This is a genomic window from Streptococcus cristatus (assembly GCF_001588905.1).
GTDB classification, from domain to species: domain Bacteria; phylum Bacillota; class Bacilli; order Lactobacillales; family Streptococcaceae; genus Streptococcus; species Streptococcus cristatus_N.
Window position 1 is genome coordinate 1 of record NZ_LAWH01000030.1, and the last position, 47,953, is coordinate 47,953.

Annotated in this window: 45 protein-coding genes and 1 pseudogene; 7 read left to right on the forward strand and 39 right to left on the reverse strand. The window is 43.7% G+C overall.

Going from position 1 to position 47,953, the window contains the following annotated elements; genetic code table 11:
• Positions 1-130 precede the first annotated feature (130 nt).
• The 13 genes and pseudogenes from bgaA to A0765_RS06540 form a co-directional block, all read right to left on the reverse strand.
• A complete protein-coding gene (gene bgaA / locus A0765_RS06480; RefSeq protein ID WP_062005433.1) occupies positions 131-6,934 on the reverse strand; it encodes an LPXTG-anchored adhesin/beta-galactosidase BgaA in 6,804 nt (2,267 codons plus the stop codon).
• A 251-nt stretch (positions 6,935-7,185) separates the two neighbouring features.
• Entirely contained in the window at positions 7,186-7,533 is a 348-nt protein-coding gene (locus tag A0765_RS06485; RefSeq protein ID WP_062005435.1) for a class Ib ribonucleoside-diphosphate reductase assembly flavoprotein NrdI, read from the reverse strand.
• A 9-nt stretch (positions 7,534-7,542) separates the two neighbouring features.
• Entirely contained in the window at positions 7,543-7,890 is a 348-nt protein-coding gene (locus A0765_RS06490; RefSeq protein ID WP_062005437.1) for a hypothetical protein, read from the reverse strand.
• A gap of 177 nt (positions 7,891-8,067) precedes the next feature.
• Positions 8,068-8,634 carry a TetR/AcrR family transcriptional regulator gene (locus A0765_RS06495; protein WP_062005439.1) on the reverse strand — a complete coding sequence of 189 codons (567 nt, stop codon included), beginning with the start codon at positions 8,632-8,634 and terminating at the stop codon, positions 8,068-8,070.
• A gap of 184 nt (positions 8,635-8,818) precedes the next feature.
• Entirely contained in the window at positions 8,819-9,220 is a 402-nt protein-coding gene (locus tag A0765_RS06500; protein ID WP_061910067.1) for a DUF3021 domain-containing protein, read from the reverse strand.
• Between the two features lie 10 nt (positions 9,221-9,230).
• A complete protein-coding gene (locus A0765_RS06505) occupies positions 9,231-9,686 on the reverse strand; it encodes a LytTR family DNA-binding domain-containing protein (protein WP_062005441.1) in 456 nt (151 codons plus the stop codon).
• A 20-nt stretch (positions 9,687-9,706) separates the two neighbouring features.
• Positions 9,707-10,570, reverse strand: a complete 864-nt coding sequence (locus tag A0765_RS06510) for an ABC transporter permease (protein ID WP_062005443.1) — start codon at positions 10,568-10,570, stop codon at positions 9,707-9,709.
• Between the two features lie 218 nt (positions 10,571-10,788).
• A pseudogene (locus tag A0765_RS06515) lies at positions 10,789-11,437 on the reverse strand (ABC transporter ATP-binding protein); the annotation flags it as partial.
• A gap of 149 nt (positions 11,438-11,586) precedes the next feature.
• Entirely contained in the window at positions 11,587-13,587 is a 2,001-nt protein-coding gene (locus A0765_RS06520; RefSeq protein WP_062005445.1) for an ABC transporter permease, read from the reverse strand.
• A complete protein-coding gene (locus tag A0765_RS06525) occupies positions 13,568-14,347 on the reverse strand; it encodes an ABC transporter ATP-binding protein (RefSeq protein WP_005592422.1) in 780 nt (259 codons plus the stop codon). The genes A0765_RS06520 and A0765_RS06525 overlap by 20 nt, the downstream gene beginning before the upstream one ends.
• Positions 14,348-14,430: 83 nt before the next feature.
• Positions 14,431-15,189 carry a TraX family protein gene (locus tag A0765_RS06530; protein ID WP_062005447.1) on the reverse strand — a complete coding sequence of 253 codons (759 nt, stop codon included), beginning with the start codon at positions 15,187-15,189 and terminating at the stop codon, positions 14,431-14,433.
• Positions 15,190-15,300: 111 nt separating this feature from the next.
• Positions 15,301-16,281: a sensor histidine kinase gene (locus tag A0765_RS06535; protein WP_062005449.1), complete on the reverse strand. Its 981-nt coding sequence runs from the start codon at positions 16,279-16,281 to the stop codon at positions 15,301-15,303.
• On the reverse strand, positions 16,265-16,951 hold the full coding sequence (locus A0765_RS06540; RefSeq protein ID WP_062005451.1) for a response regulator transcription factor: 687 nt from the start codon (positions 16,949-16,951) through the stop codon (positions 16,265-16,267). Before A0765_RS06540 ends, A0765_RS06535 begins: the two co-directional genes overlap by 17 nt.
• 205 nt (positions 16,952-17,156) lie before the next feature.
• On the opposite strand from A0765_RS06540, the gene A0765_RS06545 reads away from it, so the two are divergent.
• A complete protein-coding gene (locus tag A0765_RS06545; RefSeq protein ID WP_062005453.1) occupies positions 17,157-18,416 on the forward strand; it encodes an NRAMP family divalent metal transporter in 1,260 nt (419 codons plus the stop codon).
• A gap of 119 nt (positions 18,417-18,535) precedes the next feature.
• On the forward strand, positions 18,536-19,741 hold the full coding sequence (locus A0765_RS06550) for a DUF2974 domain-containing protein (RefSeq protein ID WP_062005455.1): 1,206 nt from the start codon (positions 18,536-18,538) through the stop codon (positions 19,739-19,741).
• 61 nt (positions 19,742-19,802) lie between these two features.
• On the opposite strand, the gene A0765_RS06555 is transcribed toward A0765_RS06550, so the two are convergent.
• The 3 genes from A0765_RS06555 to metG form a co-directional block, all read right to left on the reverse strand.
• Positions 19,803-21,125: an McrC family protein gene (locus A0765_RS06555; RefSeq protein ID WP_062005457.1), complete on the reverse strand. Its 1,323-nt coding sequence runs from the start codon at positions 21,123-21,125 to the stop codon at positions 19,803-19,805.
• Positions 21,100-22,698, reverse strand: coding sequence for an McrB family protein (locus A0765_RS06560; RefSeq protein ID WP_062005459.1), 1,599 nt, complete (start codon positions 22,696-22,698; stop codon positions 21,100-21,102). The genes A0765_RS06555 and A0765_RS06560 overlap by 26 nt, the downstream gene beginning before the upstream one ends.
• A gap of 197 nt (positions 22,699-22,895) precedes the next feature.
• Positions 22,896-24,893, reverse strand: a complete 1,998-nt coding sequence (gene metG, locus A0765_RS06565; RefSeq protein WP_062005461.1) for a methionine--tRNA ligase — start codon at positions 24,891-24,893, stop codon at positions 22,896-22,898.
• A gap of 189 nt (positions 24,894-25,082) precedes the next feature.
• Here metG and A0765_RS06570 point away from each other — a divergent pair, with 189 nt between their 5' ends.
• Together A0765_RS06570 and A0765_RS06575 are read left to right on the forward strand one after the other, a co-directional pair.
• The gene (locus A0765_RS06570; RefSeq protein WP_062005463.1) at positions 25,083-25,910 is read left to right on the forward strand and encodes an exodeoxyribonuclease III; all 828 of its coding nucleotides are present in this window, start codon (positions 25,083-25,085) and stop codon (positions 25,908-25,910) included.
• Positions 25,911-25,921: 11 nt separating this feature from the next.
• Positions 25,922-26,308 carry a bleomycin resistance protein gene (locus A0765_RS06575; RefSeq protein WP_062005465.1) on the forward strand — a complete coding sequence of 129 codons (387 nt, stop codon included), beginning with the start codon at positions 25,922-25,924 and terminating at the stop codon, positions 26,306-26,308.
• A gap of 65 nt (positions 26,309-26,373) precedes the next feature.
• On the opposite strand, the gene A0765_RS06580 is transcribed toward A0765_RS06575, so the two are convergent.
• The 9 genes from A0765_RS06580 to A0765_RS06620 all read right to left on the reverse strand — a co-directional run bounded on the left by A0765_RS06580 (position 26,374) and on the right by A0765_RS06620 (position 32,597).
• Positions 26,374-27,468, reverse strand: coding sequence for a nucleotidyltransferase (locus tag A0765_RS06580; RefSeq protein ID WP_062005467.1), 1,095 nt, complete (start codon positions 27,466-27,468; stop codon positions 26,374-26,376).
• 1 nt (position 27,469) lies between these two features.
• Positions 27,470-28,204, reverse strand: a complete 735-nt coding sequence (locus A0765_RS06585) for a class I SAM-dependent DNA methyltransferase (RefSeq protein ID WP_062005469.1) — start codon at positions 28,202-28,204, stop codon at positions 27,470-27,472.
• Between the two features lie 75 nt (positions 28,205-28,279).
• Entirely contained in the window at positions 28,280-28,642 is a 363-nt protein-coding gene (rsfS, locus tag A0765_RS06590) for a ribosome silencing factor (RefSeq protein ID WP_062005471.1), read from the reverse strand.
• A 9-nt stretch (positions 28,643-28,651) separates the two neighbouring features.
• On the reverse strand, positions 28,652-29,254 hold the full coding sequence (gene yqeK, locus A0765_RS06595; RefSeq protein WP_062005473.1) for a bis(5'-nucleosyl)-tetraphosphatase (symmetrical) YqeK: 603 nt from the start codon (positions 29,252-29,254) through the stop codon (positions 28,652-28,654).
• On the reverse strand, positions 29,251-29,883 hold the full coding sequence (locus A0765_RS06600) for a nicotinate-nucleotide adenylyltransferase (RefSeq protein WP_037616072.1): 633 nt from the start codon (positions 29,881-29,883) through the stop codon (positions 29,251-29,253). Before A0765_RS06600 ends, yqeK begins: the two co-directional genes overlap by 4 nt.
• A 28-nt stretch (positions 29,884-29,911) precedes the next feature.
• Positions 29,912-30,223 carry a ribosome assembly RNA-binding protein YhbY gene (gene yhbY / locus A0765_RS06605; protein ID WP_002896287.1) on the reverse strand — a complete coding sequence of 104 codons (312 nt, stop codon included), beginning with the start codon at positions 30,221-30,223 and terminating at the stop codon, positions 29,912-29,914.
• Positions 30,224-30,319: 96 nt separating this feature from the next.
• A complete protein-coding gene (gene yqeH / locus A0765_RS06610) occupies positions 30,320-31,426 on the reverse strand; it encodes a ribosome biogenesis GTPase YqeH (protein WP_062005476.1) in 1,107 nt (368 codons plus the stop codon).
• Positions 31,427-31,428: 2 nt separating this feature from the next.
• Positions 31,429-31,956: a YqeG family HAD IIIA-type phosphatase gene (locus A0765_RS06615; protein ID WP_062005478.1), complete on the reverse strand. Its 528-nt coding sequence runs from the start codon at positions 31,954-31,956 to the stop codon at positions 31,429-31,431.
• Between the two features lie 176 nt (positions 31,957-32,132).
• Complete coding sequence (locus tag A0765_RS06620) at positions 32,133-32,597, reverse strand: hypothetical protein (protein WP_257000834.1); 465 nt, start codon at positions 32,595-32,597, stop codon at positions 32,133-32,135.
• Positions 32,598-33,008: 411 nt separating this feature from the next.
• Between A0765_RS06620 and A0765_RS06625 the strand changes: the two genes are divergently transcribed.
• Complete coding sequence (locus A0765_RS06625; protein ID WP_062005480.1) at positions 33,009-33,635, forward strand: TVP38/TMEM64 family protein; 627 nt, start codon at positions 33,009-33,011, stop codon at positions 33,633-33,635.
• Positions 33,636-33,685: 50 nt separating this feature from the next.
• Here A0765_RS06625 and lytR read toward each other — a convergent pair whose 3' ends face one another.
• The 5 genes from lytR to A0765_RS06650 form a co-directional block, all read right to left on the reverse strand.
• The gene (gene lytR / locus A0765_RS06630; RefSeq protein WP_062005483.1) at positions 33,686-34,918 is read right to left on the reverse strand and encodes a glycopolymer--peptidoglycan transferase LytR; all 1,233 of its coding nucleotides are present in this window, start codon (positions 34,916-34,918) and stop codon (positions 33,686-33,688) included.
• 6 nt (positions 34,919-34,924) lie between these two features.
• Complete coding sequence (locus A0765_RS06635) at positions 34,925-35,446, reverse strand: GNAT family N-acetyltransferase (protein ID WP_062005485.1); 522 nt, start codon at positions 35,444-35,446, stop codon at positions 34,925-34,927.
• On the reverse strand, positions 35,439-35,879 hold the full coding sequence (tsaE, locus tag A0765_RS06640; RefSeq protein ID WP_062005486.1) for a tRNA (adenosine(37)-N6)-threonylcarbamoyltransferase complex ATPase subunit type 1 TsaE: 441 nt from the start codon (positions 35,877-35,879) through the stop codon (positions 35,439-35,441). The genes A0765_RS06635 and tsaE overlap by 8 nt, the downstream gene beginning before the upstream one ends.
• A gap of 204 nt (positions 35,880-36,083) precedes the next feature.
• A complete protein-coding gene (locus tag A0765_RS06645; RefSeq protein WP_061911027.1) occupies positions 36,084-37,505 on the reverse strand; it encodes an NCS2 family permease in 1,422 nt (473 codons plus the stop codon).
• A gap of 164 nt (positions 37,506-37,669) precedes the next feature.
• A complete protein-coding gene (locus A0765_RS06650; RefSeq protein ID WP_062005489.1) occupies positions 37,670-38,272 on the reverse strand; it encodes a DUF1361 domain-containing protein in 603 nt (200 codons plus the stop codon).
• Between the two features lie 162 nt (positions 38,273-38,434).
• On the opposite strand from A0765_RS06650, the gene A0765_RS06655 reads away from it, so the two are divergent.
• A complete protein-coding gene (locus A0765_RS06655; RefSeq protein WP_062005491.1) occupies positions 38,435-39,247 on the forward strand; it encodes a Cof-type HAD-IIB family hydrolase in 813 nt (270 codons plus the stop codon).
• Positions 39,248-39,358: 111 nt separating this feature from the next.
• On the opposite strand, the gene A0765_RS06660 is transcribed toward A0765_RS06655, so the two are convergent.
• Genes A0765_RS06660 through A0765_RS06675 form a run of 4 tightly spaced genes read right to left on the reverse strand, consistent with a single transcriptional unit; the run spans position 39,359 to position 42,313 of the window.
• Positions 39,359-40,225, reverse strand: coding sequence for a cysteine ABC transporter substrate-binding protein (locus A0765_RS06660; RefSeq protein WP_062005492.1), 867 nt, complete (start codon positions 40,223-40,225; stop codon positions 39,359-39,361).
• An 11-nt stretch (positions 40,226-40,236) separates the two neighbouring features.
• Positions 40,237-40,995 carry an amino acid ABC transporter ATP-binding protein gene (locus A0765_RS06665; RefSeq protein ID WP_048763979.1) on the reverse strand — a complete coding sequence of 253 codons (759 nt, stop codon included), beginning with the start codon at positions 40,993-40,995 and terminating at the stop codon, positions 40,237-40,239.
• Positions 40,996-41,673: an amino acid ABC transporter permease gene (locus tag A0765_RS06670; protein WP_005592385.1), complete on the reverse strand. Its 678-nt coding sequence runs from the start codon at positions 41,671-41,673 to the stop codon at positions 40,996-40,998. It lies immediately after the preceding gene.
• Positions 41,633-42,313, reverse strand: a complete 681-nt coding sequence (locus A0765_RS06675; RefSeq protein WP_048763981.1) for an amino acid ABC transporter permease — start codon at positions 42,311-42,313, stop codon at positions 41,633-41,635. The genes A0765_RS06670 and A0765_RS06675 overlap by 41 nt, the downstream gene beginning before the upstream one ends.
• A 215-nt stretch (positions 42,314-42,528) precedes the next feature.
• Between A0765_RS06675 and lctO the strand changes: the two genes are divergently transcribed.
• On the forward strand, positions 42,529-43,665 hold the full coding sequence (gene lctO / locus A0765_RS06680) for an L-lactate oxidase (protein ID WP_048763982.1): 1,137 nt from the start codon (positions 42,529-42,531) through the stop codon (positions 43,663-43,665).
• Between the two features lie 171 nt (positions 43,666-43,836).
• Here the strand turns inward: lctO and A0765_RS06685 are convergent, their stop codons facing one another.
• From A0765_RS06685 to nagA, 5 genes are all read right to left on the reverse strand, one after another.
• Positions 43,837-44,130: a helix-turn-helix domain-containing protein gene (locus tag A0765_RS06685; RefSeq protein WP_048763983.1), complete on the reverse strand. Its 294-nt coding sequence runs from the start codon at positions 44,128-44,130 to the stop codon at positions 43,837-43,839.
• Positions 44,120-44,485 (reverse strand): type II toxin-antitoxin system RelE/ParE family toxin, encoded by a 366-nt coding sequence (locus A0765_RS06690; RefSeq protein WP_048763986.1) that lies wholly within the window; start codon positions 44,483-44,485, stop codon positions 44,120-44,122. Before A0765_RS06690 ends, A0765_RS06685 begins: the two co-directional genes overlap by 11 nt.
• 789 nt (positions 44,486-45,274) lie before the next feature.
• On the reverse strand, positions 45,275-46,120 hold the full coding sequence (locus A0765_RS06695; RefSeq protein ID WP_062005494.1) for an aldo/keto reductase: 846 nt from the start codon (positions 46,118-46,120) through the stop codon (positions 45,275-45,277).
• An 11-nt stretch (positions 46,121-46,131) separates the two neighbouring features.
• Entirely contained in the window at positions 46,132-46,320 is a 189-nt protein-coding gene (locus tag A0765_RS06700; RefSeq protein ID WP_005591029.1) for a hypothetical protein, read from the reverse strand.
• 217 nt (positions 46,321-46,537) lie between these two features.
• Positions 46,538-47,704, reverse strand: a complete 1,167-nt coding sequence (gene nagA, locus A0765_RS06705) for an N-acetylglucosamine-6-phosphate deacetylase (RefSeq protein WP_062005495.1) — start codon at positions 47,702-47,704, stop codon at positions 46,538-46,540.
• Positions 47,705-47,953 lie beyond the last annotated feature (249 nt).

Consider the following 47,953-nt stretch of genomic DNA (forward strand, 5'->3'; position numbering starts at 1 on the left):
ATCAGCTTTTACAGCCCTACTCAACTGTGCGGAGGTGGGACGACGAAATCGAATTCTAAAGAATTACCGATTTCTGTCCCACTCTCTTCATTCGACAGGTTTAATTGTCAAGATTAATCTTCTATAAGACTTAATCTTCTTTTTTCTTCAGCCTTGCTACAAGACTAGCTACTAAGCCTAACAGTCCCATTCCTGCCAGTGCTGCTACCTGTGTAGAACGGTTTCCTGTATTTGGCAAACGACCACTGTCTGTTTGACTTGCTTTTCTTGCTTCCGATTTTGTTTCTTCAGCCTTTATTTTTGCTTCTTCAGCTTTTGCTGGTGCTTGAGCAGGTCTTTCTGCAGATGGCTGAGTCGGACTTTGCCCTTTCTTAACTTCTACAATCCGAGTTTCGCCCTTACCAGCCTCTTCTGGTTTTTGAGGAGTCACATGGTGAGGTTCAGGTGATGGCTGAGAATCTTCTTTCTTCGTTCCGACGAGGACAATTCGATCTGTCGGAGCTTGGAGAACTTCTCGTAGCTTCTCTTCTCGCTTGCCATCTGGATAAACTTCTGTGAGAACTCGTTCCTGACCAATTTGGCCTTCTTGAGCCACACGCTTTTCTCCTAGTTTGAGCGTTGGATCCTCTTTTTCAGCTGTTTGGAAATTGAGCTCTTGTTCGAGGACTTCTAGACTTGGCAGTTCCTCTTGGACAGCAGCTGAAGTTTTCCCAGTCACTGGTTTCTCCTTGATCAATTGGATGCGGTATTCCTTGACCTGCTTACCATTTTCTGAAACAAACCGCACCAAGACTGGCAAATGATCATCTCCACTATCCACAACCGTTGAAGCCACTTGGTCGCTCTCTGCTACGGCAATCTTCGGACGTTGACCTGTATAAGTCACTTGATAATTTTGACGCTCTTGAGAGAAGTCTGGCAGTTCTTTTCCATCTACCAAAATCTTAGAATTTGTACTTTCCTTAGCCAATTCACTTGGTGCCAAGAAGGTCATCTCCGTCAGAGCAACTCCATTCTTGTCATCTTTTCTTTCCATCCGCCATCTCATCGCTTTCGACTTGACAGCCTTAAAGCTTGCTGTAAGTTCAGCGCCTGCCTGGATTTCCTGATTGATGTTATATGGAACAGCTTCCCAGTTGTCAGGGTTGTTAAAAGGATGATTTGGTTCGTAGGCTTGATAGTTTGAGTAATAGACAGGAGCATCAAAATCTGGTCCAACATAGCGCTCTAAAACAAGCTTAGATGGTGCATCTGTTCCGCTATCGGCAAAGAAGCGCAGTTTGGCTTGAACGACCGTCCGCTTGACAATCTTGCCTTGGTTCTTGAAGATAACACCTACTGAGACTTCTGGATTCGCTGATGGAGTAGCAGACCAGTTTGTCCAACGACGACTATCATCATGATCCCCATCATTGATATAGTCCACACGGTCATGAGAACCTGGGTCAATATCATTGGTTGCTGAAGCAAAGGCTTGATTGCTATTTTCATCATAATATGGATTGTCTGACACAGACGCGCCCTGCTTGTCGGTCACTCGGACAGAGAGCTCGACAGGTAGGTCACTACCTAGCAGGCGACCTCGAACAGTAAATTCGCCAGCTTTTGCCAGATTTTCAGCTGGAACTGGCTCCCATTCAACAGTCAGGTCTTTGACTTCATAGTCTGATTTACCAGTGAAGTAAACAGGAACTTTGTTTGGCAAGTCTAGGCTTTGACCTAGGTGAAGCAAGCGAGACTGTTTCACCGCTGCTACTGGCTTACGAGCCAGCAAGTCTTTATCATTTGTAAAGTGGAGACGGTATTCCCCGAGGATATCCCCATTTTCTGCCTTCACGACAACACGAATAGGATCTCCCTCATGGACACTTGGCACGACTGTTGCCAGACCATTATTGCTGACACTAGCAGTTACTGCTGGTGCTTGCCCGTCATTAGCTGGGAGATAATAGTCAGTCAAGCTTGGGTTAAAGTTTGGCAAGTCTTGGCCAGCCACTTGGATGCGGGTTTCTGCCTCTTTCGCTGCAGCCACTTGTTTCGAGAAAATTTGGACTTCTGTGATCGAGGTTCCCCACTTGTCATCCGCTCTCACCATACGAATCCGAAGAGCATAAGTATCGACTTTATCAAAGTTAAAGTGATTCATTTCCCCAGCCTTGAGCTGATCTGGAGCTTTGAGGTTGGTCACCGGTTTCCAATTGGCAGCATCGTTGAAGACATGCTCTTCGCTTTCGACAAAGCTAGGATTTTTAGGTACAGTCGGAACGGTCTTGCCAGCATAATACTCGATCACGTAGGATTTCGGAGCCCCAACTCCGTGATCTTCATGGAAGGCTACGTTCAGATTGTCTACTGCCCGCTTGGTCATAATACCAGAATCTCCAAAGAGAACGCCCACTGAAGCCTCATCTTGGCGGTTCCAGTTTGTCCAACGATTCGCTGGTTGGTCATTGTAAGAAATCACCTTATCATTGACATAAGATACTGGGTCACTCGGATTGGAGTCCGAAGCAAAGGCCAGTGGCAATTCTGAACCTGTCCATTGGTCCGAAATATTGGCTCCATGTTCAGTCTTAGCAGATACACGGACATGGAGTTTGGTTGGCAACTGACTGCCTTCTACCTGACCAGTGACCGTGAAGACACCTTCTTTTTGATATTGACTTGGCGAAATAGCGTCCCAAGTGACTTTTGCTGAGGAAACTTGGCCATTTGAATGGTAAGTCCGGACACTCTCTGGCAGGTGTGGTGCTTCCGCAAGTGGAGTTGTCACGCTGACTTCCTCTACTGCGACAATGCCTTCCACAGACACCTTAGCACGCGCTTCCCGCTCAATACCTTCAACTTTTCCGACCATTTCAAAAGTGTGGTAGCGTTCAAGTTTTTCTTTTTCTACAGCCTGCCAAGTAACCCTATGAACTTTAGGGAATCCTTTGTCGTACTCAACCGTCACGGTTGTTGGCAGTTTTGGTTCTTGATGCAAGTCTGTTACCACATGGACTGGGCGGACTGCTTGAACCACTTTCTTCTCCGTATTGGCTTGAATCACTAGTTCCACTTGCCCTTCAGCACCGTCATACTCTGCTTTCAAAGTCACATTTCCTGGCTTGTGTAGTTCCAAGCTTCCTTTATGAACGGCAACGTCTCCTTCACCTTTCGTAGAGAAGGCCACCTTATCAGCCTGTAAAACTGCCTGAGTGCCATCTTGATAGTGCGCCAAAACAGTTAATTGGACAGTCTGGTCTTCTTTGAGACCGTCAGCTTGCTCAACTTGGAGGCTCAAATGGTCAATTTTAGGAGCTTCTTCTAGGAATTGCACTGCATAAGTTTGCAGGGCTCCGCCATCTTTTGGCTGGACATAAATGTTTGCACGCATACCGTTTGAAGCACTGGCTTGAACCACTGTCACATCCGCATTTTCAGCTGTAGCTGTCACTGAAGGGAGCTGCGCTCCATAGGCAAGGCTCTGATAATGGACTGGTTTTTGACTGGTCAGGTCCGATACTGCCTCACCACCTACAGTCACTAGTGGCGGCACAGGCCCAGCTGCTTCCCCTTCTTCCACGAGCAAGGTCGCAGAAATGGTATCGCCTGCCAGATGACCGGTCATTGGAATACGTGAACCTACCACAGACAGTTTGGCTTGATCTTCTGGCGCGATTTCCCATTTATCTACATCATAATGTTCGACACTGCCGTCAGTTAGAGCAAGAGGGATCGACTTGTCTACACTGCTCAAGTCCGTTCCAGGAGCTACTCGTTTGATGACTGGCAATTCTCTTTCAACAGCTAAAACTTCCACATGTGCTTCTACTTGGCGACCGTCTGCCTCTCCTTTGACGGTTACAATACCTGAGTGGCTAACGTCTGCTTGTGACCAAGTTACAGGGCGTTCCGCACGACTACCGTCACTGTAAACAAAAGGAACTGTCGCTGGCAAGCTTGGAGCTTGTCCCAAAACTGTGCGAACTTTTGGCACTTCCGTACCCAAAACAGTCTTTTCTTTCTGCTCGTCCTTGCCAGTAAAGACTGTCACTTGGTCTGATTTTAATAAACCAGAATGGGCAGTCAGCGTGAATTTACCGGCTTGGTCTGTTGATTTGACAATGGCAACTCCCTTACCGTTAAAGGCTTTGCGGATCCAAGAGCCGTCTGCTTGTTCCTTGTAACGTTCACGACTAGCTTGCTCACCATTATCCACACCGACAAGCTGGCCTTGTCCATGCAACTGGAAGCGAACGAGGTTATTGGCAGTTGGCACGACATTGCCGTCACGGTCGACGATTTCATAGTAGATGTAGGTCAAGTCTTTTCCATCTGCTGCGATAGCGTGCTCTTCCTTGACCAAGCGTACACCTGCAGGCTGACCTGCTGTGACAATCTTGTCGCGAGCAATTTCTTTACCTTGCTCATCACGAGCTACAGCTTCCAAAGTTCCCGGCTGATAAGCTACTTTCCACTCAAGATAAAGTTCTTGAGGATTTGCTCCTTCTTGATAGCTGCGGCCATCGCTGGTTTCTTTTTTATTAAATTTCTTGACTCCCAAAGATTGGTTGTTCAAGTACAATTCGACACTAGCTGCATTGGAGTATGCACGGACTGGTATTTTATTTTCAGCATCTGCAACATTGTCTGCCAAGTCTTGATCTTCCCAGTTCCAGTGAGGAAGCAGGTGAACCATAGGTTTCTTCTTAGCTGAAACCCACTGACTTTGGTAAAGGTAGTAGTCATTTTTAGGAATGCCCGCCGTGTCTACTATTCCGAAATAAGAGCTCTTTACAGGTGTACTGTTTTGGTTGTGCCAAGGAGTTGGCTCACCGATATAGTCTGTACCTGTCCAGATAAATTGTCCTGCGTAGCCCGCATTGTCTCGGTCAAAGGTCCAAGAAGCAGTTGCCGTTTTACCCCAGCCAACACGGTCATTTCCATAGTCAGACTGCTCATAGTTGCGCCAAGACTGATTGCTTCCGACCCATTCTTGCTCTGGATGGAAATAGCTGCCACGCGTACGAGTAGCCGAAGAGGTTTCAGAACCATAAATCAACCAGTTTGGATGTTTGGCACGTAAGGCCTTGTAATTATCTTCTGAGTAGTTAAAGCCAACTGCATCCAATTCATCTGCGATTTTCTCGTGGCCACCACTACCATCACCAAAGCGGAATTTGTCAGCCCCCATCGTGACATAGCGGGTCTTATCAACTGACTTGATGACCTTGACTAAGCGTTTAACAGTCGCTAACGAATGAGCATCGCCGTTTGCTTCACCGATTTCATTTCCGATTGACCACATAACGATGGCTGGATTATTTTTGCCTCTTTCAACCATGGTCCGCAGGTCATAGTCAGACCATTTTTCACCCTTTTTAGCTTCTGGGTGAGTCGCATCTTTTTCAAAGAAACGGCCGTAGTCATAAGGCTTCTTACCTCCATACCAAGTATCAAAAGCCTCTTCTTGGACCATCAAACCCAGCTCTGCCGCAATCTGCAAAGTCTGCTCACTAGCAGGATTGTGGGTCGTACGAATAGAGTTGACCCCCATCTCCTTCATTTGCTTGAGGCGACGATACTCAGCCTTATAGTTTTCTTCTGCTCCTAGAGCCCCGTGGTCATGGTGCAAGGATACTCCGTGGAACTTGACCTTCTGACCATTGAGAGAGAAGCCTTCGTTTGGAGTCCAGTTGTAATATCGATAGCCAAACAAGTCTTTCTTCGCATCGACGAGCTGACCATCACGATAGACCCGTGTTACCAGCTCATACAAGGCAGGCTTATCATTAAATACAGTCCACAACTCCGGCTTTTCTACTTCTAAGCTTGCCTGAATGGCACTGCTCTCGTGGGCTTTTATTTTTTGGCTAGCAGTGCGGATGAGGTCTGTGACTGCCTCACCTCCACGTCTGACAATCTGATATTCTGCTGTGATTTCGTGGTCTTTATCGTCTGTGTTGACAATCTTACTGGTCACATGAGTTGCAACCTTACCGTCTTGTTGTTTCTCAAGCTCTGGCGTTAAGATAGTTGTACCATTTTTCTCAACATGAACCTTATCTGTCACTTGCAAACTCACATCACGGTAGATCCCGCTTCCTGAATACCAACGGCTACTTGGTTGCTTGTTGACAACGTGCACAGCGATGACATTTTCCCGACCATCTTTGTGGAGGTATTTAGTGATATCGTATGAAAATTGGTTGTAGCCATTAGGATAATGCCCAACCAGCTGGCCATTGACAAAGACCTGCGAATCCATGTAGACACCATCAAATGTGAGGCGAACATTTTTATCAAGATCTTTTTCGTCTAATTTCAGAGGCTTACGATACCAAGCATCTCCACCATTGAGCTGGCCACCTTCATTCTGTGCAGGAGACTCATGGTCAAAATCAAAGTGGATACTCCAGTCATGAGGCAGGTCTAACTTTTTCCACGATGTGATATCCGTCTCAGCTTGGACAGCTTCCTTAGCATTAGCATTTAATTTAAAGTGCCAATTCTGATTAAAATTCACTTTTCTATCTTCGATCATTTGGCTCACTTCTTCCTTGGTCGCAGATTTTATCTCAGGCTGCGCAGCTTTTTCTTGAGTAGCTTCTTGGCTATTCTCTTTTTCGCCATTTTGAGATGCTGCTGAAATGTCCTCCGCTGCTTTAGAAAGCTGAGGACTTTCTTCTTTTTTCTCCTCCTGAGAATGCACAACAGGCTCAGCTGCCTGATGTGTCACTGGTTCAGCAGTCACTTCTTCCTCAACGGTTTTTTCCTCCACAGGCTTTTCTGTAGCAACCAACGCAGTTGTCTCCTCTGCATAAACTGGACTTGCTCCCGCTACACTCGCTCCAAATAAGAGGAAGCAAGTCCCAATCACTATCGAGCAAACGCCAATAGAAAACTTTCTTATGCTATAAACTCTCTTTCGATTCCAATGATCCTCTCCCATAGGATCCTCCTTCTTTTTCTTTGGTAACCGCTTCTATTTTTAAAAAGAAAGCGCTTTACTTTTATAATCGTTTCCCTCCTATTTTATAAAACAGGATCGTTTATCTCAATAAGCCAAGAACCTTTTTTATATTTTTGAGCGTTTTTCCTAAAATTAGGAGAAAAACAAACTTTCTCAAACATTCCTATAAAAAGGATGAGTGATTATCACCCATCCTTTTCCTATAGATTTATCATATAAATCATCCACTCTTAGAATTTAGCCAGGTATTCCTGCACAAGTTTGATGTCTTCTTCCTTGCCACCTCGGTCAATATCGCAGATATGCGGCAGCCCATATTTTTCGATAATCAAAGGTGTAGCCCCGCAGAAGGTCCGTCCATGCTTCACCGAATCTCCATTATTGACAAAACCCTTAATCAAGCTTGAATGTTTCTTAATAAAGCGCTTAGTGGACCAGGGAATTTTCCCAGCCCCAGCATTTCGCGTGATCAGAATACAAGGCTCTTCCAACTTTTCCTTGATGCTTTGTGTCGGATAGCCCAGCGATTCTGCAAATTGCTTCCCAACACCCGTTACTGAATCATAAACTATAATCATTTCCTCTCCCTACTTTCTCAAAAGAAGCACTGCTAGAAAAGCAGCAAAGCCTATAACAGCCACATCCGATATCAGTTGTAAGAGAATTTCCAAATCAGGCATACTGTGAATATAGAGCAAGATACTGATCACCGTCAAGGCCAAGACCACCAGCTTGACAGATACTGCTACACCTTGCATCACAAGTAATCCAAGTAAGATACAAAGGAGACCACCAATCAAAAAAGACTGAAAGCCCAAACTCAGACCAAGTCCAAATTCCACCCCGCCATAACCAAGGGTCAAAAAACCAATCACAACTAGGCAAAGCCCCAAAATAGTCCTTCCACTCAACAGCATTTCACCTTGTTTCATCATTATTTCCTCACTTTCTAACTTGAATGAATAGATTATAATATTCATTCAAACCTTCTCAAAAAATTATTTTCCTCTAATTTGCTTTCTCCATCGCTCTACATCACACAAATCCACCTCCTTACTTGAATGAATTCTTTTACGAATTCATTCACCTCATCTTCCAAGAAAAGGAAATTCTTATTTAGCAAAAATTCCCTTTAAAAAATATTTCACCAAGGTCTCGATACTCTCAAAATAACCTGGAAAATCCTGCTCTGTCACATGCATGTCAATGTAGTAGAGCAAATCATAAGCCTTCATGATTTGGGCGACTTCCTCTTGTGAAAAGCCCTTCTCCTGCAAACGCTGGCTGAAAGTCCGAATCAGAAACTGGTGAAAGGCATTGGCCGCGCGGCCAGCATCCTGATTATAGTAGTCGTGCAAGATCTGAGAAATGCCCGGCTTGCTCCACTCCGCTAAAATTTTATTAGGCGAAATCAACTCAAAAGTGACTGCAAAAAGCTGCTCAACGACTGCCTCTGGCTCACTCTGCCAATCCACGCGCTGCATGGTTTCCTCACGTATGCGGTTATTCTCAGCTACATAAACCTCTAAAAAAATAGCTTCCTTGGATTCATAGTACTTATAAAAGGAGCCAACAGCCATGCGGGCACGCTTGGTAATATCTGAAATATTCGTCTTTTTATAACCCTTCTCAGCAAAGACCTGCCTAGCCTCAGCCAATAATTCAGCTTTTTTGTCCATGACCTTCTCCTTTTATGAATGAATTAAATTTTCTATTCATTCAAATTATAACACTTTAAAAATCTTTGTCAAGAAAAGCGGAAATCGTACTTTGGAAAGAAGACGGCAGTTTGAGATAATAGCCCCTTTGTTAAATAAAAAAACAAACAAGTTCTTGATAAAACTTGCTTGCGTCTTGGATAGATTAGTGTTTTCTACGATTTTTCAAGGCCTCGTTGATTTTCTTGGTTTTAATCATCGAATCAATAGTGACAAGAAACCAAACCAAGAGGTAAATCAAAACAAAACTTAGCCAGAAGGACCAACCAAAGAGCATAGTCCCCCAGCCATTGCAGATCATAGCTAGACTAACGATGGTCGCTGTCACTACAAAGTGGCAGAAAAGTAGGAAAGGAAATGGAAAGCGGTCTGTCGCGTCAAAGATATAGCTTGCAACTCCGATCAAAGCGCTGACAAGGAGGACACTGAGAATTGAACGCGGAGTCAAGAGACTTGTTTTTCCTGAAATAAGGCTTACCAGCAGAAAGACCAAGCTACCTGTTCTCAAACCATCCTGCATACCGATCAGAATTTTTTTAAAGGTCATGATTTTCCTCCTAAATTCCCAAATAGTCCATAAGCAGCTTGACATAACGGCGACTGACATCGGTTTTGATCTGATTGGTCAGCTTGGCAGTCATATTGCCCGAAAAACTATCCGACAAAGATTCTAGATGGTCGATATTAATGACTGCGTGGCGAGATACCTGGATAAAATTGCGACTATTGAGACGATTTTGAAAACGAGTCAGCGTTTCTGTCGTTGTATAAACGCCCTCGGTACTGTAAATCATCAAGGTTGTCTGATTAATATCGGCCAAGATAATATCCTCTGTCTTGAGCATAACAAGCTTATCATCCGACTTAATAGGCAGGACACCACTTGGTCCAGCCTTGAAGTTTTCCAAATAATCTAGGACAGCCTTGGCCTCACCAACCAGCTGATCCGCTTTCACGACGACCAGCGGGTCTTGGGAAGAAATCTGAGCATCTTCTTCAAATCTTGTCTGCAAACCTAGGCCTCCTACTTTCTTTACTTGAAGCTCATCCGTCGATTCAGCAGCCAATTTTGACCTAGCCAGAACAGGGCTGCTACCGTGAGCACTACTCCAACTATATAGTATGTTTCTTGGCTTGTCAAGAGCTTTTGCCATTCGATACGGATACCTAGGAGCTTCTCAAAGTCTTGCTGGAGCTGACCCTGACCAGCAAAAACTTCTGTCAGAGAATCCTTCATCAGGACTTGTCTGAAGAGGGAAGCCATGTAGGTTGAGGGAGTCAGTTTCATGAGATTTTGGGCAAGGCTGGGCAGAGTCCCAATCGGAATATAGGTTCCCACTAGAAAACCAGAGGCGGCACCGATGACCGTTGCGTATTGCCCCAAGGAATTCACCGATTTGAAATAAGGAACAACTAGCGCATTGAGGAGACTTGCCAGCAAGCTATTGAGCATCATGAGGCCGACCAGCTGGGGAAGAAGCGTCCAGTCAAAGGAGATCTTGTCCGCTAGGATAAAGTAGGTCAGCATGACAGCAAACATGAAGACCTGCATGACAAAGCCAATCGCAAAGGCACTGATTAAGTAGCTAAACCGCAAGCCCCATTGCCCCAAATCTGTGATAAAGAGGTCAGCGGTCACCTTTCTTTCTCGGTCTTCAGTTTGTTGCGAAAAAGCTGATAGGGTAGTTGTCAAGGCGGTGACAGCCAGCGTTCCGCTAATCAACCAAAAGTCGAGCAGCTCCACCGCATGGCTACTGTCTGACCAAGAGCCTTTCATGTTGTTCTTTAGGAAAACAAGATATAAAACAAAGGGAATAATGGCGCCAAAGAGAGATAGAATCACCCCACTATGATTGCGAAAATAGAGTAAAAAATTTCGTTTGATCAACATTAACATTTAACGTACCTCTCTTCCTGTCAGAGCCATAAAGGCATCATCCATGGTTCCGGGTTGGAATTCAAATTGTTCAATATAGGAGCCAAGCTGGCTCAGCAAAGCCAAGGCTTCCTTCGTCGTCTCAGGATAAAAGAAAAACTCATTTTCCTTACCTTGCTCCCATTCACAGCTAGTCGGCAAAGCAGCCTTCAAGCCCTTTGAATCTGGGGTCAGAATCCGCAAAACATTACGGGCATAGCGCTCCTTGATCTGATCAGCAGAGCCTTGCGCGATGACTTGACCATGGTCTACGATATAAATCTTATCTGCGTCGTCGGCTTCATTAAGATAGTGGGTGGTCAAAACTACGGTCATCTTTTCCTTCTGCTGCAGGTCTTTGAGTAGCTTCCAGATACTTTCTCTAGTCTGGATATCCAAGCCTGTCGTCGGCTCATCTAGAAAAAGTAAGTCGGGACTATTGAGCAATGCACGGGCAATGTCCACCCGACGCTTTTGTCCACCAGAAAGGGTCCCGTAGCGTTGTTTGGCAAAGCTAGCCAGGCCTAGTTGCTCGATCAATTGCTCAATCTTACCAGTCGCCACCTGCTTGTACTGCTTGGCACGGATTCGCAGATTTTCAACTACCGTTAAATTAGCATCCAGCACACTATTTTGAAAGACTACGCCCAGCTTGGTTTGTTCTGCATAAATGATTTGTCCTGATGTCGGCTGCAAAAGCCCAATCAACATCTGAATTGTTGTCGATTTTCCTGCTCCATTTGGCCCTAGAATGGCTGTGAAACTGCCTGACTCAATTTCTAAATTCAGGCCATTTACTGCTACCTTGTCTCCATAAACTTTGGTCAGATTTTTTACTTGGACTAACATGATCTTTTCTCCTGTCTTAACTTCTGAGACTATGATAGCAAGTCTTTTTTGAAAAATCTCGGCTTTTTGGACAAGCGGTAAAATGAGGGAGATGAGAGGTAAAAATCCAGACATCAAAAAATCCCCGACCAGAGGTCAGGGATTTGCTCTTAGCGGGCGACAATCTTGCGGTAACTGCGAGAAGTCAATAAGAATACTAAAATATAGGTCAGGAGGAAGACGCCGCAAGTTGCAAGTGTTGTCTGGATTAAGAGAGGAAGATTGGTCACTCCCAATAGAGCAACAATCAAGCGCAACATATGAAAGACAGCTGCTATATGTAGAAAAGCAAAGATAAGAGGTAGGAAGAAAACAGTCAAAATCTGCTTGCGGATGGTACTTCTAGTCTGCTTTTCGTCTAAACCAACCTTTTGCAAGATGATAAAGCCATCACGGTCCTCATAGCCTTCAGAGATTTGCTTGTAGTAAATCACAAGAACAGCTCCTAGAAGGAAGATAACAGATAAGAAGACACCGATGAAGAGCAAGGTTCCGGTAAGTTCCTGATAGCTCTTTTCTGCGCTATGACGATCACTAGCCATTGCGTAGCTACCATCTTGGGCCTGTTCCTGATCCAAAGTGTCCCTCAGTCCCAGCTGGACTTGCTCAACAAATTTCTTACTGCCCTTAGTCTCTGAAGCAACTCCAATGTAGTAGTAATGTTCCACATCGAGATTAACATCTTTGCTATCATTGACCACCATATAGAGCCCCTGTTCCATGGTTACATCGTTTGGATTAGGGATTTCCCCATGCGTGAAATTCGACGATAAAAGCTGCTTAATCTTCCAGTCCTTGCCATTCACTCGGAGAGGCTTGTCCTTATTTAAGGAAATATTTTTCCCGTAAACTAGGGTTTCATCGTCTGCTAAGTCTATCTTTTCCCCTGTCATTTTTTCATAATCCTGGCGATTGATGACTGTAATCGTGCCTGCAGACTTGGTCAAGATACTTGTATCTGACTCCAGCTCTCTTTGCATTGGAACTGTCACATCATTACCAGCCAGTTTCGTAATGAAGGCTGATTGGTAGAGATAGGTAGTATAGCTTGGCTTCTTCAGATCTGTGTCCTGAGCGACTTGCTGGACCTTGTCCAACAGATCCTCCTTCTGATCGGTCGATTTCGGCAAGACGATACTGACATTATAATCCTTCGGATGCAAGGTAGTAATATAATCCTGACCTCCAACATAGATATTGATTGTACCGACCAGAGTCACTAAGAGCATGGTAGATAGAATGGAGATAGTTGCCAATCCTGCTGCATTTTTACGCATCCGCGAGATAAGATTGGAAACAGAAATGAAATTCTGCGTTTTATAGTAGTAGCCTTTGCGCTTTTTGAGAAATTGTAATAGTGTAATCGAACCTGCATTAAAAAGCAGATAGGTTGCGATGATAACCATGACCACAGCTATAAAGAAATTGCCGATAGCAGCGACAGGCTTGGTAACGGTCAAAGCCATATAATAAGCCACACCCATGAGCAGGAGCCCCAGCAAGGTTTGCAGAAAAAGGAAGCGTCCCTTCTTCTCGCCTGCTTTCTTTTCTTTTACAAGATGCAGAGAGCTATAGCGTAGAAGACGCGTAGAGTTGAGCAACAAAATCACCGCAAAAGCGACACCTAGACTAGCTAGAGTGATCCAGACATTCTGCCATTGAAAGGTCGAGGCAAGAACTGCCGGCATTCCCATCAATTTCAAAAGAACGGCGTAGAGCATCTTATCTAAAGCTAGGCCAGACAAAATACCCAGACCAACTGTAGCCAGATAAAAGACACAGAGTTCAAAGAAGGTCATAAGTAGCAGGTGACGCTTTTCCATCCCCAACACACTATAAACGCCAAGCTCACGCGAACGGTTCTTCATGACAAAGCTATTGGCATAGGTGATAAGGATGAGCACCGCAATCTGAATGACCTGGATACCAAACTGCAAGGTCATCCGAGCTGCTGTACCACCATAAGAGGTCTCCATATTTGGACTGTGAGCCAGTGAGACAAAACTATACAAAATCGCTGTTGCCAGTACTGTCGCCAAAGCAAATGGATAATACAAACTGCGATTTTTGATCAGATTTGATAAAGCCAGTTTACTCGTTAGTTTGAACATAGTTGCCCACCTCACTTGCCATAACTGTCAGAGTATCGGAAATCTCTTGGAACATCTGCCGCTCGGTCTTGTTACCGCGGAAGATTTGATTGTAGAGAATCCCGTCCTTGATAAAGAGCACCCGCTTGGCGCGGCTAGCCGCTGAAGTCGAGTGAGTTACCATGAGAATGGTCTGGCCGCGGTCATTGATGTCGTCAAAGACATCCAAGAGAGCCGCCGAAGACTTAGAATCCAGCGCTCCTGTTGGCTCATCCGCCAACAAGATCTCAGGCTCAGTGATAATAGCGCGGGCTACCGCCACCCGCTGCTTCTGGCCACCAGAAATTTCATATGGAAACTTCTCTTGGAGTTTATTTATCCCCAGCTCATTGCAGGTTGTGACCAGCTTTTGCATCATCTCGGTAATGGGACGACGAGAGAGAACCAGGGGCAGCAGGATATTATCCTTAACCGACAGGGTGTCCAATAGGTTGAAATCCTGAAAGACGAAGCCTAATTTTTCTCGGCGGAAGCTGGAAGCCTGGCTGTTTTTGATGGTTGCTGTGTCAGTTCCGTTGAGAAAGACGCGCCCCTCAGTCGGCTTGTCCAGCATGGCTAAGATGTTGAGCAGGGTGGATTTCCCAGAGCCTGACTCACCCATAATGGCCACGTATTCACCTTTTTCTACCGTAAAGTGAATATCCTTTAGTGCCTCTACTTGGCTACCCTGAAAGCGAGTTTTATAAATCTTTTTCACATGTTGTACGTCTAATAAGGTCATCATGATCTCCTTTTCTATAATTCCATTTTAATACAGAAACAGCTTTATTTCCATATTCTACTAATTTTTAAATGCCAATATTTTTATCTCTGCACTAGATATGCAATCAGTGCGATGATCCAGAGATGGGCTGGGTAAAAGATATAGAAGAAATACTTGCCCCACTTGCCATTATAGCCTCGCTCGCCATTGTAGAGATGGAGGAAGGGCAAGACGGTAATAAAGGCCCAGTCTGAATTGTAGAGCATCATCGAAATGGTGGCTCCCATGGTTGGGTAGATTTCAATGCTCAGACAGAAGAGCAGAAAAGCCAAGACCATGTAAGAAAAAGTTCTGAGAGCAGGCTGATTGCGGAAGATATAGCTAATCAGCATCAAAGGAATAATGGTCATGCCGCCTTCTGTCAAAAAGACTCCTGCCAAACCAATTAAGACTGCCGCTCCAATCCGCAAATAGCGCTTCTCATCCATAATCTCTTCACCTTTTTTGGAAAGACCAAATACAAGATTGAGCACCAGAACGCCACAGGCTAAGCTGAGAAAGATATTATTCTCAAGATGAATCCCCTTGCTATGAAAGAGCATGGTCAGGATGCTATTGCCCAGCTGCATGATAGCCGCCCAGATAAACAAGCGAGCATTGTAGGCCAAGCGATTGCGCGTATGCAGAAAGCCTTCTACTGCGCTAAAAGCAAACCAAGCAGCTACACAGCGGGTCAGCAGGTGGAAAATCCCGTCCCAGCCTGTCGGCAAAAGCCCTGGAATCTTACCAATATGATCAAAAACCATTAAAAAGGCCATGAAAAGCTTGAGTTGGAAAGCATTGAATCCTCTTGTTTTCATTTCATATCTCCTTGTCTTCTTTATACATCTATCTTACAAAAAAAGAAAGGTCGGTACCATAACCTAACCTTTCAATTTCACTGGCCAACCTTACAAATTTGTAAGAATGCCTTATTCAAATATCATCTTCTTCTCTGAAAAACTAATTATGACAGTTGTTCCCTGTCCGACTTGAGAAGCGATGCTAATTTGATGCCCCAGCTCATCTGCAATTTTCTTGGACAGATAAAGTCCCAAGCCAGACGACTGCTGAGTCAAACGACCATTATAGCCCGAAAAACCTCGCTCGAAAACCCTTAGCAAATCCGCATCTTGAATGCCCAGACCGCTGTCTTTGATATAAAGCGTATCCTCCTGAAAATAAATCTCAATCCCGCCTTGACTGGTGTATTTCAGACTATTTGACAGCACTTGCTCCAAAATAACGACGAACCATTTCCTGTCTGTGATGATGGTTCGGTCCAGATCATGCAGATTGAGGCTCAAGCCCTTTTGGATAAAGAAAATCGCATACTTCTTGACAATCTCCTTGACCAAATCTTCAACATTTTCCTTTTTCAAGACCAAATCCTCGTGGAAACTCTCCAAACGAAGATACTGCAAGACGATATTGACATAGGACTCAATCTTAAAGAGCTCTTGCTCCAGCTGATTCTTGACCTTCTTGTCCTCAATTTCTCCGACCAGCAATGAACTAGCCGCAATAGGCGTCTTGATCTGATGAGCCCAGAGCGTATAGTAGTCCATCAGGTCATTTAGCTTCTCCCTCTCCTCAATCGCACGGTTCTTCTTGTCCATTTCCAAAAGAGCCAGTTTCTCAAAAAGGAGAACCTCTAAGGCTGTCTGAGGCCGACCTGAGGCATAGAAGAGCTGGTTGCGATATTCCTTATAGGCGCTAGCTAGATCCATTCCCAAGAAAAAGCTAGCGAGGAGAAAGGCTAAGAGCAGCTGATACTCTAGCAGGCTGCGCCCGTCTTCAAAAATAAAGGCAAACATCCCCATAATTGAAAATACAATCAGCAAGAGCAACAAGATGAAGCGACGGGAGTACAGATGATGCTTCAAAAAGAAAAATTTATCCTGCATGTCCATTGGTTAAACCGTATCCTATCCCTTTTTTCGTCTCAATGAAATGTTTCAGACCGTGCTCTTCCAGCTTCTTGCGCAGGCGGGCAACATTGACGGACAAGGTATTGTCATCAATAAAGAAATCACTGTTCCAGAGCTCCTTCATCAAGTCATCACGCGCCACGATGCTGCCAGAATGCTCAAAGAGCACCCGCAAGATCTGAAATTCATTCTTGGTCAGCGTCACAAGCTCGCCCTCATAGACCAAATCCATGGATTTGAGATTTAAAATCACGCCCTGATATTCCAAAAGGCTTTGGTCTGTCCCAAACTCGTATGAACGTCGCAGCAGGCCTTGAACCTTTGCCAAAAAGACATTATTGTCAAAAGGCTTGGTCACATAGTCATCTGCGCCCATATTAATGGCCATGACGATATCCATGGACTGGTCGCGCGAAGACAGAAACATAATCGGCACCGTCGAAATCTTCCGAATTTCCTGGCACCAATGGTAGCCGTTAAAGAGAGGCAGACCAATATCCATCAGCACCAGCTGGGGCTCCTCCTTGACAAAGGTCGTCAAAACCTGCATGAAATCTTCAATCGCCACAACCTGATAGCCCCATTGCTCCAGCATTTTTTTGATCATTTGACGGATGACCGCATCATCCTCGATCAGTAAAATCTTGTGCATTCCATTTCCTCACTCATTTTTCTTACTGCTATTATATCAAATTCTCCCTTAAATCACAGAGACTTTTTTCTTTTGGAACCTGCATTATTTTCAGAAAGTTTCAGGAAATCCTTCAAGAAGTATTGACAAAAGTAGAGTAAAAAGATAAAATAACACTACATTCAGAATTGTCTGAAAATTCATTTTTTATAATAAGGAGATTATTATGCTAGAACAAACTCAGACATCTACCTGGCAGTCCAAACTAAAAGCCCTAGGTCCTGGGATCCTCATGGCCTCTGCTGCTGTTGGCGGCTCTCACATTGTTTCCTCTGCTCAAGCAGGGGCCAAGTATGGCTGGGCTTTGATGGGACTGGTCATCTTGGCCAACCTCTTCAAATATCCCTTCTTCCGCTTTGGTGCTGAGTACACCTTAGAAACTGGTCACAGCTTGGTTGAAGGCTATACCCAAAAAGGAAAAATCTACTTGGGCATCTTCTTCGTTTTAAATGTCTTCTCCGCCTTGGTCAATACAGCAGGGGTTGGAATTCTCTGTGCTGCCATTATCGCCAGCGCCTTTCCAAACGCCCTTGGACTCAGCATTACTCAATGGTCTCTGATCCTCATCATCCTGATCTGGGCAATGCTACTCTTTGGTGGCTACAAGTTCCTGGATGGCCTTGCTAAATGGATCATGTCCGCTCTAACCTTTGCAACCGTTATTGCGGTCATCGTTGCCATTATCAAGCATCCTGAGTACGGGGCAGACTTCGTTGAAAAGACACCTTGGCAAATGGCTGCCTTGCCTTTCATCGTTTCTCTAATGGGCTGGATGCCAGCTCCAATCGAGATTTCAGCAATTAACTCCCTCTGGACTGCTGAGAAAGGAAAATCTGTCAATATCTCTGTCACGGACGGACTCTTTGACTTTAACGTTGGGTATATTGGTACGGCTATTCTGGCCATCTTCTTTGTCGCTATGGGCGCTCTCATCCAGTATCCAACTGGCCAAGCAGTTCAAGATGCTGGTGCTGCCTACATCCAGCAATTCGTTGGAATGTACGCATCCGTTCTTGGCGACTGGTCACGGATTCTGATTACTTTCATCGCCTTTCTCTGTATCTTTGGTACGGTTATTACCGTTATCGATGGCTATTCCCGTGTAAATGCTGAATCCTTACGCCTCCTTCTCAATGAAGAGAAGACTTCTCAAAAAACTCTGCATATCTGGATGACCGCTACAGCTATTATCGGTGGCGTTATCATCTACTTCTTCCAAGGTAGTGTGGCTCTCATGCTTCGTTTTGCCATGATTGCTTCCTTCCTGACTACTCCATTTTTTGCTCTTCTAAACTATCTCCTCGTTACGAGCGAGAATAAACATCTGAGCAAATGGCTAAAAGGTCTTTCCATCCTTGGTCTGATCTTCCTCTTTGGCTTCGCCTTATTCTTTATCTACGCCATCCTCATCGGTAAGGCTTACTAGATTAAAAGAGCTGGAAATACTGAAGAATATCTTCAGGTTTCCGCTCTTTTATTTTTTCCTTTCTGACAGCTAGCTCCACTTATGCTATACTGGAAGAAGATAGAATATTGGAGATAAATATGGGAATAATTTTTGATTACCTAGACCAAGTAGCTTACGACAGTATCTACGACACCCCCTTTAATGAACTGGATATGCTGATGCTGACGGAGATAACTTATCTGCCTTTTGACCAGATCGTGTCTGACCAGATGTCCCCTGATTGTACTTGCCGCTTGTTTGAAGCTGCTGAAAAAGTTCCCCAGGATTTGTCCATGTTGGTGACTAAAAATCGGCTGAAACTTTTAGAAAAGGTAGCCAGCTCAACCCGCTTCAAAAATATTAAGCTCATGGGCTATGTCAATGATATTGACCCTGATGTTCAAAAGCAATTTGCAGCTATGATTTTCAAAATCAAGCCTGATAGCTATGTCCTGACCTTCCGCGGAACCGATGATTCCATTATCGGCTGGAAAGAGGACTTCCACATGACCTATATGGATCAGGTCCCAGCTCAAAAAACGGCGGTCAATTATCTGCGAAAAGCCATGGATGCTCTGCCTGGGCAGTTCATGCTGACAGGTCACTCGAAAGGAGGCAATCTGGCTTCCTACGCTGCTAGTCAGATTGAGCCAGAGTATCAAGAGCGCATTCAGAGTATTTACAGCTATGATGCTCCTGGACTGAATCACTCGGTCATCACCAGTCAAGGCTACCAGACTATTTCAGACAAGATAAAGCGCTACATTCCGCAAGGCTCTATCGTCGGAATGATGCTCGAAACGCCCAAGCAGGCTCAGATTGTCAAAAGTACGGCTATCGGCGGTCTGGCTCAGCACGATACCTTCACTTGGCAGATCAGTGACCAGACTTTTGTCCTACTGGACAACCTCAATCCAGACAGCCTTCAAGTAGATAAAACTCTGAAAAATTGGGTAGATAGCGTTTCTGATGAGGAATTAAAAGACTTTTTCGATCTCTTTTTCGGCCTCATCCTGGATGCTGGTATCAGCTCCATCAATGACCTCACCAAGCTGGAAAATTTCAACAAAATCCTAGCTGTTTTTGAAAATGCCAACGCTCTCACTGACCAGGAGCGGGAAATGCTGACGCGCCTGGCTAAACTACTGGTAGACATGCGCTACCAGTCTTGGAAAGACGACATGAACCTGCTGAAGCCTAGTAAACTTGTTCAAGAGGTCAAGGAAAATCTATCCGAATTCACTAAGAATCTTCCTTTCACAAGCAATGATCCCGCTCAAACAGATGAACCAAATGAGCAATAAGCTATAAATACAGCACTTGGCAACTTTCTAATATAAAAGAAAAACAGGTATAGTATCACTACTATTCCTGTTTTTCATGTGATTTAGAAGACCGATTAATCAAATCTCCAAGCTCTTTTATACTTTTTTCCTCATTCGATAAATCGTATAAAAAGACTTTTACAACTATTTTCTTTATATGCTCATTTTGATCTTCATCTTGGATGTAAGAAGGAGAATTTTTCAACTGGACTTCTTTATGCTTAGGATAAATTAAAATAACATTTTCAACATCATATTTATATGCATAAGCATACATTTGATACATATCTGATTGACTGATTCCATAATTTTTACTCGAATCACTTATCAGCTTTTTCCATTTTGTGTCTAAAACAATGGATTTATTATTGTCTAGTTTAGTTCTATCCTTCCCTTGTTTAGACATAATAATATCTGGTTTCAATCCGAATTTTTTCGGAATATCAAATAAATATTTACTTCGTTTCTGTGTTTCTATTTTCCAATCTGAAAACTTAATTTTCAACTGCTTAGCTATGTATGCCTCAAAGATTTTTTCCATAGGAAACAGTAAGGCATTGACACTTTGAATTCCTTTAAAAGTTGAAAAGCTCTTATTCTTCAGAAAAACTTCTGACCAATCTATTAAGTTTTGATAGAACTGAGCATTCCGATCTTTTTTCACTAGAGAAAAATCCTTATCAATATTTGTTGACTGATTGACCATTTCAAACTCAGCCAACAAACGTTTTGCTAACAATTGATTTTTTCCATTTGATGAAATCTTATTCAATTTGAGAAGCGTCGTTTTTATCAAACGATTTTCAGGACGATTGATATGAAACTCATCATAAGCCATATAAAATCTATCTTTACGGACAATATTTTGCTTAATATGCTGGTTAACTAGTAACTTTCCCTTAAAAAACGGAAGATTCCCCTTCAGAGTAACATAATCGGACTTTAAACCTTTTTTCAACAACTCTTGGACTTCATTCAAATACATCTGAATAAAAACTTCATAAATTGGTAACTTAGAATCATTTAACTGGGCATTTTTAAAACTCTTTCCCTTAAATTCTTTCAAACTAGATAACATTTTAAGAAAAAGCTTTCGTAATTCATGTTCATCGCCAATATCAATCTTAGGCAAAATCTCAATTTGAACTTTATTATCTATGTTAATAACACCTACATAATTTCGAGGCTTGATAACTTTGACTCCTTTATGAGATGAAATCCTCAAAAAGTCTGATAATCGTTCCTCAACATCATCACCAGAATTTTCTTCGATAAATTCTTCTAATAAGGTGAAATTTCTTTCTCCTAAATCTTCTTTTTTTATCCCTTGAAATTCTTTAACTGTCAGAATCTTTGATTTCATCTACTTCTCCCGAACTTGAAGTCCCACCATAGATGGCAATATAATTCTTTAACTCCTTAAATGAATCCTCATTAATTTTATAGGTAGGATTTAAGTCAATATCTGAGCTATTTTTAAATAGATCTTCATTACTTTTGACTGAAATAAATTTACTATCAACTTTATTTTGGGGATCAATTCCTAAAACAAGCATAATTTTTTCGTAATCTTCATAGAAATATTCTTGAAGCAATGGAATAATTTTATTTTTAAAGATAGATGCTAATTTATCGATAGTGGCTTTTTCCTCATTATTAAGTGGCATAAAGAAGGCATGCCCTAATGTATGCTCCCTGTCATAAAGAACTTCAATACGTTGGTTCATTTTTTTTAACATCTTTTGAATGTCAATATCTTTATTATTTTCATTATCTTCATTATCTTCATTATCTTCAACAACTACATTAACTACATTCTTTAGTAAACTTATATCTGGCATCATTTCAATAAATTCAAAACGACGTCGAAGAGCTGTATCCATGAGAGCGATAGAACGGTCTGCTGTATTCATGGTCCCTAGAATGTATACATTTTCTGGCACAGAAAATTCTTCTTGGGAATACGGAAGAGTCACTGACATTGCTTCTTCCTCTCCGTCACGCTTCGAATCCTCAATCAAAGTAATAAGTTCTCCAAATATTTTAGAAATATTCCCACGGTTGATTTCATCAATAATAAAAACGTATTTATTACTCTTATCACTAGCAGCCTTATTACAAAACTCTTTAAAAACACCATTTGAGATTTTGTAACTCAGCTCATTTTCCTCACCAATATCACTTAAAACAGGCTTAATCCCTTCAATGAATTCCTCATAACCGTAAGACTGATGGAAAGTTGTAAATGCGATTCGACCAGCAGCTTTTAATTCGTTAAATCTTTCAACATAGTCCTTGAACTCCTCAGAACCATCTTGGTTGAAGTCTTCATCAACCGTATTAACTGCATATTTGATAGAGTTATAAGTTTTACCAGTTCCTGGAGGACCATAAAGGATTGTATTGACTGATGGTAATTTATATTTCATTTCTTCATTCATATCTGATATATTTAACCCCTTTTTATCATCGTTTATACTGATTGTATCGTTTGTATCATTTAAGCTATTTAAGAATTTAGTTAATTCCACCAAATCTTCCGAACCTTTATCATTGATTACCCGAAAGAAGTAACAAATGAAAAAATCTTGTTCTATTTTAAAAAATGATTCCTTTTTTATATTTCCTTCAAATTCTTTTACTTTCTTGTTTTTCGTAAATTCTATATTACCTTTAGGCTTATTTGTAAGCTCCGTGATAACTATATAATCTTCTATCTCTTTAATTCCATTTATCATATACTTTTTTCTTATGTAATATGATTCTGTTAACTTTTTCTTCTCATTATCAATTAAATATTTTCTCTCATTATCAATTAAATGTTTTCTCTCATTTCCAGATCGTGGATGAAAGTCTCTCTCAATTGGAATCCAGCCAATATCGGGATAATCTTTTTTTACATCATCAATTATTTTTTCTATTTTATCTTTAGACATTCTTATTCCTTTTCAATTCGTAATAATTTAACAATTGATTTTTATTAATACCGTATTGACTGGTATGTCAATACTTACTTTACATATTAAACAAACCAATTATCTACGTTCCCAAAACCTCCCAAACTTTCCGTCTGGGAGGTTATTCCTATGTTCTATTTTTTACCAAATAGTAAACTAACTCTCAGTAAAATTCTCTACCCAATCAAACTTCCATTTGATACTTTCTCGTCCACGGTTAGGAGAGTCAGTTGGTCGCCGTGCTCGGCTGATAGAATCATACCTTGGCTGATGCGGCCCATCATTTTGCGCGGTTTGAGGTTGGCTACGATTTGGACTTTCTTTCCGACCAGTTCTTGCTCGTTTGGATAGTATTTCGCAATACCAGAGAGGATTTGACGGTCCTCACCGTCTCCTGCATCCAAGCGGAACTGAAGAAGCTTATCAGAACCTTCAACTTTAGAAACTTCTTTGACTTCTGCGATACGGATTTCTACCTTATCAAAGTCGTCAAACTTGATTTCCTTGCGGTTAAGTTTCAGCTCCACTTCTTCTGGCTTCCATTCTTTTTCAACTGCAGGTTTGTTGCCTTCCATTTGTTCTTTGATATAAGTAATTTCTTCTTCCATATCCAGACGCGGGAAGATTGGCGTCCCTTTTTCTACAACTGTCAGGCCTGCTGGGAGCTGGTCAATTGCTAGATTTTCCAGTGAAACTGCTTGAGGCAAGCCGAGTTGACTGAGGACAGCCTTGCTGGTTTCCATCATGAAAGGCTCAATCATATGCGCCACAACACGGAGGCTGGCTGCCAAGTGGCTCATGACTGCTGCCAGTTCTTTGACCTTAGCTTCATCCTTAGCCAGAACCCAAGGAGCTGTTTCATCGATGTATTTATTGGTGCGGGAGATGAGCGTCCAGACTGCTTCCAGCGCGCGTGGGTAGTCAACTGCATCCATGTGTTTGTAGTAGTCAGCGATGGACTCAGCTGCTACCTGAGCCAGAGCTCCGTCAAAGTCCGTCACATTTTCTTCATAAGCTGGCACTTGACCGTCAAAGTACTTGTTAATCATGGAAACAGTACGGTTGAGGAGGTTTCCTAGGTCATTGGCCAGCTCATAGTTGATACGGCCAACATAATCTTCTGGCGTGAAAGTTCCATCAGATCCCACCGGAAGACTGCGCATGAGGTAATAGCGTAATGCATCCAAACCATAACGTTCTACCAGCATTTCAGGATAGACTACATTGCCCTTAGACTTGGACATCTTGCCATCCTTCATGACAAACCAGCCGTGAGCAATCAAGCGGTCGGGCAGCTTAATATCCAGCATCATGAGCAGGATTGGCCAGTAGATAGAATGGAAACGCAGAATGTCCTTGCCCACCATGTGGAAGACTGTGCCATTCCAGAATTTATCATAATTAGCATGGTCGTCCTGACCATAGCCAAGGGCTGTTGCATAGTTGAGCAGGGCATCAATCCAAACATAGACAACGTGCTTGGGATTTGACGGCACCGGCACACCCCAAGTAAAGGTTGTCCGAGATACGGCCAAGTCTTCCAAGCCTGGCTCGATGAAGTTTTTCAGCATTTCATTGAGTCGGCCATCAGGAGTGATGAAGTCAGGATGAGATTTGAAAAATTCTACCAAGCGGTCCTGGTACTTGCTGAGACGGAGGAAGTAAGACTCTTCCGATACCCACTCCACTTCATGTCCAGATGGCGCAATTCCGCCCGTTACATTTCCAGCTTCGTCACGGAAAACTTCAGCCAACTGGCTCTCAGTGAAGAATTCCTCATCAGATACAGAATACCAGCCAGCGTACTCACCCAAGTAGATGTCGTCTTGAGCCAAGAGTTTTTCAAAGACATCGGCTACAACCTTTTCATGGTAGTCATCGGTCGTACGGATAAATTTATCATACGAAATGTCCAGCAGTTTCCAGAGTTCCTTGACACCAACTGCCATGCCATCGACGTAAGCTTGCGGGCTGATACCAGCTTCCTCCGCTTTTTGCTGGATTTTTTGACCGTGCTCATCAAGACCAGTCAGATAAAAAACATCATAGCCCATAAGACGCTTGTAGCGAGCCAAGACGTCGCAGGCAATGGTCGTATAGGCAGACCCGATATGGAGCTTGCCAGACGGGTAATAAATAGGTGTCGTAATATAAAACGGTTGTTTTGTAGTCATTTTTTAATCCTTTCAAGGCTAATGAAACCTTTTTTGATAACACTTCATTATATCATATTTCCTAACGATTGAAAGAGGAGACTCCTCCTTCTTCTAGCCTTTTTGTAGCTTTACAATCACTTTGCTATAAATCAACTCTATCTTTTGGTATAATAAACTCAGGAAATTTCTACTAGAAAAGGACATTTTATGAAACTCATCTCTTGGAACATTGACTCTCTAAACGCTGCTTTGACCAGTGATTCTGCACGCGCTCAGCTCTCTCAGGCTGTCCTTCGGACCTTGCAAGCAGAAAATGCGGATATCATAGCTATTCAGGAAACAAAGCTTTCCGCTAAAGGACCTACTAAAAAACATCTTGAGATTTTAAAAGAACTCTTCCCAGGCTATGAAAACACTTGGCGCTCCTCCCAAGAGCCTGCCCGCAAAGGCTATGCAGGGACCATGTTCCTTTACAAAAAAGAGCTGACACCCATCGTGACCTTCCCAGAAATCGGCGCTCCGTCAACCATGGATGTCGAAGGCCGCATCATTACACTGGAATTTGACGACTTCTTCGTCACTCAAGTCTATACGCCTAATGCTGGCGATGGCCTCAAACGCTTGGAAGAACGTCAGGTCTGGGATGTCAAATACGCTGAATACTTAGCATCACTGGATGAACAAAAACCAGTCCTCGCAACTGGCGACTACAATGTAGCCCACAAGGAAATCGACCTTGCAAATCCTGCCAGCAACCGCCGTTCACCGGGCTTTACCGATGAAGAGCGCGCCGGTTTCACCAACTTACTGGCTAAAGGCTTTACCGATACCTTCCGCCATTTGCACGGCGATATCCCTAACCAATACACTTGGTGGGCGCAGCGCAGCAAGACTTCTAAAATCAACAACACAGGCTGGAGAATCGACTACTGGCTGACCAGCAATCGCGTGGCTGACAAGGTAACAAAGTCTGCTATGATTGACTCTGGTGCACGTCAAGACCATACACCGATTGTCATGGAAATTGAGCTTTAAGGAGGAAGCCGATGGACTATCAAGCTGTCATTCCCGAATTCGTGGTATCTGACATCGAAAAGTCGCGCCACTTCTACTGCAACTTGCTGGGATTCTCTGTCGAATACGAGCGTCCCGAGGAGAAATTTCTCTTCCTCTCGCTTGAAGACTGCCAGCTCATGTTAGAAGAAGGCAGCGCAGAAGAATTAGCCCAACTGACCTATCCTTTTGGGCGCGGTGTCAATATTTCCTTTGGCATCGAAGATGTCCCTCAGCTCCACCAAAAACTGCTGGAAGCTGACTATCCCATCCATCGTCCGCTGACCAAAAGAGAATTTCGAGTGGGAGATAGCTTTATTTATCCCCATGAATTTGGGGTTTTGGATCCAGATGGATATTTTCTACGATTTAGTGAATAAGAAAAAAGAGGCTGCTAGCCTCTTTTTTCTATTTACAAATAGGTTGCTCGAATCCGCTCATACTATCAGAGGGTATTTTGTAATGGAAAGCGGCCAAAATTCTGATCCGTCAATGCAGGATTCCCTAGCTGATAGACCTTGTCGGCCTGCTGGGTCAAACTATCCCATGGCTCCTTACCAATACGGCTGACCAGGTCAACCTTTCCCTTAAGCTTGGACAAATGCTGGCGCCCCTGCTCGGAAAAGCCTAAAATATGGATACCAGACGGAAGCTCTTCTTGCCTAGCTCCGACTAGGATATAGGTCAGCAGACGCCGAATTCGAGCCTTGGTATAGCGCTTGGTCGCCACCTGCTCAACCAGTTCTTCTATGGTCTCATTGTTTTTCAGAGCCTCCTTAATCCGAACAGACAACTCCTGATTGACCTGATAAAAATCTGTCAAATCCGGACAGGTCATTATCTGGTAACGGAGATAAGGAAAGAGATCTGACCAGGTCACCTTGGGAGCCGTTTCTAGCAAATGATAGGCTGGAGTGAATTTTTTGAGAAAGTCTGGCTGATCTAGATTCTGACGAAGGGCCGTTGCGGAGGCAAATTCCTGATCAGCTGACAAGGAATGGTAGCCAGCCCCCTGACGTTGAATCGGACACAATTTTATACCCTTTCCCGCCACAGCCTTGGCATAGGCCAAACCCAAGATATGATTGGGAGTAGAACCTGAGAAATTGAGCCCTGCAAACTCCTGCCACATGGCCTGAGTCTTCTGGGGATAGGATAGGGAATCAGGCAAACCAGCCAGATAAGCCTCCATCTGCTCTGCCTTTTGACCATAGATCTTGGAAATACTCTCATAATCCAGCACTTCCTCAGTTCCAAACATTAGATGATCAATGCCCAGTCTCTCTAAGATGTCTACTGCCCCCTTAGCGAAAAAGTCCGCCGCCTGAACGCTGACCAAGAAAGGCAGCTCAAGGACCAAATCCGCTCCAGCTTCCAAAGCCATCTGTGCCCGAGTCCACTTATCCACGATAGCTGGCTCCCCTCGCTGAACAAAATTGCCACTCATAGCGATAATTTTCAGACCAGAAGCCTGCTCCAGCAGGTATTTATGCCCATTATGAAATGGATTAAACTCTGCGATAATACCAGTGATTGTCATCTCATTTCTCCGCCACAAAGAACCAGCGTCTACTTGTTTCTGTCGGCTCCTTATCCTCAAAGTCCGCATAAACCTTGACGTTCTTAAAGCCTGCCTGCTCCAGCAAGATATCATAGGTCAGAATCTCATAGGTCCGCTCCTCATGCACCTCATCATGGCGCGTGAAGCGACCATCCTCGTCTTGGACAAAGAAGGTCAGCTCATGCACGATGGAATGAGGCGGTTCGTCCGCATAAGAATCCCAGACCATGGCAAAGGTTTCAGCATTTTCATGATAAGAATAGCCTGGAAAAACCTCATCAATCTGGTAAATCGAGTGCACATCAAAGATAAAGCGGCCGCCCTCATTTAGATGCTGGTAAACCTCAGTAAATACTTGACCGACATCGACTTCGTCCTCCATATAGCAAATCGAGTCCGAATAGCAAGTCACCAAATCAAACTGACCGACGCCACTCAAATCCAGCATATTGCCCTGGATAAAAGGAATGTCCAAACCAGCCTCTTTGCTACGTTTCTCTGCCAAATCCAACATTTCCTGACTCAAGTCCAACCCCGTCACATCAAAACCTGCCTGCTTAAAATAAATAGACTGAATGCCCGTTCCACAGGCCAGCTCCAGCAGCTTTTTCTTATCCTTGGGAAAATGTCGCAGGCTGAAATCCGTCCATTTCTCATACAAAGAATCATCCATAATCGCATCGTAAACCGAGGCGAAGGTCTCATAAGTTGCCATACTTTTCCTTTCAAAAATAGCCCAGCCAGCAGGCTGACTGAGCCGAATTCTGTTGTCTTGCCTAAGGGCAAAAAATCACTTGTTTTCTTCCAATAAGGCTGCAACATCCACACCAGTTGCTTCGTGCCAGAGTTTTTCAAGATTATAGTGCGCCCGCATTTCCTCAGAAAAGACATGGACAACGATGCCACCCAAGTCTAGAAGCACCCAACCGCCAGCTGCGTCACCCTCAACATGGCCAGCAGAAACACCAGCCGCAGCAGCTTTCTCACGGATATTTTCAGCCACCGCATCCAGCTGACGACTATTCATTGAGCTGACGATAACAAAATAATCTGTCACAGTAGTCAGGCCTTGCAAGTCCAAAACCACAATGTCTTCTGCACGCTTTTCATCGGCCGCCTTGACGACCAGTTCCAATAATTCTTGTTCTTTCATAGTTCCTCTTTAATTTTCTTCTATTTCCTTTAAATACCCTACAAAGGTATTGTAAGTCTCCAAGGTCTGCGGGTAGATAGGCATTCCCTTGTGAGCTAAATGCTCCACTGTCCTTGCTGTTTCGTAGGCCACTGCTTGGTTGAGCGACTGCTGGGCCAACTCTCTGGCCTTATCCACTCCCGGAAAATCTCGGTTGTGCTCAATGTAATCAGCGACATAGACGACCTTGTCCAGCTCAGACATGGTGCTACTGCCCACTGTATGAATCTCAATGGCTCGCAGAATCTCAGCATCTTCGATGCCTAAGTCTTCCTGAATCTTGTAAATGCCCACCATGCCATGCCAGACATTATTGCCCCAGTTTTTCAGGTCAGGATCCAGCTGGTATTTGTCAATCAAGGCCAGAAATTCCTCATCCGAGACCTTTTTCGCATAGTCGTGTAGAAGCCCTGCCAAACTCGCTTTTTCGACGTCAAGACCAAAGCGCTCCGCTAATTCACGGGCAGCCTTTTCCACACCTAGACAATGCCGCAGGCGCTTCTCGGGTATGACTGTTTCCATCTTAGCCAGCAAGGCCTCGCGGCTCATGCGGATATAGCTTTCATAGGTCATAGATAAAGCCCTTCTTTCTCGATATAGTCTAACACTGGCTGCGGAAGCAGAAAGTTAGGAGTTCGTCCCTGAGCCAGAAAATCCCGTACCATACTGGAGGAAATATCCATAAGGGGGACATCCACCCAGATGACAGGGTAAGAAGTCCCCGCCTTGTAGCGCGGCCGCTGAACACCGACAAACTGAACCAGCTCAACCAGCTCATCAATCCGGTACCACTTAGGCAGATAGTCTACCATATCCGCACCGATGATAAAGTAATAGTCCGTATCTGGATGTTGCTCTGTCAGTAGCTTCATAGTGTCGTAGGTGTAGGAAATTCCCTTGCGCTCCAGCTCAATGGTTTCAATCCCTAGGCCTTCAATACCCTCGATAGCCAGCTCCAGCATCTTCAGCCGATGCTTTTCCTCAATGGTCTCTTTCTTATCCACATGAGGCGGCTCGTACTCTGGCATGAGCAGGACCTGATCCAAGCCTAACTGTTGCCGGACCTGATCCGCCACAACCAAATGAGCATGGTGGACAGGGTTGAAATTCCCACCTAAAATGCCAATCTGCTTGCGTTTTTTATCTTTAACTTCTGGTTCTAATTCCACCTTGGTAAAGGGGGTCAGTAATTCAATAGCCATAGGCTGACATCTCCACAGAAATTTTTCCTTAAATTTGCTTGACTTTAACAGAGAGTTTGCGATTTTCCTTCTTGCTGGACTGCTTGTAGAGAATCAAGATCCGGCCAATCTTCTGCACCGTATCCACTCCGATTTCCTCTTCCAGAATCTCAGCAACTTCATGGATATTCTCATCTGTATTCTGCAAAAGCGTGACTTTAATCAGCTCTCGTGCGTCCAGTGCCTGACGGACGCTGGTTTTGATTTGGTCATTAAGTCCATTTTTCCCAATCTGAATGATAGGTTTGAGACTATGTGCCTGACTGTTGAGAAAGGCCCGTTGTTTTGATGTTAGTGTCATGTTCTTCTATAAGGCTTGATACAGTTGGGACCTGCTTTTCCCCATTGCTCATAGCCTTTTCCTTCCTTGTTTTAAGGAGATTTATTCTCCTGAGTATTATATAATAGCTTTCCGAGTGACAACCGCCACACCCTCTGGCGCCCAGCCAGCTACGCGGGCAGGACCACTGACGCGAATCCAGCCCAGACCAGAGAAGACGATGTCTGTCTTGTCCTTGATGGTAAATTCATGTTTGACCAAGGCTGGAAATTCTTCCTTTTCCTTGCCAACTGGCGGCACCAAGAGACTGCCGACATGCTTGTCATAAAAGTCACTGGCACCTTCCAACTTGGTTCGGTGGAGCTTAAGCTCATTGTCAAAATAAGCTGTGAAGCCCTGCTTATCGCCTGCCACAAAGTCGAAACGGCCTAAACCACCCAAAAAGAGAGTTTGTTCTGGATTGAGCTGGTAGGTTTTGGGCTTGATTTCCTTTTTGGGGCTGACATATTTGAGATTCTTAGCAGAAAGATAGTGAGCCATCTGGTGACGATGGATAATGCCCGGCGTATCATAGATATGACTGCCGTCTGCCAAAGGAATCTCGATTTTATCCAGAGTTGTTCCCGGGAAGCGCGAAGTCGTAATAATATCCTTATCGCCCGTGATTTCCTGAATAATGGCGTTAATCAAAGTAGACTTGCCGACATTGGTCACGCCGACCACATAAACATCACGCCCTTTACGACAGTGCTCAATCTTGTCAATCAAGTCCTTGATGGCCTGCTTGTTCTGAGCAGAGGTCAAGACCACATCAACTGGACGCAGGCCTTCTTCGTGAGCCCGCTCTGTCAGCCATTGGGTCACCTTGCCATCCTTGACTGACTTAGGCAGAATGTCCTTTTTATTCCCGACTAAGAGCACATCATTTCCTGCGACAAAGCGAGGCAGCCCAGGGATGACCGAGCCATTAAAGTCAAAAATATCGACAACATTGACGACCAAGGCGTCGCTATCTCCAACCTCATGCAGAAGCCGCAGAAAGTCATCATCCGTCAGCTGGACGTCGCTGATTTCATTATAATGGCGCAGGCGGAAACAGCGCTGGCAATAGAGTTCGCCTGTCTCCAAGCCTTTTTCTAGAGCCGACTGGGGCGTGTAGCCTAGCTTGCCCTTATCTTCTGTCTGAATAGGGGCTCCGCAGCCGATACAGAGAAGTTCTTCCATGCTTAAATTCCTTTTTTGTATTGAATTGGGCCGTATTTTTCAGTGATTTTTTTGAGCACACGGCGTTCACGCGCCCGATTGATCTGAGTCTTGATAGAGTCATGCTTGACCAGTGGCTTAACCAAAATCGAACGAATCCCGGCCCGATGCGCTGCTCGAATATCCGTCATGAGCTGGTCGCCCACCATGACCACTTCCTTTTTTTCAAAATGAAAAAGCTTGAGCGCTCGGTCAATGCCCCAAGTGAAGGGTTTCATGGCCCAGTAGATATAGTCAATTTCAAACTTTTCAACAGCCCGCTTGACCCGTTTTTGGTTATTATTGGACACCACGATAATCCGAATACCCGCGTCCCGCAAATCATGGAGCCACTTCTTCATCTCTGGGGTCCCGTCAGGATTATTCCAAGCAATCAAGGTGTTATCCAAATCCACCAAAACCGCTTTGATCCCCTGCCTTTTCAAACTCTCTACTGTCAAATCGTAAACCGCCTCGACCACAAAGTCGGGCATGTAATCTTCAATCGCCACATCTCTCTCCAAAAATCGTATTCGCACTATTATAGCATAAAATAGGCTTTTTGGCACCTATAACCCCATTTCTTCCAAGAGCCATTGGGAGATGCTCCCTCCCCTATTCTCCAAGTAAATGAAAACAGCTTCCCAAGCGGGAAGCTCAAATTTTAATATAGGAAAGAGGATCTTACTTACCAATGACCATCTTTTTCTTTCCGTAATTTTAATTCATAAATTTTTTGAAGATCGAGAATAATACCAGTAGCACCCTCTGCTTCATCTTTTTTTATGTGAAGAACCTTAGAAAATTTCTGAAAATCCTTCTCCTTAATACCTGGTGCAATGCGAATGTCAACAGATTCCCATTGACCATCTTTCTCTTCATATCCTACTAAAGCAACTAGAAATAATTTCCCTTCTATATGACCACCTGTAAAGAAATCTGCCGTATCATTAAAAAGACCACCATAATACGCCGGATTAGATAAAGCAAATAGTATAATATTTTTTCTCTCCAATTTTCCATCAACACTAGCTATGGGAATCTCATCTACCTTCTCAAGCATCGGAAGAACGGTTTCAAGTTTTAATGAAGCAATGAATAAAGAATTGTTGTATGGAGAAGATGGATTCATAATTTTGCCATAGCTATTCACAAACTCTGCGACTCCTCCCAAAAGGAACAAGGAGAAATAACTAACTATAATAGTAAAGTACATTTTTTTTTGAAATATACGTAACAGATTAAGGAAGAAATAATCAAAAATAATACAAAGAGAATAATTGTATGAGGGTGAAAAAATAGATTTATGAGATTCTCATATGCAATCTCCCACATTTTTTGATGATATAAGTTTAGATATTCTTCCACTATAACTCTCCTAACATATAGAATTTTTAGTCCGAGCACAAGCACTCTCCCTGATTTTTGAATGCTTATAGATTATTGCTCACCAGTCATATCATTATATCATCTTTCATACTTTTTAGCACCTATAGCTTCAAAGCTTACAAAAAAGGCAAAAGATGCTATAGTAGATATAAGAATAATTCTCTTGGAGGTGCCTATGGCAAGCAAGGATCGAGAAATGAAAGCTGTTTCTCCCTTTTTGCAAAAAATCATCAACTGGTCGTCCATCATCGGGGCTGTAGGTACAGTGGCCTTTTGCATCTGGGCCTACTATGCAGGAATCCTCCAGTCCAAGGAAACCTTGTCTGCCTTTATCAGACAAGCAGGCATCTGGGGGCCACCTCTGTTTATCTTCCTACAAATCTTGCAGACTGTTGTGCCCATTATCCCTGGCGCCTTGACCTCTGTTGCAGGCATCTTTATCTACGGGCATATCGTCGGCACTATCTACAACTATGTCGGCATCGTCATCGGCTGCGCCATCATCTTCTATCTGGCTCGCACCTACGGACCAGCCTTTGTCCAGTCCGTCGTCAGCAAGCGGACCTATAACAAGTATGTGGGCTGGCTGGATGAGGGCAATCGCTTTGAGCGTTTCTTTATCTTTATGATGATTTGGCCCATCAGCCCTGCTGATTTCCTCTGTATGCTAGCCGCCTTGACCAAGATGACCTTCAAAAAATATATGCTGATTATCGTGCTCTGCAAACCCATCACCCTCATCATCTACACTTACGGACTGACCTATATTATTGATTTCTTCTGGAAATTGTTAACAAAATAAGACTCAAAAACATTAAAAATCGCTCAAGCTAGTAAGCTTGGGCGATTTGTTTATTCTGAAGATGCTGATGTTGTAGGGTGATCGGCAGATGATGCTGACGGTGTCGGAGCTGGTGTAGATGCAGGCGCAGAACTTGCTGGCGGTTCACTGCTAGCGCTCGGCTCAGGAGAGGTCGGTGTCGAACTACTATAGTTGGCACCACCATAATTGCTCTCCGTTGGTTGATTGTAAATTGGCTGCTCGTCATGCTGATAAGTTGCTGAAGAGCTAGAATTAGAAGAGCGCAAGCTTCGGCCTCCCATCAGATCTTCATACAGTACGGCATTGGTTTTCAGAGTCTTAACTGAAGACAAGCCCAACGTTTTCCGAATCAAATTTTGCATTTCCAGCAAATGATCAGACGTAACCAGCTGATAGCTACCGCCATCAGCCAAGGTAGCATCTTCCCCGCGCAATTGTTCAGACTGAATGCTTCTAAAGGCGTCTTTGTAGCCCAATAACTGAGGGATACTTCCCGCATCCAGCGCTACATTGGTCTGCATATTCTTGCTGACTGCTCGCAAAATAGCTTGATAATGACTGATACTATTAAGACTGAGCACCTTCTCAACGACCTTTCGGATCACCTCACGCTGACGTTTCTGACGACCGTAATCCCCCTCTGGATCCTGGTAACGCATGCGGGCATAGACCAAAGCTTGGTCTCCGTTGATCAAATGCTTACCTGGCTCGACAGTTGCAGTGTATTCTGGTTCATTTTCTTCGATGGAAATTGGGAAATCAAAAGTATTGTTGACTTCAATACCGCCAACTGCATCGACTAGCTGAACCAGTCCTTGCATATTGATCATCACATAACGGTCAATATGGGTATTCATCAATTTCTCAATCGTCGCAATGGCCAATTCTGCACCGCCATAAGCATAGGCAGCGTTTAGTTTGGCTTCTGTCGTTTCGCCTTTTTCATCGATTTGAGTCAGAATGTCCCGCTCCAAACTCATCATGACTGTCTTTTTAGTCTGAGGATTGACAGATAGGAGAAGCATAGAGTCGCTATTCCCCTTCCAGGTATCAGACCGCGAGCCACTTCCTGTATCTACCCCCATCAACAAGATTGTCAGCGGCTTGGTTTCCGCAATAACATTCGTTTCATTCCCAAAACCTTTGTAGGTACGGGATAAAGCATCTGTTGACTGATTGTAAATAGTCCAAGCATAGCCTCCTACTCCAATAGCTGTTACAAGCAACAGGCTCAAAAACATTCGTACAATTTTTTTTAACATATTTCATCAATCTATCAGTTTTCCCATCAGGTAAACATCTAGAAATATCCCTTCTCTTAAATAGGCCCCTCTTTTTTGCAGGCCTTCGATTTCAAATCCTAATTCTTTATAGAGATGAACAGCTCGCTCATTTCGAACCTGAACAGTCAGTTCCAAACGGCGAAGACTACTTCCATTTTCTGCCCAGTCCACAGCTTCTTCTAGCAAGATACGACCGAGACCTTGATTCCAAAAGGCTTTTTTGACAACGATAAAGACTTGTCCAATGTGGCGAATCCGCTCATGAAAATCCGCTGTGATACTGACAATCCCAGCGATTTCATTATCAAGCAAGGCCAAGAGATAAAGCTGATTATCCGACTCAGCTTGGCGCTGAATGAACTGAACCATCTGATCTTCATCCATCAAAATCCCAGCCTCATCCAAGGTCATGTAGTCTGACTCGGCTCCGACTTGATTTAAAAAGCGAATCAAGTCAGCGGCATCTGTCTTTTCCGCCTCCCGCAAGACCAATTCAAACTCAGCCATGCAGCAATTCCTCCAGCAGTTCCTGAGAACGGCGTCCCTGACTTTCAAAGACTAACTCACGGCCGTCGTCTTTCTTTAGAAGAGTCAGCTTCAGATAATCATCTGGTAAACTATCACCTAGCAATTCTCCCCACTCGATGACCGTAACTCCCTCACCAAAGAGAAAATCATCCAAGTCAATCGAGTCCGGATCTTCACCAATCCGATAAACATCTAAGTGATACAGTGGCAAACGCCCTTCATACTCGCGAACAATGGTATAGGTCGGACTTTTGATCATCTGCTTGATGCCTAGACCTTGGGCCAAGCCCTTGGTAAAGGTCGTCTTACCCGCACCCAAGTCTCCTGTCAAAACCAAAACATCTTGCTCCTGAAGCAAGCTTCCAAGACGCTGGCCCCATTTGATTAATTCTTCTTCATTATGACTAAACATTCTTTTATTATACCAGAAGATTTGCGTTTGCGCTCAATTTTCTAATAGAGGAAGCAAAATGTTTGAAAAAAATTAGATAGACCTCCAAATCTTTTGTCGAAAACAGGCCACTCACTTCTATCAAAAAGAAACTAAGATCATTCACAAATATTTTTCTCGCATAAAAAAGAAGCTGGAAGATGTCCAACTTCTTAACAATGATTCTTAAGAAAGAGCTAGGCTGATAAAGTTAAGGATGAAAAGCAGGTTTAAGATCCAAATCATTGGATGCACATCCTTAGCTTGACCTTTGATGACTTTCACAAGAGCATACATGATAAAGCCTGCTGCAATCCCGTTCGTGATACTGTAAGTGAAGCCCATGAAGATAGAGGTGAAGAAAGCTGGAATAGCTTCTGCCATATCATCCCACTGGATATTTTTCAGACTGCCAAGCATCATGATCCCAACGACAATCAAGATTGGTGCAGTTGCTGCTGTTGGAACGATGGCCAAAAGTGGACTAAAGAAGCTAGATACTGCAAAGCAGACCGCTACAACCAAGGCTGTCAAACCAGTCCGTCCGCCAGCTCCGATACCAGCTGCTGACTCTACGTAAGTAGTAACGTTGGATGTTCCGGCGATTGCACCGATAGTCGTACCGATCAAGTCTGAGTACAAAGCCTTGTCCAAACCTTCTGACTCATGGTTTTCACCAGAGCTTGCGACGATCCCTACTTTTTCACCAGTTCCGATCAAGGTACCAATAGTATCAAAGATATCCGTCAGAGAGAAGGCCAGGATGGCCATAAATGTCTGAGGCAGGCGGGCCGTATCAGCAAAGAGAGCTCCCAAGCCTTCTGGACCAACCGCAACCCCGAACACTTGTCCAAGTTCTTTTAGAGCTGTTGACAGATTGTGCTGACCAAAGTCAATCGCAGACAGGTTTACTAAGCCAACAGCAATCGCTACGACTGTCGTTGTAAAGATAGATAAGATAATGCCACCTTTGATGCCCTTGATAACAAAGAAAACTGTAATCGCTAGACCAAGTAAAGCGAGTAAAACTGCTGGATTATTAAAATCAACTAATCCTGGAGTTGCAGCTGAGTTTGCTGTAATAGCAGCTTTCGCTTGGTCAGCTCCCTTACCAGCTACTACATAGTTGCCTGGATCGATCGAAAACTTCAACAGTCCAGCATTTTTAATCCCTACATAAGCTAGGAAGACACCAATACCAGCTGAAATAGCTGAGCGTAAAGCTGATGGAATAGACTCGATAATAGCCTTCCGAATCTTGGTCAGGGTAATGAAGAGTGAGATCAGACCACAGATGAAGACCATGCCCAGAGCTTCTTGCCAAGTATATCCCAGACTAAAGACAACGGTGAACGTAAAGAAAGCATTGAGACCCATACCTGGCGCCTGTGCGTAAGGGAGGTTGGCATAAAAGGCCATCATGAGCGTTCCAGCAACGGAACCGATGATCGTAGCCAGAAAGACACCTTGAGCTGGCATACCCGTTTGCGACAGCATGGCTGGATTGACAAAGAGGATGTAGCTCATAGCAAAGAAAGTTGTTAACCCAGCGAGAACTTCCGTACGAACATCCGTACCGTGCTCTTTGAGTTTAAATAATTTATCCATTATAGATAATCTCCTAAATTGTTTTATGGCAACTGTATAAAAGAGAACTCCTGATTTTCTTTAAAACAGTGCTGCTTATTCGTTATTTACGAACAATACTATGATTATACTCAAAAACATTCACTTTTTCAAGCCCATTGCTCTAAAAAATACTTTAAAGTGTCTTATTTTTTATTTTCTCTGCTTAAAAAGAGCAAAGTCATGATTTGGATAAAGGTAAATCCAAGGATAAATACCAGACGATCCTTCTGAAAGGTTTCCAGTAGCTTTTGGACAACTAGCTGGGGTCGCGTCACCAGATCCCAAGAATTGAGGCGATCATAACGACCGATATAAATGGCTAGACTCGACAGATAAGACAGACCTGCAACCACAAGCATATCCAGCCACCAAGTCCACTTCCAGCGCTCGCGCAAAATATTCCAGCTTTCAATTCCGCAGTAAACGCCAAATAAAATGCTCGGCACAAAAGCCATAAATAGGTGCATGCTGACAGGGTTCCACAGGGTATCTCCTACCCAAGTCATGTGCACCAAGTCCGTCAGCATATAAAAAGTATTAGGATAAAAGGCCAACCAAACCACCAACAAAAGTGGATAAAGCCATTTCTGCTTCTTAGATATCGTCGTTAAGACCGCAGCGTCATAGGCAATTAAGGCCAGAATCATATTCCAAATCAGGTCTGGTCCCTGAACCGTAATCCCCTGAATATACACAACAAATGCAATTAGTAGGAAAAAAATGTGAATGAAAATTGGTTTACGCATACAAGATCCTCCCCTTACTTTAACTCTCTTCGCTTATAGACTGTCAGCAGACATCTTTCGTCTTAGCTATTGAGGAAACATTATACCACAACTTGTGTCATTTATTCTTAATTCTGTTATAATAGATTTACTATACTGATTGATACTGTACGAGGAATAAGAATGACGAATAAAGTAATTGCTGTAGATTTGGACGGAACCTTGCTCAACTCTGAGAGTAAGATTTCTGATTTTACCAAAGAAACCATCAAGAAAATATCGGCTAAAGGGCACAAGGTCATCATCACAACTGGCCGTCCTTACCGCATGGCTCTAGATTTCTATAAAGAGTTAGAGCTGAATACTCCCATGATAAATTTTAACGGCTCTTTGACCCATATTCCTGAAAAAAAGTGGGAATTTGAACAATCCTTGACCGTAGACAAGTCTTTTTTGCTAGATATGGTTCAACGAAAAGAAGAAATCGAAGCTGATTTCATCGCTGGTGAATACCGCAAGAAATTCTACATCACCAATACAAACGAAGAAATCGCAGATCCCAAGCTCTTTGGCATTGATAATTTTAAGCCAGAAAATCAATTTCAGGCCCAGCTGGTCACTAAAAATCCAAATGCTATCTTGCTGCAAACCCATGCCACAGACAAATACGCTCTGGCTGAAGAGATGAATGCCTTTTACCAGCATGAACTCTCCATCAATACCTGGGGCGGTCCGCTCAGTATCCTTGAGTGCGGTCCTAAAGGTGTCAACAAGGCCTTCGCCCTCCAGTACCTGCTCAATATCCTCAATGTCGATCGCAAGGACCTGATTGCTTTTGGTGACGAGCATAATGATACCGAAATGCTGGAATTTGCAGGAACAGGCTATGCCATGAAAAATGCCAGCGAAACCCTGCTGCCTTACGCTGACCAACAGCTTGAACTCACCAACGACCAAGACGGTGTAGCCCACAAGCTAACTGAGCTCTACTTGTAGAAATCAAAACAAACATAATTTGAACCGCACCTCAACTGCTAGACTCTTTCTGTCTAACTGTTGAGATGCGGTTCATTTTTTAAGGTGAATTTTTCTACTTTACTAACGCTTCTATTCTACTTTTCCACCTTCAACGACGAGGTCATCTGCTTTTGCAGCATCACCGTAGGTTGGGTGAAGAGTCTTTTCATAAGCTTTGTGGAAGAAGTTTTCCTTGCCCAATTTTTCAATGTCTTTATTGATGAAATCAAGCAACTCTTTGTTTCCTTTTTGGACTGCTGGTGCAATAGTATCTGGGTCGCCAAGCGAAGTAATTCCTACTTCATATCCTTTATTTTCAAGAGCCCAAGCTAGAACTTCAGTATTGTCAGTTGAAAAGGCATCTCCACGTCCATCCAAAAGAGCTTGATAAGCGTCACTGTATTGGTCGTATTTTTGAAGTTTAACTTCTGGATGATTTTTCTCAAAATACGTTTCAGCGGTAGTTCCTTTTGTGACAATCAAAGTTTTGCCTTCAAGCTGTTTAACATCTGTGATAACACCTTTCTTAGGAGACACAACACCCAGTGAAACCTTCATGTATGGAAGGGCAAAGTCAACTTGTTTCTTACGTTCGTCTGTGACGGTAAAGTTGGCAAGGGTGATGTCCACCTTGTTAGAAATCAAGTATTCCGCACGGTTGGCAGCATCAACAGACACGTATTTTGCCTTAACACCGAGGTCTTTGGCCAACTGATTTCCCAGTTCGATGTCATAACCTTGGTAAGAGCCGTCGTTGTCTACATAACCAAAAGGTTTCTTGTCTCCAAATACAGCAATTCGAAGTTCTCCACTTTTTTTGATTTCATCAATAGTGCGAGCTTTGGCAGTAGTTTTACCAGATGAAGAAGTAGCATTTCCGCCTGAGCCACAAGCTGTAACAAAGATGAGGGCAAAGGCAAGTGCCAAAACAGTTAAGAGCGATTTGAGTAGTTTCATAAGAATCTCCTTTATAAATATGAGCCAAATTGGCTAAAGTCAAAAACGTTTAAAAATTCTTGTGCTCGTTTGGTTTGTGGATTGGTAAAGAAAGAATGAGCCGTTCCTTCTTCGGCAATCTTCCCTTGATCGAGGAAGATAATCCGGTCCGCAATGGCTTGAGCAAACTGCATTTCGTGGGTCACCAAGATCATGGTACGACCTTCTTGAGCTAGGTCGTTGATGAGTTCGAGGACCTCACGCACCATTTCTGGATCAAGCGAAGCCGTCACCTCGTCAAAGAGGATAATTTCTGGATGCATGAGCAGGGCACGGACAATGGCAACCCGTTGTTTCTGACCACCAGATAATTGGCGAGCGAAACTGTGTTTTTTATCTAGCAGTCCGACGCGTTCCAATAATTGTAGGGCTTCTTCAGTCACTTCTTTCTTATCCCGTCCTTGTGCTTTGATAGGACCTAGGATAAGGTTCTGCAAAACGTCCAGATGGGGAAAGAGTTCATAACTTTGAAAGACCATGCCAATCTTTTGACGAACCAAGTGAAAGTCTTTCTGGCTTCCAATAATGGACTGGCCATCCAGAAGAATATCTCCACCCTGAATGCTTTCTAGGCCGTTAAGGCAGCGAAGGAGAGTGCTTTTCCCACAACCGGATGGTCCTAGAATAACCACTACTTCCCCTTTTTTGATTTCTAGGGAGAGTCCTTGGAGGATGGGATTGTCTCCAAAGGATTTTTTTAGATCCTTGATTTCTAATATGGTATCAGACATTTAGTTCCTCCAGTGTTTTTCTAAGTGAGTGGATAGCTTGGAAATAGGAAAGCAAACTGCGAAATACAGAACCAGTATGGTACCGTAGATCCAAAAGGATGCTGTTGGAATGGTCAAGCGATTGCTATCGATGATTTGCTGCCCCACTTTTGTAACTTCAACAACCCCAATCAAAACAACCAGAGAAGTCGTTTTAATCATCCGAGTGACGAGATTGATGGCCTGCGGAAGCAGTCTTCTCAAGACCTGTGGAATGATGATGTGGTAGTAAAGTTGGAAATTCGTCAACCCCAGCGCCTGTCCGCTTTCAAACTGATGTTTAGGAAGGGAAGTGATAGCTCCACGCACCAAATCTCCCATCTCAGCCGTTCCCCAAAGGGTAAAAACGATAACGGCAGAAGTCTCTCCAGAAATGTTGATATTAAAATTTCGAGCCAAACCGAAATAAACAATGAAGAGTAGCACCAGCTGGGGCATGATACGGATAAATTCTAGATAAAAGCGTGTCAAAAAACGAACGACTCTAGAATGAGAGGTCATGATGATTCCCATGACCGTACCGAAAATCATGGATAAGAGGACAGAGAGGATGGAAATGCCAATCGTGACTCCCAATCCCTGTAAGATCCGCAAAAGATTATTTCCCTGAAAGAGTACTTGTATTCCCGAATCCTGCATGGCGGAGCCTCCTTTCTATCCAACTGAAGAACAATGATATAGGCAGGAGCATGATAAGATAGGCCACTACCAACATAGCCAGTGCAATATCTGTCTCATAGTAAAGCCCAATCAAGTCCTTGGCAACATACATGAGGTCGGCTAGAGCAACCGCAGAGAAGACAGAGGTTTCCTTGATCAGGAAAATCACATTGGCACTGAAGGATGGCAGAGCGACTGCTGTGGCTTGTGGCAAGACTACGTAGCGAAAAACTTGAGCGGGTGTCAGACCGATCGCTAAGCCAATCTCATGCTGGGTTTGACTAACTGCTTCTAGCCCGCTTCGGAAGGATTCCGCCATATAGGAACCTCCCAAAAAGATAAGACCAAGGGTGGCGCAGACCTCTGAAGAAAGGACAATCCCAATCCGAGGAAGCCCGAAGTAGAGAAAGAAGAGTTGAATCAAAAGGGGCGTATTTCGCGACAATTCAATATAAGCTGTGGCTAGCTGTGTCAAAACAGGGATACGATAATGCCGGATAATACTAACAAGTAAACCAACTAGAAAAGCTCCCAAAATGCCCCAAACTGCGATATGCAGGGTTAGAAAAAATGCCTTTTGATATAATGGTAGATATTGTTCAACAATGGACCAATCCAAAAGAGAACCTCCCATCTAGGAATAATACAGCTATTGTAGCACTAAAAGACATGTTTGGATAATATGTATTTTCTATCACAATGATAAAAAATATTTATCATCTCTATTGCAAACTGAAACTTCCAGACAAAATTTTTGAAAATGACATGAAAAAGAGTTAAGATGTTCCTGTAAATCAAAAAGTAAACGTTTACTTTTATCAAGGAGGACATTTTATGTCATACAAAACAAGCAATGCTGAAGGCCCTGTGGATTTTATTAATACCTATGATCTGGAGCCCATGGCGCAGCAAGTCATTCCTAAAGCTGCTTTTGGCTACATCGCAAGTGGAGCTGAGGACACGTTCACTTTACGCGAGAACATTCGAGCTTTTAATCATAAACTCATTGTTCCTCATACACTCTGTGATGTGGAAAACCCAAGCACTGAGATTGAATTTGCAGGCGAAAAACTGTCTTCACCAATCATCATGGCGCCTGTTGCAGCCCATAAATTAGCAAATGAGCAAGGGGAAGTCGCTACTGCGCGTGGTGTACATGAGTTTGGCTCTCTTTATACAACCAGCTCCTACTCCACTGTTGATCTTCCAGAAATTTCTCAAGCCCTCCAAGGAACACCGCACTGGTTCCAATTTTACTTCAGCAAAGATGATGGCATTAACCGCCATATCATGGATCGTGTCAAGGCAGAAGGCTACACAGCCATTGTCTTAACTGCGGATGCGACTGTAGGGGGCAATCGTGAGGTTGATAAGCGTAATGGTTTTGTTTTCCCAGTTGGCATGCCTATCGTTGAAGAATACTTACCCGAAGGTGCTGGTAAGTCCATGGACTTTGTCTACAAATCAGCAAAACAACGCCTGTCGCCACGAGATGTTGAGTTTATCGCTGAATACTCAGGACTCCCCGTGTATGTCAAAGGTCCTCAATGCCGTGAAGATGTCGAACGTTCGCTTGCTGCAGGTGCTTCTGGAATCTGGGTAACCAACCACGGTGGCCGCCAAATCGACGGTGGACCAGCTGCCTTTGACTCACTTCAAGAAGTTGCTGAAGCAGTTGATAAACGTGTGCCGATTGTCTTTGACTCTGGTATTCGCCGTGGCCAACACGTCTTTAAAGCCTTGGCTTCAGGAGCAGACTTAGTAGCCATTGGACGTCCTGTCATTTATGGCCTAGCCCTCGGTGGTAGCGTCGGTGTTCGCCAAGTCTTTGAACACCTAAATACTGAACTAAAAACCGTCATGCAACTATCTGGAACTCAAACCATCGAAGATGTCAAACACTTCAAACTACGTCACAATCCATACAATCCAACTTTCCCAGTTGACCCTCGTGATTTGAAATTGTATTGATAAATAAAGCAATTTATAATGAAAAAACACACCCCAAAAGTTAGACATGAAATCTAACGATTGGAGTGTGGTTTTTAATCAGAGTGCATCTAAGCTGGCTCTATGGCAGAGATTGGTCAAAGCCTCTGGTAAGTTTGATTCGTTTCTCTAATATTTATTTCTTATTTTCTATTAAACCTTTTCTTGCTCTAGTGGGACAACGACTAGGGTCTTGCCAAGGCTTGCTAATACTTTCAATACCGTATCCAATTGAGGGTTGGTCTTTCCTGTCTCCATTCGAGCGATGACAGGTTGACTGACCCCACTGAGTTCTTCAAGCTTCTTTTGGCTAATGCCCTTTTCATGTCTGGCCTCGATCAGCTCTGTCATAATCGCTACCCTCAGATCACTTTCTAGGATTTCTTCCTTGGTGAAAAGCTCTGCCCTCACTTCTTTCCAATTACTTCCAATAGCACTATTCTTCATCTTTTAGCCCTCTTTCTTTCAAATCTTGCAACTCTCGTTTGGCCTTCTCAATCTCCCGTCTGGGAGTCTTTTGCGTCTTTTTAACAAAATGATGCAGTAAGACAAAACTTCCATCTATCCAAGCCACAAATAAAATCCGATCCCGTAAGGGTCGTAATTCCCAAATCTCTGCCTCTAGATGCTTGATGTAGGGCTCACCGGCACGAGTTCCCTGTTGACTCAAGAGCTCGATATAGTCATTGAGCTTATTGAGTTTGATCCGGCTATCCTTGCTGTTAAGACTAGCCAGCTCCTTCATATAGTCCAAAACTGGTTGATTCCCATGTTTATCTTTATAAAAATAAATAGTGTGCACAAAGCATCCTCTTTTCGAATTTATTATAACTCAAAAGCTATCGAAAGTAAATACTTTTAAGTTATCAAATACTGATAAGTCCCCTTAGAAATATTCAAAAGGGACTCATTTATATAATTCGAAAATAGCGCCCTTATTGGTGCAATGAGGACAGTATTTATCTTTGTGAGAACTAATAAGATTAGCAAGGTTAGCGAAATAGACAACTATGCTTTGTAACCATATTTTACCAATACTTTTGTTTTAAACCTATGATAAAAAATCATAACTTCCGATTCGGTATAACTGCAATAGCAATACCCTTATAATCTTCAAAAGAACCTATAAAAACTAATTCTTCTTTTCAAGAAACTATAGTCTCTTGAGAGACCCTCATCTGGCACTTGTTTTTGACGACAAATGACCGAGGGGCGATGGATCTTATAAATAGCAATGAAAAGAGCGTCCGATGCCTAGATTGCCATAAATCTATAGAAAAAGTGGCCAGCCGAGGCCTAGATTGCCAAGAATCTATAGGAAAAGTAGACAGCCGAGAACCAAGTTGCCACGAAACTATAGGAAAAGTGATCGGCCGAGGACTAGGTTGCTACGAATCTATAGGAAAAGTGATTAGCCGATGTCTACGTTGCCATGATTCTATAGGAAAAGTGACCAGCCGAGGACTAGGTTGCAATGATTCTATAGGAAAAGTGACCGGCCGAGGCCTAGGTCACTATAAAACTTCATTAAATACCAATAACTAACATATCGAGTAGCTTGATTTCAACTAAAAAGATGTTCGTCTATCGCTTAAAAATCCATCCCATCTGGATTAGGTGCTCCGCCTTCCAAACCGCTGATATTTTTGAGAATCTCTAAGTCAGCAGGACTCAGTTCGATGTCAAAGCAATCCAGATTGCTAGCAATCCGACTCGGAGTGACTGACTTAGGCAGGGGTAGGAAGCCTTCTTGTAAGCTCCAAGCTAGAGCGATTTGGGCAATGGTCTTGCCATACTTATCTGCTATCGCCTGCACGGCTGGATTTTGGAAGAGTTCGCCTTGCCCAAATGGTCCCCAAGCTTCAAGTAGGATATCATGAGCACGGCAGAAGTCTACCGCCTCTGTCTGATAAACACCTGGCGCTAGGCGGATTTGATTGACAGCTGGAGTGACGCGCGCTGTTTCCAGCAGAGCTTCTAGGTGATGAGTCAGGAAATTGCTGACGCCGATCGCTCGGATCTTACCAGCTTGGTAGAGGTCTTCCATAGCCCGCCAAACTTCTGCATTGCGCTTTTGCCAAGCTCCATCTTCTCGTAAAGGCTTAGGATTTGGCCAGTGGATAAGGTAGAGATCCAGATAATCCAGCCCCAACCGCTCCATAGAGCTGTCAAAGGCTTCCATGGCCTCTTCATAAGTATGCTTGCTATTCCAGAGCTTGGTGGTGATGAAGAGCTCTTCACGCGGAATGCCGCTGTCTTTGATTGCTCGACCGACACTCTCCTCATTCTTATAGATAGCTGCTGTATCAATGTGGCGATAGCCAGCCTTAAGGGCGGCTAAGACTGCCTGATAAGCCTCTTCTCCGTCCTGAGCCTTCCAAGTACCAAAGCCCAAGACTGGGATCTTGACACCATTGTTAAGGGTATAATTTTTCATATCTATTCTCCTTATTTTTTCTTTCTTTTGGCTAATTTTGGCTTAAAGATATTTTCCTTGGTTGGAGCCATACCTCGGCTGAAAAAGCTGTAAATGATAAAGGCCAACCCAGCAATAAATATCAAGAAACGATGCAGTAGCAATCCAAAGAAGAGGAATACCAAGCCCATTCCCATAAATTTATAATCAATCTTTTTCATCCTGTCCTCCTCATCTGTGATAACCCTATTATAACATCTTCTCTTTCATTGAGAAAGCACTACCATCTGTTAAGAAAAATATCTCAGAGACTTTCTAGTTGCGCCAACCATTCTAGCTTTGCCCAAGTCCCTCTAGCAAATCCTAGGGAAAAAGAAGTAGCTCCACATTAAAAAGGACAGGTTACCCCATCCTTTCTAAAAATATAAGGAGACTCAATTAAAGAATACTGGAGGCAGCTTCAAAGCGTTTTTCGCCATCCAGATAAGTAGCAACCAGCTCCAAATCCTTGTCCAGCACGATAAAGTCGGCATCGTAGCCTTCCTTGATCTGGCCACAGACATCGTCAATGTGGACGGATTTTGCTGGGATGAGACTGGCCATCATGACTGCTTGGTGAGGATTTGCAATGCCCCACTCAACCACATTTTTGAGGCCGTCTTTGAGCTGCAGAATTGATCCTGCTAAGTTACCAGTCGATTTGAGACGAGCTGTGCCATTGGCTACCACCACTGGAAATTCTCCCAGCATATAGTCGCCGTCTTCCAGCCCACCTGCAGTCATACAGTCTGTGATGAGAGCTACATGTTCATGGCCCTTTTGCTTGAGCAAAATATCACAGGCCTTGGGATCCACGTGGTGACCATCACAAATCAACTCTGCGTAAGTGTGAGGCAGCTCGTACATAGCCCCAACCATACCTAGCTCACGGTGGGTCAAGCCCCGCATACCATTGTAGGCATGTACCCAGACACTGGCTCCTGCTTCTACTGCTGCTTTGGCTTCGTCATAGGTCGCATCAGAGTGCCCCAAAGCGACTGTCACACCTTCATCAGTGATGGTACGGACAAATTCTCCCACGCCCTCACGCTCAGGTGCCAAAGCAATCTTATTAAGCAGGCCATTGGCTGCCTTTTGCCAAGCACGAAATTCATCCATACGAGGATCCTTCATGTAGGCTGGGTTTTGGGCACCCTTGTACTTTTCAGTGAAGTAAGGCCCTTCAAAGTAGAGACCACGAATCTTGGCACCACTTGCTTCTTGGTAACGAGCACCAATATTTTCCGTCACAGCTAGAAGTTGCTCGTAAGATGATGTCAGCGTAGTCGGCAGGAAACTAGTCACCCCCGTCGTCAAAAGACCTTCACTCATGGTATGGAGGGTACCTTCGATGTTATTGTCCATGACATCAACCCCACCAAAACCATGGATATGGGTGTCCACTAGACCCGGTGCGACAGAGTAGCCTGTGTAATCCACCACTTCCGCATCCGCAGGGACTTCCTGTACTAATTTTCCAAATTTTCCATCAATCACTTCCAAAAATCCACCCTTGCGAATCCCTTGAGGATAGAAGAACTGATCGGCTTTTATATATTTAGGCATCTGACTGCCTCCTCTTGTTCTATTTCTATTGACTCTATTATAACGCTTTCTATTTTATTTGTAAATGGTCTATACCTCTTTTTTGGAAAAATTTATTATATTATTTAAATCAAGAAAAGAGAGTGGGACAGAAATCGGGAATTCGTTAGAATTCGATTTCGTCGTCCCACCTCCGCACAGTTGAGTAGGACTGTAAAAGCTGATGAAATCAGCGTAGTAGATCCCACTCAACCACTGCGTCTTGCTCGA

Coding starts and splice junctions, on each gene's coding strand:
- bgaA (WP_062005433.1), bottom strand. CDS start 6,934: ATGGGAGAGGATCATTGGAATCGAAAGAGAGTTTATAGCATAAGAAAG.
- A0765_RS06485 (WP_062005435.1), bottom strand. CDS start 7,533: ATGATTATAGTTTATGATTCAGTAACGGGTGTTGGGAAGCAATTTGCA.
- A0765_RS06490 (WP_062005437.1), bottom strand. CDS start 7,890: ATGATGAAACAAGGTGAAATGCTGTTGAGTGGAAGGACTATTTTGGGG.
- A0765_RS06495 (WP_062005439.1), bottom strand. CDS start 8,634: ATGGACAAAAAAGCTGAATTATTGGCTGAGGCTAGGCAGGTCTTTGCT.
- A0765_RS06500 (WP_061910067.1), bottom strand. CDS start 9,220: ATGACCTTTAAAAAAATTCTGATCGGTATGCAGGATGGTTTGAGAACA.
- A0765_RS06510 (WP_062005443.1), bottom strand. CDS start 10,570: ATGTTAATGTTGATCAAACGAAATTTTTTACTCTATTTTCGCAATCAT.
- A0765_RS06520 (WP_062005445.1), bottom strand. CDS start 13,587: ATGTTCAAACTAACGAGTAAACTGGCTTTATCAAATCTGATCAAAAAT.
- A0765_RS06525 (WP_005592422.1), bottom strand. CDS start 14,347: ATGACCTTATTAGACGTACAACATGTGAAAAAGATTTATAAAACTCGC.
- A0765_RS06530 (WP_062005447.1), bottom strand. CDS start 15,189: ATGAAAACAAGAGGATTCAATGCTTTCCAACTCAAGCTTTTCATGGCC.
- A0765_RS06535 (WP_062005449.1), bottom strand. CDS start 16,281: ATGGACATGCAGGATAAATTTTTCTTTTTGAAGCATCATCTGTACTCC.
- A0765_RS06540 (WP_062005451.1), bottom strand. CDS start 16,951: ATGCACAAGATTTTACTGATCGAGGATGATGCGGTCATCCGTCAAATG.
- A0765_RS06545 (WP_062005453.1), top strand. CDS start 17,157: ATGCTAGAACAAACTCAGACATCTACCTGGCAGTCCAAACTAAAAGCC.
- A0765_RS06550 (WP_062005455.1), top strand. CDS start 18,536: ATGGGAATAATTTTTGATTACCTAGACCAAGTAGCTTACGACAGTATC.
- A0765_RS06555 (WP_062005457.1), bottom strand. CDS start 21,125: ATGAAATCAAAGATTCTGACAGTTAAAGAATTTCAAGGGATAAAAAAA.
- A0765_RS06560 (WP_062005459.1), bottom strand. CDS start 22,698: ATGTCTAAAGATAAAATAGAAAAAATAATTGATGATGTAAAAAAAGAT.
- metG (WP_062005461.1), bottom strand. CDS start 24,893: ATGACTACAAAACAACCGTTTTATATTACGACACCTATTTATTACCCG.
- A0765_RS06570 (WP_062005463.1), top strand. CDS start 25,083: ATGAAACTCATCTCTTGGAACATTGACTCTCTAAACGCTGCTTTGACC.
- A0765_RS06575 (WP_062005465.1), top strand. CDS start 25,922: ATGGACTATCAAGCTGTCATTCCCGAATTCGTGGTATCTGACATCGAA.
- A0765_RS06580 (WP_062005467.1), bottom strand. CDS start 27,468: ATGACAATCACTGGTATTATCGCAGAGTTTAATCCATTTCATAATGGG.
- A0765_RS06585 (WP_062005469.1), bottom strand. CDS start 28,204: ATGGCAACTTATGAGACCTTCGCCTCGGTTTACGATGCGATTATGGAT.
- rsfS (WP_062005471.1), bottom strand. CDS start 28,642: ATGAAAGAACAAGAATTATTGGAACTGGTCGTCAAGGCGGCCGATGAA.
- yqeK (WP_062005473.1), bottom strand. CDS start 29,254: ATGACCTATGAAAGCTATATCCGCATGAGCCGCGAGGCCTTGCTGGCT.
- A0765_RS06600 (WP_037616072.1), bottom strand. CDS start 29,883: ATGGCTATTGAATTACTGACCCCCTTTACCAAGGTGGAATTAGAACCA.
- yhbY (WP_002896287.1), bottom strand. CDS start 30,223: ATGACACTAACATCAAAACAACGGGCCTTTCTCAACAGTCAGGCACAT.
- yqeH (WP_062005476.1), bottom strand. CDS start 31,426: ATGGAAGAACTTCTCTGTATCGGCTGCGGAGCCCCTATTCAGACAGAA.
- A0765_RS06625 (WP_062005480.1), top strand. CDS start 33,009: ATGGCAAGCAAGGATCGAGAAATGAAAGCTGTTTCTCCCTTTTTGCAA.
- lytR (WP_062005483.1), bottom strand. CDS start 34,918: ATGTTAAAAAAAATTGTACGAATGTTTTTGAGCCTGTTGCTTGTAACA.
- A0765_RS06635 (WP_062005485.1), bottom strand. CDS start 35,446: ATGGCTGAGTTTGAATTGGTCTTGCGGGAGGCGGAAAAGACAGATGCC.
- tsaE (WP_062005486.1), bottom strand. CDS start 35,879: ATGTTTAGTCATAATGAAGAAGAATTAATCAAATGGGGCCAGCGTCTT.
- A0765_RS06645 (WP_061911027.1), bottom strand. CDS start 37,505: ATGGATAAATTATTTAAACTCAAAGAGCACGGTACGGATGTTCGTACG.
- A0765_RS06650 (WP_062005489.1), bottom strand. CDS start 38,272: ATGCGTAAACCAATTTTCATTCACATTTTTTTCCTACTAATTGCATTT.
- A0765_RS06655 (WP_062005491.1), top strand. CDS start 38,435: ATGACGAATAAAGTAATTGCTGTAGATTTGGACGGAACCTTGCTCAAC.
- A0765_RS06660 (WP_062005492.1), bottom strand. CDS start 40,225: ATGAAACTACTCAAATCGCTCTTAACTGTTTTGGCACTTGCCTTTGCC.
- A0765_RS06665 (WP_048763979.1), bottom strand. CDS start 40,995: ATGTCTGATACCATATTAGAAATCAAGGATCTAAAAAAATCCTTTGGA.
- A0765_RS06670 (WP_005592385.1), bottom strand. CDS start 41,673: ATGCAGGATTCGGGAATACAAGTACTCTTTCAGGGAAATAATCTTTTG.
- lctO (WP_048763982.1), top strand. CDS start 42,529: ATGTCATACAAAACAAGCAATGCTGAAGGCCCTGTGGATTTTATTAAT.
- A0765_RS06685 (WP_048763983.1), bottom strand. CDS start 44,130: ATGAAGAATAGTGCTATTGGAAGTAATTGGAAAGAAGTGAGGGCAGAG.
- A0765_RS06695 (WP_062005494.1), bottom strand. CDS start 46,120: ATGAAAAATTATACCCTTAACAATGGTGTCAAGATCCCAGTCTTGGGC.
- A0765_RS06700 (WP_005591029.1), bottom strand. CDS start 46,320: ATGAAAAAGATTGATTATAAATTTATGGGAATGGGCTTGGTATTCCTC.
- nagA (WP_062005495.1), bottom strand. CDS start 47,704: ATGCCTAAATATATAAAAGCCGATCAGTTCTTCTATCCTCAAGGGATT.